We start from the raw sequence: 55,817 nt of genomic DNA, 5'->3' as shown, positions 1-55,817 counted from the left end.
GACAGCAGCGTAGGTATCGATACAACTTCGGCACGACGCTAAATCTGTGGCGAGGGAGCTTGCTCCCGTGACGATTAGACAGCCGACGCCTATCTACCTGACACACCACGATCAAACTGTGGGAGCGGGCTTGCTCGCGAAGGCGGCCTGACAGCCGACCAGGATGTTGGGGCTGACCGAGTACATATCCGTTATTTAGGTAACGGCCACTTAGGGTTCCGCCCTGACGGCGGCTCACTTTTGAAAAGCCGGAATGCCGGCCCAGACAAAAGTAAGCAAAACGCTCTTGCCCCACCACTCGGCACCTCGCTTAGGCTCGGTGTGCCCGTAATCCGCCAGTGATTTAGGGGGCCGCCGCCACGCGCCATCCATGGCGCGGGGCGGCTAAACCGGCATCCCTGCCGGTTTACCCCCAAAATCACTGTCGAATTCCGGCCAGCGTGGTTTAACGGGGCGCCTGAGATCAAGATCAAAAGCAGAGCAAGAGCAAGAGCGACTCGCTTCGCATCGTGGTTACCGTTGAGCTTACAGAGTTATGTAGATACCTATGCTGCGATAACGGTGTGTCAGCCAGCCCATTTGCAACTGACGGTCCGCTATCACAGGCAAGCCAGCTCCCACATTTTGCTCCGTGCTCGGCCTCAGGATTTCGATTCGTTGATGATCTGGCGAATCGCGCCGACGAAGGCTTCAGCCGGTTGCCCACCGCTCACCGCATATTGGTCATTGAAGACAATGGTCGGCACCGAACTCACCCCACGGGAAACCCACAGCTGTTCCTGCTCGCGGACGTCGGCGGCGTATTCATCGCTGGCAAGAATCTCGGCGGCGCGCGCAATGTCCAGCCCTACGCTCTCGGCGATGATCGCCAGGGTCGCGTGGTCGGACGGGTCCTGACCATCACTGAAGTACGCCTTGAACAGCGCTTCCTTGAGGTTGTACTGCAAGCCTTCCAACCCGGCCCAATGCAACAAGCGGTGCGCATCAAAAGTGTTGTAGATACGGCTCTGGCCGTCGGTGCGAAACGCAAAGCCCAATGCGGCGCCCATGTCGCGGATGCGCGCACGATTAGCCTGGGACTCTTGCGCCGTGGAACCGTACTTTTCGGTAATGTGCTCGACGATGTTCTGACCGCTGGCGGGCATGTTCGGGTTCAGTTCGAACGGCTGGAAATGGATCTCGGCCTGCACCTCGCTGCCAAGCTGGTCGAGGGCTTCGGTCAGGCCGCGCAGGCCGATGATGCACCAGGGGCAGGATACGTCGCTGACGAAATCGATTTTCAGGGGAGTACTCATGGTGGGGCAACCTCGCGTGCAGTCATGCGCATACATAAAGGTTGCACGATACACCACCTTCACAGCACCTTCGAAGGCTCGCTCAAATCGATCTGCGCCCAGTGCGCGGCATCCTGGCGATGGGCTTGCAGATAGGGCAGCACCGCCGCAAGCAAGGGCGCCTTGAACGCTTCCTGAAAACGGTGGGCCAGGCCGGGAATCAATGTCAACTGGCTGCCCTGAATATGCGCGGCCAGGTGCACGCCGTGCATCACCGGCAGCAAGGGGTCGGCGGTGCCGTGGACCACCAGGGTCGGCACGCGCAGTTGGTTGAGCAAGGGCACACGGCTCGGTTCAGCCAGGATCGCCATGATCTGGCGCTTCACGCCTTCGGGGTTGAAGGCCCGGTCATAGGACAGCGCCGCCTGGTGCAACAACGCCTGGCGATCGTCCTTGATGTCCGGGCTGCCCAGCGCCGCGAGCAAATCCGCCTGTTGCTCCAGCGCCACTTCGCGATTGGGCGCGCTGCGCCGCGACAACAACTGCACCAGCGCCGCGTTCGGCGCGGGCAGGCCCTCGGCGCCGGAGCTGGTCATGATCAGGGTCAGGCTTTCCACGCGCTGTGGCGCCATGGCCGCCAGGTGTTGGGCGATCATGCCGCCCATGCTCGCGCCGAGTACGTGAAATTGCTGCACCTGCAACGCATCCATCAACCCCAGGGCGTCGTCGGCCATATCGGTCAAGGTATAGGGCGCCGCCACCGGCAGGCCGAGCTTGTAGCGCAGCACTTCAAAAGTCAGGTTGGCGCTCGCCGGTGCCTGCCGCCAGGTGGACAGGCCGACGTCACGGTTGTCGTAGCGAATCACCCGAAAACCTTGCTCGCACAGGGCCACCACCACTTCATCCGGCCAGTGAATCAACTGCCCGCCCAGGCCCATCACCAGCAGCAATGCAGGGTCGGACGCACGGCCAATACTTTGATAGGCGATGCTCACCTGAGCCAGGTCGACCGTTTGGGTCGGGACATTGACATCACATCGAGAAGCCGCAAAAGACGGCAGGCCGAACAGTAGAGCGGCCACTAAAAACAACACACGCATGGAAAACACCGAAACGCAGAACCCCAGTAGAGCGCGAGTCTGATGAAGTTTGTTCAAGCGCGCTGCCACAGTTCGATGACAGTTTGATGAAAGATGCCCGACGGTCATCGCGATACCTATATGTCACCGAGCACTTTGCCTGTCGCTCTCTAATAGGATTTTGACCTTACAGAGCACATCAACGTCATGACCCTGCCTTTCACGCTTGTTCCACCACGTCCGCAGCCGCAAGCGAACATCGACGACGACCTTTTATGGGACGCCACGCAACGCTGGCAAGACTGCCACCGCGGCATGCTCGCACTGATGGCAGGCCTGCCGACCGTACGCGACTCAATCAACCGGCTGCTGCAGGAACACCTGCAACTGGACGGCGAGCGCGTGGGGCTGGAGTTCTTTGCCACCGAGCAACGCAGTAGCCGCCGAATCACCTTGACCGAAGCCTGCCTGTATATGCAGCAGCATCCCACCCTGGACACGACGCAGATCCCTGCGGGCAAAATGCTCTATATGCCGCACAAGCATTCCCTGGCGGATTACCCCGTTGCCTTGTTATTGGACGAACTCAAAACACTGGACCTGGAACAAGCCATCGATGACAACTGGCTGCGTTATTGGCGCACCCAACGCGCACCGTCGGCCCCGGTAACCTGCCTCAATCGGGCGATTGAGTTCTACAAGATCCACTTCGAAGCCAGCGCTGAACATCTACTGGCCGAGGGCAAGGTCAATGCCGAAGCCCTCGCGCCGTTGTTTTCGTTGATCAACCCGGCACCCGCCACCCCCACAGGGCAACGAATCTATACCGAACAAGTGCTGCTCAAAACCTCCCATGCCACCACCCTGCCCTTGCCCGGCGCCTGGGTGGTGACCCTGGATACCGAGCCACCGACCCCGCAGCTTTTATACGTGCCAAGCCTCGCGCCCGCGTGGCATACCTTCACCCGCCGTACGGACATGGAGCGTTGGCTGCTCGACCGGCAACAAACGTTGTTTGCCTCCACCACCATCGACCCCTCGGCAAGCATCGAGTACAAGATCAAGAACCGCCCGTTGGACGAGGGCATCGGGCTCTGGCTCAAACAACTGACTCAAGCGCAGTATCAGGACGCGATCAGCGCTGTGGCCAACCTCAGCCTCGACGAGGCTTATCAAGCCCGCCTGACCATCGATCGACTTGATGCCCAGCGCCAAGGCCAATCGTTATTTGCCGCAGCCCCTTCGCTGCCGGAAGCCGCCCTCATAGACCCGCAGCTCCCCCAGTTCGGCCAGTTGAACAACGCCGTGAACGCCAGGGCACGACAGGCACTGGTGCGCCAACAGCGCCACGCCCTCGAACAGCTGTTGGCCGGCGACGAACCGAGCGGGCCGGCGGGTTCTCATTGGCAGTCTTTACAACTGCAACTGGACGCACTGAAGGTTCAGCAGCATACGGCGCAAAAGTCGGCGCACGCCATGCTGAACCGGCGCCCTCTGGATATTGCTGCACTCAACACTCACTATTCGGCGCTCTACCAGGCGCGCCTGCAGGGTTTGCGCATCGAAGCACAGATTCAGCGGGCCTTGAACCAACTCAGTGACGACGAACTGCTGGTGATCGAAACGGCTCTGGCAACTCCTCTGCCTGACGTCGTGGCACTGACGTTATCGGTCACCCCGCCTGGCAACACCACGCCCACTCGCAGCGAACTTAAAGGGCCGCTGGTTTTCCTTCCTCCCCAAGACCCGCAGACGCCCACCACACGAGACGGCAGCCATATCCTTTATTGGCCTGGCAGCGATGGAGCCTTGCAGCGCTTCGCTTCGCGCCAGGCCCTGGAAGAAGGCGTGTTCGCAATCCTCCCCGCAGATAGGGTCCTGGCACTGCAGTTCACAGCCTTGGAAGGGGACCCATTCGACTACAGCTTGAGCGGCCAGCAGGCTGCTTTCGAAGAGCAGGCCGCACGTGTACGCCAAACCTGGTCGGCGCCGGAGCAGGCGGCAACACTTGCCGTGGAGCTGGAAAAACTGCGCGAACAAACGCTGCCTTCCCTGTTGATACCCGCCAACACGGCGCGCGAGGCCGCGTTTCTACAGCTTGTCGAGGATTACAATAGCGACGTACTGACCCAACAACTGCCATCGTGGCTTCGCACTCAGTCCGCTGAGAACCAAGAGGCGCTCAAAGCCCTGCTTGATGCTTATATTCCCGCGCTCAAAAGCTCACAAACGCTGCAGGATCGCTCCCTGTCAGCACGCGACGTGTTTGTCAGCCAACAGATCGAGGCACGTTTACGCAAGGATTTCGCCCTGGGCAAAGGTTTTGCCCTCGCGCTGGACCTGCCCGACACGGTTGAACAACAACGCGACATCATTCCCGGCGCGGCGCCAAGTACCCCCGTCAAGGTCGTCAGTGTTCCCAGCGTTAAACGCAGCAAGATGGACCTGGATGAACTGGCCCTGCGCAACATAGACGACGACCTCAGCAGGCGCCTGGCTTTCATGAAACTTGAGGTGACGGCCGATGACCCGAGCGAGCTCGCCACCCTCAAAGCCGGCGTCACAAGTGACTACTTGAGGAGCATGGTGCCGGACCTCAACCTGGCCAAACAGTATGAGGACCTGATCTTCGCGACATTCAGGGGCGTGCGGGGCGAGTCCATGCACCAGAAGCAATACCGCCGCGAATGCCTGATAGAACCACTGCGCCTGATGCTCAAGGCGCAGGGCATGCTGGCGCGCATGCAAAACCACATCAGCGTCGGCGAACTGAGCCTGCTCAATATCGCAATTGATGCCGACACTCACGACGCCTGGAAAGTGGACGGCAAACACATCCGCCTGCTGCCGGCTCATTTGACCGTCGGCGGTAAGGACACGGACGAGGAAACGCCAATTACGCTATCGGGCATCACATTCATTGAGGAAAAGAGCTCGGGCAGCACATTACTCTACCTGCCCGACGCGCCGGACGAACGCTGCCTGCGCGGCTTTACCAATCTCAACCAGGCTCGTATTGCCCTATTTGAACTGTGCCGTCTCGATTCGATGGTTGAGTATGTCGCAGGCCGAGCAATCAAAGGAGATGTGCGGGCACACATCGGGCGCATTGACCAGGCCACACACAAAGGCTACGACGCAATGATTCAGGCTGGCGTCCCCTGGCCGCCTACCACCTCGCTGGCGGCCCATCAGTTGAACGCACACATGGGCCGGCTGATCGAAGCCAATCGCAATGACGCACGCTCCAACGATGACCTGGCGCAAGAGAAGTACGCGCTCAAAAGCGGTGAGTTGCTCAACGGCATCAAAATCGCCCTGGGGTTCGTGCCTTTTATCGGCACGGCGGTGACACTTGCCGATGCCGGCATCAGCCTGTTTGAAGCGGTAACGGCATTCAGAAGCGGTAAGACCGGACAGGGTATCGAACAATTGGCTTCGGTATTCGAGTGCCTGGTGTTTGCGGCCCTGGACAGCGTGTCCATTGCCGCAGCGCCCGCCGCCCGAGGCAACGTGGCACGGCAACTGACCCGCTCGCGCCAGGTGAAATCAGGCGCCCGCCCTGGCTTCTGGCGGTCCGTGAAGGCGCGCCAGGGCCCCCCCCCCAGGCAACGCTTTGCGGGATACGAACATTCTGGTTCCCTGGATGCAGGCACGCTGCAACCGGTCAGTGTGGGGCCTTACCGGCACACCTTGCGTCATACCTCCGGGGAGCATTTCATCCTCAGCGAAGGGCGCTATTTCAAGGTCAAGTTCGATCCGACGAGTCACGAGATGCGCCTGGTCGCCCCCGGCAAATATTACGCCCCGGCCATTGCCCTGGACCAAGCGCAGCAATGGGATACCTACTCGGCCCTGAACGGCGGTCGCCTTACAGGCTATGGCGGCGGCAGCAGGCGCACGCGCGGTGGACGGGTAAACGTACCGCCGGCGGTGGAACGGCAACTGCCGGCTGCCGCGCTTGAGGTCAACATGCAGCGGCTTGAACTCGGTAGATCGGCAATCAAACAACTCCAGGAGTTCCATGCCCAGGTGATGAAGAGCGACGTTAAGCTGAAAAAATACCTGCACGACTATCCGGACCAGACAATCGTGTCCGCTCAAAAGTCCGCAGATAGCAAATCGCTGGATGTTGACCTGATCAAAGACCTCGAAGATGCAAAGAAAACGTATGGGGTGTTGGAAGACGCCAAGCAGAAGCCACTGCGCCTTCCGGGAGCCGACATCCCCGAAGAGCTCAACAGAACCGCTCATATCATCTCGGATCGACTGAACCGCCTGCTCGAAAACTCAACGAACCGGTCCCTTGGGCTGGTTGACCGGGCCATTGCCATCAATGGCGAACTCAACAGTGCAACTCTTGTGACTGGCCGGCGCCTGATATTGGCCAGCGAACTCCAGCAGGGCCGCCTTGAACTGCTCACGGAACTCAACCGCCTTGAAACATCGATAAAAGACATGGGCACCTGGGTCAAACGCATCACCGACAGAAGCTCACGTACGGAGATGGCCACCCTTCTGGATCAATGGAAAAACCGGTTTACCAGCCTGCGCATAGCCTCCATGAGAAGCGGCAATTTGATGCAAGCCCTCACCCGCTTACCGCAAACCATAAACATCGACTGGATCTACCTGGAAAACGCAGTACAGCAACTCAGAACCCAATTCGATCGTACCGTGACCACGCACATGAACCTCCCCGAGGCCAACATCAGCAGGGTTGAACGCAACCGAATCCTGGAAAGCTGCATCAAGGTCTATGAAGAACTGTCCCGCAGCCTGATCGCCTGGAACAACCGGTCGCCCGATCACTTCGACCCCACCTTCCTGCCCCTGCTGCAAGACAACCTCAAGCGCCTGATCCAAAAAGCCCGGCATGCCATAAAAAAGCCTGCGTCCGAACCCAAGCCGAGCGCGGCTCAGGCGGCCTTTGAAACGGAAGATGGGCAATTATTGATCGGCACCGAAAAACCCGCCGGCCAACAATCGCCGCGACAGTTCATCATCAATGACGCCGATGGTGCGGTGGTGGAAGTCTGGGACAACGTCAGCGACAGCAACACCTTTCGCTTGAACACGACCCAAAGCCGCCCCGTGGCCGGCTCACGAAGCCTGCCGACGGACGTGAATGCCGTTGTCGCGGAAGCTCGTACGCGCCTGGGCGCGGTGGAGGCTTTCGAGAACAACGTGCGAAGCTACAAGACCATGGAACCGGTCAACCTCGAACATATATTGCACAGCGAAGCCAATGCCCTTGAAACCCGGGCCAGCCACATACAATCCCTGGATGCCGGCAACCCGCTCGTCGAACAATTGCGCAGCCGCGCCACAGCGTTGAAGCAATCCGGGGAAGCGCTGCGGATCCAGCGCAGCCTGGAAAGCAAGACACCCACGGAGGGTTATCTGGATTACCTGATGGAAAAAGGTCGGGTGGTGATTCGAAAGCAAGGCACACGTCAGAAGCTCAGGGGCAAACGCCCCGACGGGCAAGACGATTACCTGCAGGAGTACGAGGTTTACGATGCGACCCGACAAGGAAAAGCCGACAAACCGATCTGGTACGCGCACTTTCACTATGAAACGCAGCATGCAGCGTTCGACAGCTTTCCCAAGGCGCATCTGAAACTTGCCGATCAACGCTACCAGGGGATGAAATGGCAGGCGGCAAAAACAGGTGCTGGAGCCACCTTCGCGGACACCACCATCTGGCGTGGAGATATTGGTCCACCGTTTGCTAAAAAGCACTTTCAGCCATTGGGATAACCATAATGGCGCAGCGGCCAACATGAACAGTTCTCAATGAATTACCATTAAGCACAAATTTCATTCATGGAGGCCGCCGTGCTGGAAATCCGTCATCTCAAGACCCTGCATGCGTTGCGTGAAGCCGACAGCCTGGTGGAAGCCGCTGAGCGCTTGCACCTGACCCAGTCGGCGCTCTCCCACCAGTTCAAAGAGCTGGAAGAGCGCCTGGGCATGCAGCTGTTCGTGCGCAAGACCAAGCCGCTGCGCTTCACCAGCGCCGGCCTGCGCCTGCTGCAATTGGCCGACGCCACCCTGCCGCTGCTGCGCGGCGCCGAGCGGGATATTGCACGTTTGGCCGGCGGCACCGCTGGGCGCTTGCACATGGCGATCGAGTGCCACAGCTGCTTCCAGTGGCTGATGCCAACCATCGACCAGTTCCGCGATGCCTGGCCGGAAGTCGAGCTGGACCTGGCCTCGGGTTTTGCCTTCGCGCCGCTGCCAGCGCTGGCCCGTGGCGACCTGGACCTGGTGGTGACCTCCGACCCGCTGGAACTGCCGGGCATCACCTACGTGCCACTGTTCACCTACGAAGCCATGCTGGCGGTGGCCAACCAGCATGCGCTGGCGAACAAGTCGTACATCGTGCCAGAAGACCTGCTGACTGAAACCCTGATCACCTACCCGGTGGAGCGTGACCGCCTGGATATCTTCACCCGCTTTCTCGAACCGGCCGATGTGGAGCCGGCCCAGGTGCGCACCTCGGAGTTGACCGTGATGATGATGCAACTGGTGGCCAGCGGCCGTGGCGTCTGCGGCATGCCCCACTGGGCGCTGCATGAATACAGCTCACGCGGGTATGTGAAGGCCAAGCGGCTGGGTGAGAAAGGGTTGTTTGCCACGTTGTATGCGGGCATTCGGGCGGACATGCTGGATGCGCCCTATATGCGGGATTTTCTGCTGACGGCCAAGGACACCTCGTTCTCCACACTGGATGGGGTCAGCGCCGTGCGTTGAGCGGGCTTGTGTGGGAGCCGGGCTTGCCCGCGATGCAGGCACCGCGGTGGTTCAGTTACGCCGTGGTGATGCCATCGCAGCATAGGTATCTACACAACTTTATAGGCTGTAGCAACCGGCGGTAACCCGATGCGAAGCGAGCCGCTTTTGATCTTGATCTGCTTTTGATCTTGATCTCAGGCGCCCCGTTAAACCACGCTGGCCGAACGCAGGCTTGAATTCGTGGGTAACCCGGCAGGACGCCGGGTTAGCCGCCCCGCGCCATGGATGGCGCGTGGCGGCGGCCCACGGATTCAAGCCTGCGTTCGGGCACACCGAGCCTAGGCGAGGTGCCGAGTGGTGGGGCAAGAGCGTTTTGCTTACTTTTGCGCTTTTCAAAAGTGAGCCGCTGTAAGAGCGGAACCCTAAGTAGCCGTTACCTAAATAACGGATATGTACGCGGTCTGATCCAATATCCCAGTTGGCTGCCAGGCCGTCTTCGCAGGCAAGCCAGCTCCCACATTTGGATCGCGGCGCGTCAGTTAGATCAGCGTCGGCTGTCAGATCGTCACGGGAGCAAGCTCCCTCGCCACAGGTTCAGCGTCGTACCGAAGTTGTGTAGATACCTATGGCCATCGCAGGCAAGCCAGCTCCCACAGTGAACTTCAGTCAACCTATAGTTCGCGCCACATATGGATCTTGTCGAAGTACTCGACGCCCACCCGCACCGCCAAAGGCTCCAGGCCGTACTGGATAAACCCGCACCGCTGGTAGAGCGCAAAGGCTGCGTCATTGCCGGCGGTGACAGTCAGTTGAATCAGCTTGAGGCGAGGATGTTGGCGTGCCTCTTCGAGCGCCGCTTCCACCAATTGCCGCCCCAGCCCTTGCTGTTGATAAGCCTCGGTCACGTACATACCGAACAAGGTCACCTTGTGCCGTGCCTTTTCCCGGGGCTCGAACGCCAGGCCGACAATGCCCGCCAACTGATCGCCCTCGAAGGCGCCGAGCAGCCGGTCCAGCGGGCTGTCGAGGCGCTTCTCCCACCAGCTCAACGGCATCGCCGCACGCTCGGCCACGCTGGAGGTGAACGCCTGCGGGTAAGCGCTGTAAGCCTCGAGCATCAACGCCCGATAGGCTTGCGCATCGTGGGTGAGCAGTTGACGGATCATCAAGCGGTAGCCAGCGAATTGCGATAGAACGGCAGGATCAAATCGCGCGTCAGAGGTGCCAGGTGCAGGCCGCCGTCACCCATGGGATCGATCCAGCATACTTCTTCAATCTCTGCAGCGGGGGCGACTGGCACGTCGATATGCACTTGGAACAACTCGGCCTGCACGATAAAGCCCGGCTCGTTGGCGGCAGGGGCCGAGAACTCGCCAAGGTAGACGGCTTCACTCGGATCGATGTGCAGGTTCAGCTCCTCATGCAGTTCACGCGCGAGCGCCTCGGTAGGCTTTTCACCGGCGTCGATCTTGCCGCCAGGCTGCATGAAGGCCTGGGTGCCGCGCTTGCGTACCAGCAAGGTCTGGCCATCGGGGCGGATTAACAACGCGGCGGCAATGCGGATTTCTTTGGCCATGGGAAGCCCTTCCCTCAGATTAAAAAGTTGCCAAGGATCCCATGCACAGTCGGCTCAAGCAACTCGCTCACCACGACGACATTTTTGCCGACATACATGCACCGCAAGGCCCACTGCCGCCAACTCTACACTCACAAACTCAATTTAAGCCGCGCTCGCCGCCCAGTGCGCCATGCCCTTTTATAAGAGTTTCTCCATGCATATTTCCGCGCAAGAACCGTCTGCTGACGAACCGCAACCGCTGCAGGCCGATGAACGACTGAATGACCTCATCCGTAACCTCGACCAGCTCAATGCCCAGACATCCCAACTGATCCAGCAACAGCCCAGTGTCGGCGGCGTATACCAACAGCAACTGGCAGAGATGTTTCCCGATGTACATTTGCCCATCGATCCAAACCAGATTTTCTACAGTCGCTATCGCGAAGCCCAGGACGGGCAGAAGCAATTGCTGTCCTGCGAATCTCTGGGCTCGCTGCTGACCAGGTTACGCGCCCCGAATGCCAAGGCTTATCTGACCGAAGAGAGTGGTGCTTTCTACCGGCAATGCGACACGCTGGATGCAGGCCAACGCCTCTCGTCCACCGCCTCGCCGGCGATCTTCGCCGTCAGGCTGGAGATGGCCACTGTCCAGAGCCTGAATAGATTTTGGGACACCGCCGAGCCTGACCAACCCAACCCAAACGCACAACTGATCGCATTGCGTCGACAAGTGCTGACCCATCAACTGGCATTGCGCGCACTGGACGGCACACTCTCGGCCCAAGGCAGGGCGCTGGCGGACGCGGTTCTCAAGTATCCCAGTGATGCGGCGCGGGAAAAGGCGCTCGCCACCGAAAACCGGCCGCAGGTTTATCAACTGGCACTGGAGGACGGCAGTGAGTTCGCCGGAGCATTCATCCTGAGCCCCCCACACGACACGTCTGCCGAGGGCCGCGTGATGCTGTATAGCCCGGGCGAAGAGTTTGAGGAATTTGACAACCTGCAACGTTTGAATGAAACCGTGTCGGCGCGCATAGCAGAAGGCGGGCCGGCAGGCCAGCTGCTGATCGCCAGCCTGTCGAACGCCTCGGGCGCCGCGCTGAGCGGTGCATACGTGTTGGCGACACAGCCTCCACGGATCAGCACAGACGTGATTGCAGCCAGTGTTCGCTCACTGCGCATGCTGCAACATTATGCGATCCGTTACGCCGTACGCAGGGCAGTATTGCCGGAGCCAGACGAGCTTGATCGGGTTGCAGACCTGGCGCTGCAACTGGATGTCGCCGGTGCTTTCGCCGCACGCAACCTGCGCCTGGTAGAGGTAGAGCCCACATGGTTGAAAACCGTCAGTGCGCCAGATCAGGCCCTGTACCGACAACTGGACAAGGCGTTGCTGGACAGCAACCTGGTACTTATTCCGTTACTTGAGAACATATTGAGCCTGGAGGCGTTCTCTGAAGCGCAAACCGACAGGGTGCTCAAAACCCAGAAACCGGTGTATGCCGGTGTGGATATCGACCCCTACAGAAGTCTGGTGCATCTGCGCGCGTCGGCGCAGCAGGCTTCCAGGTCGGTCGAGGTACGCGGCTATCGCGACATAGACAGCGCCGTCGTCTACGTCAGCGAAGACCCCAAAATCGATATTCCGCAGTTTTTACCGCGTAAACACCTGACGTGGGGCACCTGGAGAACCTCCGTTCTCGTAGACCTGCGCACATTGGCCAGTTATGCCCGACGCAACGTCGAACCGTTTTCCGTGGGCGGCCTGCTGACAACGATCAGCGCCACCGCCAGCCTCGTCGACACCGCCGGCGTACAGCACGGCAGGCTCGGCAATAGCGATTTGCGTGCGCTCGCCCAAACGGCCGACATTGGTCAAAAGTACGACGCGTACTTGCGCAGTGCCTTCGCGCAAAGTGGCGCCGGGAGCACCTTCGCGGCGGCCTGGCAAAACGCCTGTGCGGCGCAATTGAACCTGGATGCCCTTGAGGCTCGGCTGAACCCTGATGCTCATAAGCTATTTACCTTTCACACACCCGGCAGCGGGCTCGACTGGATACGGACGATAGCGCAGCACCCCGACTCAACCAACCGCCCCAAAGTCAGCGACCACGATATAGAGGTCAACCTGCTGGTAATGGGCGGTGCGCAAGCCAGGGGGCAAGGTGGGCAAGTGCTCAATCGCGTGCTGGTCATCAATCGCAAGGGCACCCAGCCATCCGGCGTCAGTGTGCTGTATACACCGCAGGCGCCGGACGGCATGCCCTTCAGGGAACTGGCCAACGGCCTGGCGGACCTGGATGCGCTTAAGGTGAAACCCGAATGGCGGGCCTATTTCAGGTCGCGCATGGCAACTCAAGATGCACAGGAAGTTGAGCGAATCTTTAACGATAAGCGCGGCGTACACCGTTATGCCTTGACGCCAATCACCGGAAATCTGCATGAGTATCTGTATTCGGCGCAATTGGGCTTTCAACTGGCTCACGCCGATTACCGCACCCGCAGTAATGCGCAAATTTTGCGCGAATCGGTGGCGAACGCTTTTATGTTCGGCGTTGAGGCCGCCGATTTACTGGTGGGGCTGATCCCCGGTAAAGCCACGCTGTCACTGCTACGCCGAGGTATCAATCGTGGCCTGGCCCTGTCCAGACAGCTGGGGCGCCGGCTCCCTGGGCTGGCCAAAAAAATCGGTACTGATAAGCACACCAGCATCGCGCTGACCAAAGCTTCAATCCGCCCGTTGGAACCCGCCTGGGTCGATGTGGCGCCGTATCGGTTGCCTGAACGAATCGAGGCGTTCTTTGACGTCGAGGAGTTTGCCCTAACTCACCGATACAAGCTGTCACGCCAGTCAGGCAGCACGCCGTTTTTTTTGGACAAACACAATAAGCAGTTCATCGCAATGCGCGACCAGGCAGGCCGCTATCACCTGTATCAATCCTATGTAGACGACGGCGCACGCTATGTAAAAGACCCGGCAGGCAACAAGGTGGACTTTATGGTCGTACCGGGAGACGCAAAAAGCTGGAAGCCGCGCTTCCAACGCAACGCCCAAGGCGGCGGCTCCGTTCTAGCTGCCCTGCGCACTCCTCTCACCCCTGAACAGCAAGTGGATGCGGACCTGATCGCCGCCACACGGACTTTCGCAACAAACGAAGGGGAGATGCGCGATTTCTTGAGCGTCATAGAACAAACCGGCACCTCCCAGAAACTCAACCTGATCACTCACGCCCGACAACGGCTCGGCGGCCTTGATGAAGTTGAATTTCGTCGCTGGCTGTCGAACCCGAAACGCTTGAGCCGCGCCAATCAAGAGCGATTACATAACGCCCTGTTAAACCTGCGGTTCGAACTGGTCACGCTTGAACATATACACCTGTCGACACGATACCTGACGCCACGTCTGTCGGCGCTGGACAAGGAGGAACTGTTTAAAAAAGTCAAAAGGCTCATTGGCAAAAACGACAACTTCGACAAACAAATCAGAAAGTCGGTTTCCGTTGTTGACCCCGATACAGGCGCACAATTTGTAGGGTACGCCATCACGAATAAACACCTGACTGCGATGAATAAATTCTCGGCTAAATATGAACTTGCTACCTGGCAAGACGCTGCGCTAATAGAATTTTCAAACGATCCCGCACGCCTCACACGCATTCATGAACTGGCCTCACATCTGGGCATTACGCGACAAGAGGCGACCTATCGATTCTTATTGCTGCCTGAGACACAAGAAACCCTGGAGGCATTCCTCAGAGCTACCGTCAAGGCAAAACTCGCCAAGCTTCAAGTCCCCTCCTTTTCAGAAGACTTCAAAAAAACCGGCATTCCCTATATCGCCCTGTCCCGAGGCCAGCCAGGTGCAGGCGCTGGCATAGCCATGGTGGACAGTCGAGACGTCATAGCCTTTGAAAAAGCCCTGCCCAAATTTTCAACGCCTCTGGAGTTTGAAGCCCCCCGCGTTCAAACCCATAAGGTGGAACGGCCAGGGCCGGCCCTGCCTGTCGTCCCGCCAGTACCGCCCATTCGCGATCCACACCTCAATGTCGTGAAGCTGGATGATCTGGTGCAAACCCAGAAAAAAATCCTATCTGCCGCTGCCACGGCCAAACTTGAGCAAATCATCCAGGATATTCAGGCCGGTCGTCTCAGCCGCAAGCGAATCGGCAACTACACCTATGTTGATTTACCCCAGGTAGAGGCCGGGTCGGGGCGTGGTCTTTGGCGAGTGGCAATTGAACAGAACGGCAAAGAAAGTGGCAAAGATGTCTACATCATCAGGGGCATCTTTGATTACCACGGCGGCAAGCACGTAGCCTGGGGCGTATAGCTACAGGAGTGGCACCACCTCGTCGGGCGACTTGATAAACACACTGTACTTGGCGCCCTCCATGGCCTCGAACGCGATCAGCTTGTCCACCAACGGCAGGTTCAGTACCTTGCCGGCATTGAGCAATAACATGCCGTTGTCGGCATTGAGGTTGCGCGCCAGCACCATACCGGCTTCCAGCTCACGGGTAGTGAGGACTTTGACCGTAGGGTCGCCCAGGGTCACATCGCTGAGGAAAGCCGCACAGGCTTGCACAAAATCTTCCACCAGCGCCGGGTCATACAGCCGCCCGGCGTACTTGCGGATATACAACAGCGCTTCGTCGCTATTGAGGTGCCGCTCCAGGATCAGGCCTTTCTGCAGTTCGATAAAGTCTACCGCCAGCTTCAGCAGCCGTGAGCCGGGCGGGATCGTATCGCCCTTGAGGTGGTCGGGAAACCCCGTGCCGTCCCAGCGCTCCTGGTGATGACGGATGATGCGCGCCGCGTCCTTCATCGGCTCCAGGGTCATCAACAGCGACTCGCTCTGCCCCGGATACTCCCGGTACAACCCACGGTCGCTGCTATGCAGTTTGTCCGACGGTGCAACCATCATGCTGTCGGTCCAGCTCAACTTGCCGATGTTGTACAACGCGGCGGCCATGGTCAGGTCACGGGTGCTGGCTTCGTCCATGGCCTGGGCAGCGCAATACACCCGGATCAACTCGATCAGCGCGCGGTTGGTCTGTTTATCCTTGGGCAAGCGCAGGTTGGCCAGCAGCGAAAACACTTCGGTGCCAGTCACGTAGCTGCGCTTGAGCTCGTCGTAGGCCAGGTCGAGCATGTCGGCGGTTTGTTGCAACTCGGCGGTACGCGCCGCCACGCGTTTTTCCAGGGTGGCGTTGAGCAGCTTGAGCTGTTCGGTCTGATCCCGAGCCAGGCGCTCAAGCCGTTGATGCTCAAGGGTCTGCTGCAACACCAGCTGCAACTCTTCGTCATTCCAGGGTTTGCTGATGTAGCGGTGGATCTGCCCGTCGTTGATCGCCTTGATGATGGTGGTGAGGTCGGCGTAGCCGGTGAGCAGGATGCGGCTGGTGGCGGGATACAGCCGGTGGACCTCGGCCAGCAGCGTGGCGCCGTCCATGCCGGGCATGCGCGCATCGCTCATCACCAGGTCGATAGGCCGGGTCGTCATGATCTCCAGCGCCTGGGCGCCGCTGGTGGCCAATACCACCTCATAGGGCTGGCCGCGCAACAGGCGGCGCAGGCTGTTAAGGATCGACTCTTCATCGTCGACCAGCAAAACGGCGGACTTCGTAGCGAGTTGTTCATCCATGGCGACTCTGCCTTCAAATTAAACGAAGCTAGGCTAAATTGAATCCGTGTTGCACCAAAACGATGTTGATTTGACGCCAACTGGCCGTCGATATCAAGGGAACTCGACTATGCTGCAGTGCATGCTCGCGTCCCGTTCAGTTGTAGAACCAGGGAAGGAATTGTCATGCCATCAAGCCTTTTGCACGTGCCGAGTGCGCCATGAGGACGGAATCGGGCCGGGCCAACCGGCGCATCCTGATCGTGGATGACACGGCTTCGATCCACCAGGATTTTCGCAAGATCCTCTGTGCCGACGAGCACGGCGAGCCCTCCCTCGACACCCTGGAGTCCACCCTGTTCGGCACCACCGCACCGGCGCGCCAGGCGTTTGACCTGGACTCCGCCTACCAGGGCCAGGAAGCCTTGGCGCTGGTCAAGAAAGCCCGGGACGCCCACTCGCCCTACGCCATGGTGTTTATCGACATGCGCATGCCCCCAGGCTGGGACGGCCTGCACACCATCGAACAGCTGTGGGAGGTGGACCCCAACCTGCAAATCGCGCTCTGCACGGCCTATTCCGACTATTCCTTCGAGGCCATCGAAGCGCGCCTGAAATACAACGACCAACTACTGATTCTGAAAAAGCCCTTCGACCACCTGGAAATCCGCCAGATGGCCAGCGCCCTGACCTGGAAGTGGCAACTGTCCCAGGACGCGGCCCTCAAGGTGATCAGCCTGGAGCGCACCATCGAGGAACGCGTGCAGGAGCTGCTCAAGGTCTCGCATTTATTGCAATACGACGCCCTGACGGAGTTGCCCAACAGCACGTTGCTGGGCGACCGTCTGACCCAGGCGATCGCCTTGGCCCGCAGGCACGACACGCAACTGGCGGTGATGTTTCTGGGGCTCGACCGCTTCAAGCGCATCAACAACGCCCTGGGCTATCCGGCAGGCGACGAGGTGCTGGCGCAGGTGAGCCTGAGCCTGGTGGCGGCGGTGCGGGCGTCGGACTCAGTGTTTCGTTATGGCTCCGACGAGTTCGTGGTGCTGCTTAACGATATCCAGCATCCCCAGCAAACCCAGCACATTGCGCAAAAGGTACTCAATGCCGTCAGCGCGACTCGCCATGTCGCGGGGCATGACCTGAGTGTGAGCGCCAGCCTGGGCATCAGTATTTACCCCGATGACAGCGACAATGCCGTGGGCTTGCTCAAGCATGCTGAAACCGCGATGCGTACCAGCAAAGAACGCGGCCCGGGGGATTTCAGCTTTTACACCGAAGACATGAACCTGCGCGCCCAGCACCAGCAAAACCTGGAAAGCGCGATCCGCCAGGCGCTGGACCGCGATGAGTTTGTGCTGCATTACCAACCCAAGCTGGCGCTGGAGTCCGGGCGCATCGTCGGTGCGGAAGCGCTGACACGCTGGTTTCGACCGCAGTCGGGTTGGGTCAGCCCGGCGGAGTTCATTCCGGTCGCCGAAGACAGCGGCCTGATCGTACGCCTGACTCAGTGGGTACTGCGCCAAGCCTGCACACAAGCCCAAGCCTGGCGCGAAATGGGCCTGGCGCCCCTGCGCATGTCGGTGAATATCTCGGCGATCGACTTTCGCCAACGGGACTTCGTCGACAACCTGGCCGCCATCCTTAAAGAAACAGGCCTGGCGCCCACCCAACTGGAACTGGAAATCACCGAAAGCGTGCTGATGCAGAACGTCGACGAAACCGTGGAAACCCTGCAAAAGATCAAGGCCATGGGCATCCGCCTGGCCCTGGACGATTTCGGCACTGGCTACTCCAGCCTCAGCTACCTGCGGCGCTTTCCCATCGACGTGCTGAAGATCGACCAATCCTTCGTGCGCGGCCTGCACATCAATAGCCAGGACGAACAGCTGATCAGCGCTATCATCGGCATGGGCAAGAGCCTGGAACTGAACATCATTGCCGAAGGCGTGGAAACCGTCGAGCAACTGAATTTCCTCAAAGCCCAGCAGTGTGAGGAGGGCCAGGGTTTTCTATTCAGCAAGGCGCTGCCTTCGAAAGATTTTGTGCAGTTGCTGCAAACGGATAGCGCGACACTGATGCCGGATCAATAAAATAAATAGCCCTGGGCCTGCAAGGAGTGCTCGCTTGAGCAACGTCGTAAACCACCGTTCCGGCCTGATGTTCGCGTTATGCCTGGGCACCGCACCGCTCTCAGCCGCGCCGCTGAACGAAGCGCTCAAGCCCTTGCCGGCGGTTCCAGTACTGGACCCGGCCAAGGTTGAGCTGGGTCGCCAGTTGTTCAATGAGCCGCGTTTGTCGGTCAACAACACCTTGTCCTGCGCGAGCTGTCATCAACTGACCAGCGGCGGCGCCGACAACAAGCCGTTCTCCATTGGCTTTGACGGCAAACCGGTGCAGATCAACACCCCTTCCGTGTTCAACGCCAGCCTGAACTTCAAACAGTTCTGGAACGGTCGGGTGGACACGCTGGAGGCCCAGGTCGCACAGGTGGTGACCAGCCCGGTGGAAATGGGCAGCGACTGGAACACCGTGGTGCACAACCTGGCCGCCCTGCCCGCCTACCAGAACGCGTTCAAACAGGCCTACCCCAATGGCGTCACCGCTTCCAATGTGCAAAACGCCCTGGCCACCTATGAGCGCACGCTGCTGACACCAAACTCGAGGTTTGACCAATACTTGTTGGGCAACACCGATATCCTGACCCGCCAGGAAAAATACGGCTACCAACGCTTCAAGGATTACGGCTGCATCGCCTGTCACCAGGGCGTGAACATTGGCGGCAATATGTTCCAGAAGTTCGGGGTGATGGGCGACTACTTCAAGGCCCGCGGCAACCCGCTGGAATCGGATCTGGGGCGCTACCTGCTGACCCAGGATGAAGAGGACCGCCATGTGTTCAAGGTGCCCAGCCTGCGCAATGTGGCCGTCACGGCGCCGTACTTCCACGACGCCTCGGCCAGGACGCTTGAGGAGGCGGTTGACGTGATGTTCAAGTACCAATTGGGGCGCAACCCGTCCCAGGAAGACAAGGACCTGATTATCCAGTTTCTCAAGACCCTGACCGGCGAATGGGCAGGCAAGCCGCTATGAGACGAGTGTCACGCCGGCGCACCGGCCAAATACTGCTAGGCCTCATGACCCTGTTCCTGGCCTCGACCCTGGTGTTTCTGTACCTCAAGTCTTCTCGCGACCAGACCGCCAGCTATACCCAGTCGCGGGACCTGATTCGTCATCTCAAGCAGCTCAATGCCCAATGGGACAGCGAGGTGCTCAAGGCACGCATCGCAATTACCCACAACTACGACCCACTGGTCGCACCACTCGCAGAAATGACCCTGCTATGGGCCAGCCTGGACAACAGCGCTACGTACCACAGTCCGAACGACCTGCCGCAATGGCAGGCTGGCCGAGACGCCTACCAGGCGGCGATTCAGGAGAAAGCCCGGTTGGTGGACCAGTTCAAATCCCATAATGCGGTGCTGCGCAACTCATTGGCCTTTTTGCCGACCGCTGAAGATGACATCCAGGCCCAGTTCAACCAGATTGACGATAAAGGCCGACTGCAATTGCAAGGCGTGGCCACCGACACCTACGACCTGCTGCTCAGCAGCCTGGAGTTCGCCCAAGTCACCAGCGACGAACGCGCCGCCGAGATCCTGGTAGGCCTGGGCAAACTGGCGGTGAACAAACAGAGCCTGCCCAGTGAGTTTCAGGCAGCGGTGGAGATTCTGAGCAATCACATCTCACTGATCCTGCGCGAACAGCCGGTGGTCAACGAGCTGCTGGAGCGGATTGCCGCCGTGCCGGTGGCCGAGCGTCTGGACGACCTGACCACCCACCTCAACCGGGACCAGCAAGCCGCCGACCTCATCGACCACCAATACCATCGCTACCTGCTGATCTTCTCGACGTTGCTGATGGTGTTGCTGCTCTACCTCGCGGTACGCCTGCTGCGCAGTTTCGCCGAGATCAACCGTGTCAACCGCGCGTTGCAGTCCGCCAACGAAACCCTGGAGCAACGGGTGGAACGGCGCACGCAACAGCTCAAGGATGCCCAGAGCGAGCTGATGGACAGCGCCCGCCAGGCCGGCATGGCGGAGATCGCCACCAACGTGCTGCACAACGTCGGCAACGTGCTCAACAGCGTGAATATCTCCGCCGACCTGGTCAGCCGCAAGCTACGCGCCAGCAAGGCGCTCGGACTGGGCAAGGCCATGCAACTGATCAATGCGCATCAGGGCGACCTGGGCACCTTCCTCACCGAAGATGAAAAGGGCAAATTGCTGCCGGGCTATCTGAACCAGTTGGTCGAAGCGATTGCCGTCGAACAGCAAGGCCTGAGCGATGAGCTGGCGCAGTTAAGCAAAAGCGTGGACCACATCAAGGACATCGTCTCGACCCAGCAATCCTATGCGGGTGCGTCCAAGTTGCTGGAGCCGGTCAACATCAGCGCCTTGATGGATGACGCCCTGCGCATGAACGCCGGCGCGCTGAGCCGTCACCATGTGACAGTGGTCAAGGCGTACGCCCCGGTGCCGGAGATCCTGGGGGACAAGCACCGGCTATTGCTGATCATGGTCAACCTGATCAGCAACGCCAAATACGCCATGGCCAACCTGTCTGAGCGGCCACGGCAAATCACCCTGACGGTCGAATCGGTAGACGACCAGACCCTGAAGATCAGTGTGAAGGACGATGGCGAAGGCATACCGCCTGAAAACATGGCACGCATCTTTACCCACGGTTTTACCACCCGCAAGGAAGGCCACGGCTTCGGCCTGCACAGCTGCGCCCTGGCCGCCGTGGAAATGAACGGCCAGCTCAGCGCCCACAGCGACGGGCCGGGCCTGGGCGCCGTCTTCACCTTGACCATCCCCCTGACCCTTGCCGGAAGCCACTCATGAACCAACCTCCCAACCGGCGCATCCTGCTGATTGATGACACACCGTCCATTCATGAGGACTTCCGCAAGATCCTGATGCCCGACGAAGCCTCCACCCAGGCGCTGGATGACATGGAGTCGGCACTGTTTGGCGACGCGGCCAAACCTCAAACCCAGGCGTTCGAGCTGCACTGCGCCTATGGCGGCGAGGAAGGCCTGGGCTTGCTGACCAGCGCCATGGCGCAAGAGCGCCCCTATGCATTGGCCTTCGTTGACATGCGCATGCCCCAGGGCTGGGACGGCGCCAAGACCATTGAAGAACTGTGGAAAGTCGCCCCCGAGCTGCAAGTGGTGGTGTGTACCGCCTACTCGGATTATTCCTGGGATGACCTGCTGTTTCGCCTGAACGCCTTTGACCGCCTGCTGATCCTGAAAAAGCCGTTCGACAATATCGAAGTCCAGCAAATGGCCAACACCCTGGCCAACAAATGGGACATGGCTCGCCGCGCCTTCCTGCAAACTTCGCAGTTGGAGCAGTTGGTGGAAGAACGCACCCAAGCGCTGCAACTGGAGATCGACGAGCGCAAGCTCCTGGAAAGCCAACTGGTGCAGTCGGAAAAGCTCGCCTCACTGGGGCAACTCGCGGCCGGTGTCGCCCACGAGATCAACAACCCGGTGGGCTTTATTTCGTCCAACCTCAGCACCCTCGACAACTACTTCAAACAGCTGCAACAGATGCTCGATGCCTACCAGCGCAGCGAAGCACACATCGACGCGCCAGAACATCGCGACCCACTCACGGCATTGCGCAGCGAGCTGGACCTGGATTTTCTCAAGGACGACATTCCGATCCTGATCCGCGAGTCCAAGGACGGCATCGGCCGTGTGGTGCAGATCGTCAAGGACCTGAAGAACTTCTCACGGGTGGATAACGACCAGACCTGGCAGTTCGCCAACCTGCAGCAGGGCATCGACTCGACGCTGAACATCGTCGCCAGCGAACTCAAGTACAAGGCCGATGTGGTCAAGCAATACGCGCCCCTGCCAGACATTGAGTGCCTGGCTTCCCAACTGAACCAAGTCGTCATGAACCTGGTGATCAACGCCGCACAAGCCATGGGCCCTGAGCGCGGCACCATTACCATCAGCAACGGGGTGGAAGGCGAAAACGTGTGGCTGGAAGTGGCAGACAACGGCTGTGGGATTGCTCCCGAAACCGTGCAGAAGATTTTCGACCCGTTCTTCACCACCAAGCCGGTGGGCGAAGGCACGGGGTTGGGGTTGTCGTTATCCTACGGGATCGTCAAGAAACACCGTGGCGATATCAGCGTCAGCAGTGAGGTGGGCAAGGGTACGAAGTTTCGGGTGGTACTGCCGATTCGGCAGACGGCGGCGTAGGGCACGCCGCCGAATCATACTCATGAGTCAGCTTTTTTTGGACTAGACCCAAACGACGCAAAACGCTTGTTGAAGCCGGCGATGCGGCCTTCGACCTGGGTCTTGCGCTGTTGGCCGGTGTAGATCGGGTGCGAGGCGCTCGAGACGTCCAGCGGGATGTAGGGATAGGTGTTGCCGTCGCTGTGTTTGTGGGTGCGATCACTGTCGGCGGTGGAACCGATGAGGAAGAACACGTCGGCGGCGGTATCGTGGAACAGCACGGTGCGGTAGTCGGGATGGATACCAGCTTTCATAAGGCCTCCTGGGCATCTGGGTGCAGTTGATGTGTTATACAGTAACACGATAAATGCATCCAAACGAGAACCTATTGCAATAAGATTAGGCCGAGCGCTTCTATATAGCCGCTGTTGAGGCCGGCTTCAGACTGTCAATTTTAATAGTTTACGAACCGACCCAACCGCCGCCAGTTGTCTATCCCGGGCCAGTCTGTCCCACCAGCGGTACCAAACTGAATATTCCCACAGGTTGTCTATGGTTTCCTGACAGGCGCAGAATGGTGGATCGACCTGAAGAGTCCGAACCCAAGGAAACCGTATGAGCCTGTCCTTGTTAAGCCGCTACGCCTTCTTCGCTGTGTGCGTCATTTTCACCCTCGCCAGCCTCCCTTTTATCGAACATGAATGGCTGTGGCCTATCACGCTCATCACCGCTGTACTCAGCCTGATCGGTATTTTCGACCTGCTGCAAAGCCCCCACGCGGTGCGCCGCAACTACCCGATCCTGGGCAATATCCGCTACCTGGTGGAAGGCATCCGCCCGGAAATCCGCCAGTACCTGCTGGAATCCGACAGCGACGCCCTGCCCTTCTCCCGCGCTCAGCGTTCGCTGGTGTACTCGCGGGCCAAAAATGAAACCGCCGACAAACCCTTCGGCACTTTGATCGACGTGTACCAGTCGGGCTTCGAATTCATCGGCCACTCCATGCGTCCCGCACCGCTGAGCGACCCCAGCGCCTTTCGTGTGATGGTCGGCGGCCCGCAGTGCACGCAGCCGTACTCGGCGTCGGTGTTCAATATCTCGGCGATGAGCTTCGGCTCGTTGAGCGCCAATGCTATCCGCGCTCTCAACCACGGCGCCAAGCTCGGCAACTTTGCCCACGACACCGGCGAAGGCAGCATCAGCCCCTACCATCGCGAAAACGGCGGCGACCTCACCTGGGAACTGGGCAGCGGTTATTTCGGCTGCCGCACCAGTGACGGCCGTTTCGATCCGGAGCGCTTCGCCGTGCAGGCGCAGAACCCACAAGTGCGCATGATCGAAATCAAGATGAGCCAGGGCGCCAAGCCTGGCCATGGCGGGATTCTGCCCAAGCACAAAGTCACCCAGGAAATCGCCGAGACCCGCGGCATCATGATGGGCGAAGACTGCATCTCGCCGTCACGCCACAGTGCGTTTTCCACCCCCATCGAGCTGATGCAGTTCATCGCCCAGTTGCGCGAACTGTCCGGCGGCAAACCCGTGGGCTTCAAGTTCTGCCTGGGCCACCCGTGGGAATTCATGGGCATTGCCAAGGCCATGCTCGAAACCGGCATTCTCCCGGACTTTATCGTGGTGGACGGCAAGGAAGGTGGCACCGGCGCCGCCCCTGTGGAGTTCACCGACCATATCGGCGTGCCACTGCGTGAGGGTTTGCTGTTTGTGCACAACACCCTGGTGGGCCTGAACCTGCGCGACAAGATCAAACTCGGCGCCAGCGGCAAGATCGTCAGCGCCTTCGACATCGCCAGCGTCCTGGCCATCGGCGCCGACTGGGCCAATTCGGCGCGCGGCTTCATGTTCGCCATCGGCTGCATTCAGTCGCAAAGCTGCCACACCAACAAATGCCCGACTGGCGTAGCGACTCAAGACCCGTTGCGCCAGCGTGCGCTGGTGGTGCCGGACAAGGCCCAGCGCGTGTTCAACTTCCACCGCAACACCCTCCACGCCTTGGCAGAAATGCTCGCCGCCGCCGGGCTGGATCATCCGTCGCAATTGTCGGCCAAGCACTTGGTACGGCGCATGTCAGCGACGGAGATCAAGCTGTTCTCGCAGTTGCATGTGTTCCTAAAGCCCGGGGAGTTGCTCACCGGTGAAGTGAACGGCGAGTTCTATTCGCGCATGTGGCAAATGGCGCGGGCGGACAGTTTTGAGCCGCATGAAATTGCTGCAGCCTAAAGGACACTTAGCATGTTGAAAGTCATCGCCGAGGACTTTATCAAGCCCGAACATCTGGAAACCGTACGCCCGTGGTACGCCGAACTGGTGGAAAAAACCCGCCAGGAACCCTTGTGTATCACCTACGATTTATTCATCGATCAAAAAGACCCGGGGCACTTTGTTTTTATCGAACAATGGCCCGACCAGGCGGCGCTGGATGCGCACTGCCAGACCGAGCACTTCAGACGGTTGGTGCCCCAGATCAATGAGCATCAAGCCAAGCCATGCCGGGTCTTGTTGATGGACGCTTTCTGACAAAACCCACCGCCCACTGAACCGCCCCCCGACGGCATCGTTGAAACAAGGAGATTCACATGCCGTTATTGGACTTCGCCGCAGTCGCCGCGCAACTGCCCGACAGTTGGACATCCACACGCCAGGGCCATCATTGATATCCAGAGACATTCAGTAATATCCAGCCTTTGCAATCGCTTACAAATACCGCCAACCTGCGCCCGCCCGACGTGCGGCGTGCGCCAACGCACGCGCTCACCTATCGTCATTCAACAACTTGTTCAAGAGCCCGCTGCCATGCTGAACGGACGCGACCCGCGCATCGATTTTTTTCGGGGCCTGGCGTTGATTTTCATTTTCTGGGACCACGTGCCCCACAACCCCCTGGCCAATGTCACCGTGCAGAACTTCGGGTTCAGCGATGCCGCCGAAATCTTCGTGTTCCTGGCCGGCTACGCGGCGGTATTGGCGTACGGCAAGATCCTGCAACGCGACGGCTACTTCATCGCCTGTTTGAAAATCCTGCGCCGGGTGTGGACGCTCTACGTGGTGCATATTTTCTTGCTGGCGCTGTTGATGGGCATCGTGATTTTCGCCAACAGCCACATCGAAACCCGCGACCTGGTGCAGGAAATGGGCCTGGAGTATTTCCTCAGCAATACCCAGCAGGCCTTGGTCGATGAGTTGCTGCTGCGCTTCAAACCCAACCTGACCGACCCGCTGCCGCTGTATATCGTGCTGATACTCAGCCTGCCCATTACCCTGCCGCTGCTGTTGCGTATGCCCATGGTCACCGTGGCGATCTCGCTGGCGGTATACCTGCTCGCACCCTGGCAGGGCTGGAACCTGCCGGCCAGCAACGGCGGGGTCTGGTACTTCAACCCGATTACCTGGCAGTGCCTGTTTATCCTCGGCGGCGCCGCGGCTTTACGCTCGACGCGCCCTACCGTGCAGCAGCCACTGCTTCGTCAACCGTTGTTTATCGCGGCTGCGGCGTATGTGCTGATGACCTGCGTGATCGCCCTGTCATGGCGCTGGCCCGACGTGCACGATGCCTGGATGCCACGCCTGATCGGCGAATGGCTGTACCCCATCAGCAAGACCGACCTGTCACCGGTGCGTTTGCTGCACTTCCTGGCCCTGGCCTACGTCACCGCCAAATTGCTCCCCGGTGTCGGCTGGACACAACACTGGTTGGCGCAACAACTGGCGCGGATGGGGCGCTATTCCCTGGAGGTATTTTGCCTGGGTGTGGTGCTGGCGCCGTTGGCCGATATGGTCAACGCCGTGACCGGTGACCGCTTCGCCATACAGATCGCCACCGCTGTGGTGGGGGCCGTGGTCATGGCCTTGTTTGCCGCGTGGCTGGAGTTCAACAAGCGCTTGGACCAGCGGCGAAGCACTCCGCCCCCCTCTCCCGCTACATAGATAGCGCCTGGCGCGTCTACCGTGGTGGTTCCATTTCTGTCCACTTAAACAGTGAAAGAGTTGCCGACAGGGCAGCTCTTCTCGACAGGAACCCCACGGATGACCCCGCTGAATCAAAGCAAAAGCCTGCGCCGCGATGGCGACAGGCTGATGACCAGTGCCTTGGTCGAGCATCTCAAGACCGCAACATCCACGCCAGACGCATCGCTGCCGATCCCCGCACAAAGCTCGCTGGGCTGCTGGTTGCAGCTGTACCGCCAGGCGTTCGAGCGCCCACGCGTCCTGGACTGGGTCCAGCGGCAGTCGCTGAAGCTGGCCGATCTCACTGTGCGCAACGGTACGCTGCATACCCAAGACAAAACCTTCACCCTTGACGACCCCAGTGATTGGTACCAGCTTGCACCGCCTATCCTGGCCATCGCCCAGGTCATCGACCCCGACGCGATGGGCCTGCCCTTCCCCGGCGAACACCCGGCACTGAGCGCTCGGGGCATCCTACGGTTTTACGGTTACCCACAACCGCACACGCGCGCCCAACGGGGCACAGTGATAGACACCTTGAGCCACCTTCAATCGTTTTTCGGGCGCGCTGAATCCCCCGTGTCAGAAGCGTTCAAACAGCTGGAGCAGGACCAGAAAACCCTGGCTGAGCAGTTACTGGCCGGAATCAATGCGGAGGATGAGGAGGACCGGGCATTCAACCTGTTCACGCTGTACCGTACCCGCTGCTGGCTGACCTCACGCTCGTTCTGGGCGACCAGTATGGAATCGGCCGCGGCCTTGCTCCTGGGCATTACCGAACATCCACAGTTCCTGGCTCTGGATCAAACCCGGAACCTGGACCCCGAGCAGTATTCGTTTGACGTCACCCGGCAGTCGATCAGAGGGGCGGGATCCAGCGGTACGCCGCACGAAATAGGCTATGAACAGCTGGCCCAACTGGCGTTGGATGGCGCCCTTGAACGTTTGCAAGACCTCGCAAACGCCATGCAACTGTCCATCTCCCTGGATGGCAAATTCAACCTGGCGCAACTGCTCACCCTGCATGAACTGCCTTTGCCCAATACCCGCGAAGCGGCCTGGGACCTGATAGAACAGTTGCGCAGCGCTTCGCCCCTTACCACCCCGCCCATTTGCGACCAGGCCGATTCCGACATGGCCCTACAGGTGCATCGGCAAGGGCTCACCGCAGAACGTGAACGCGACAATCGCGCCGAAGCCCAAGGCCCCCGGCTCGAACGGGCGTTGCCGGTAAAACCTCGCCTGGGCAATTACTGGGAAGGCTTGGGTTTGCCGCAACCCAGCGCACTGACGCTGTCGGCCGAGCAACGCGCCCTAGTCGTGAACATCACCCGCAGGTTTCTGCCACAGCCCAATCAAGGGCTGCTTGAGCTGTTGAGCGCCGATCTGCTGCCCGGCCCGCCCGATGAACAGGTGTACTCGCTACTGGCCCATCCAGCCGCGCAAACATTGGCCGATCAATTGATCGACGCAGTGCAATGGTACGGCCATGCACCTGGTCAGTTGGCGAACCGGTCCAGTCGTGACACCTTGGTGCTGAGCGCCCTGATCCTGGATCTGGACCCCCAGGCCGGTCAGCGTCGCTACACCGTTGTCGGCCTGAACCTCAACCATAGTGACTGCTGGGGCCATCGCTATGCGGATCTTCGCCGCACAGTGGAACTGCACCTGATCGAGAGCGGTGCCGCCACCTCGCGCTCCACCGCGCTTGCCGCACACCTGTTGCTGGCCGGTCTCGCCCCGGAGTTTCTGGTCGGCAAGCTCCCCGACTCGCTGTACTTCATGACCTCCCATGCCTGGCTGTTGTTCAAGCAAGGTGTGATGCTGGCAGAAGCGCTCGCCTGCGGCTCATCGCGGCACCTGCGGTTCAACGACATCGTAGCGCTCGCCACCCAGGAGCTGGACGCGGCCGAACAACCCCTGTGGCGTACTCACTACACCACCAGCACCTTGATTGACTGGGGGCTTGCACAGGGCCAACTGCACAGCGGCGATGAGTACGGCACCTATAACCTTGAGCACATCAACACGCTTCAAACCACGCTCAAAGCACGTCTCGATGCACTGGGCGATGCGTCCAAAACCTTACGAACCCCCCTAATCACACGCCGCCGTATTGCACTCAATGACTTGAAAAAAATATTCCGCAGAAACCGGTTATTGAAGAAAAAATGCCTGCGCTGGGGACAAGGGCCACTACGGCGGCCGTCTTATCTCCCAGCTCGCGGCATACAGCTGCAATCGCTGGTGGACCTGCACATGAGCGGGGCATTACAGCCTGTCGCCGAGCAATGGAATTCTGTCGAGCCAGCGCTGAATCTGGCCCAACTGAAACCGCATTTGAGCCGACTGAACAACGTCAACAACCTATTCCACGAAGCCAGTACCGCCCATATCGCGCGTCTCAAAGCGGCCTACACCACGGTCATCCGTTATCTGCTCGCACAATTACCTGTGAAGGATCGCGAGCACTTGCAAAAAGCCGCTGTGCAATTGCTGGTGATGAGGCAACCGGCGAACAAACCACAGATCCAAGAACAACCGGGAGAGAAGATGGCCCGCACTGGCCGCTTCGGTTTGATCCTACGGTGCGAGGTGCTCAACGGTCACCATGACTACGAACTGTTCCCTCTGTTGAACCTGGCGTATAAAAACCTCCGCCTTCCACGCACCTTGGACCTGGGAGGCACTCCTCTGACGGTCAAGACGGGCAGCCCGCATAGCACGCAGCCGACCTCGCAGCTGCATCTGGGGAGTTCGCTGGCCCTTGACGAAACAGCCTACATGACCGGCAGTCCGCCCAGAGCGGATCAGTCTTCAACCGTCATCATCGATCGGTTGTGGCGCGTCGAGGCATCGGAGCCCGTCAGCCAGGCGCTGATGTTCGATTCGCCAAGAGCCTTCACCCTGGCGACAACCATCGTCAATCAACACTTCTTCCTCGACATCGACGCCCTGGTGGCACAAGCCAGGGGCTCAACCCTTCTGGAAGACCGGCAAAAAACCGCAGAAGCGGTGTACCAGGCCCTGCTGGGGCTTATCCCGCTGTGGTCATGCACCCAGGACCTGGCCTCAGGCGATACCAAACGCATGATCGAGGGCGCCTATGGGTGCTTTTTCGATGTGTTCGGTCTGCTCGCTCCCACCAAAGGTGTGTTGCTTTCCGGCATGACGCGCCTGGGAAAAGCCGCGCCCGCCTACATCAAGCTGCTGCAACTGGCCAAGCTGGGTGCCACCTACCTGAATGCGGTATTCAACCCTTTCGATAGCTTGCCGTCATTGCTACGCCTGGGCCGGCATGGCCTGGTACGTCTGAATCAAGCCGGCATGCGCGCATTGGAGGGCGCAGTCCGGCATACACGCCTGCGGCTGGCCCCCGGGGCCGCCGTTGACTACACGCGCTTGCTCAACAGAGCCGACATCGCGCCCGCCACCCTGATACGTGCCGATGGAGTGACGCAGGTGCTGGCGATAAAACGCTCCAGCGCCTGGTACGCCTTCGACCCTTTCAGTGCAAAACCTTACGGGCCACCGCTTGCGGGCCTGCGGCTGGACACGGCGATAACGGTCATCCCGTACCGCTCGGTGGACGGCTATAAGGCCAGAATGACCGAAACACTCTTCGAAAAGCCGCCGTTGCTGATTCAGCGTGCCAACGCCACCGATCTGCTGGACCAAGGCCGCGTATGGCGCTTGCCCCACGAGGGGGCCACACACATGGACGAACTCACCTCACCGGCCTATGCCCGGCAAGTCGATACCTTCGACAATCTGTGCACGATGCGTAGAAATAAACGCAGCCCCATCCCGGTCGTCTGCTTCACTAAAAAACTGCATGAGTATGCGCATTCGATCCACTTGCGTCGGGTCCAGGCACTGGACCACATTCGACTGATACCCGCTCCGTTGATCGGCGAACAAAAGCGTCAATTGGTCTATTACCGATGCATCCATGAAGTTACGCCGCGCGTTATCGAATTCGAACTGACACCGCTGCATGCATCGGCCCCCCTGACTTACAAAACCCACATCACCGGCAGACGCATTGATAACGAGCCCCAGTTCGGCCTGCCGGTAGACGATCTGGACACCGTGCTCAGCCGGAAGACGCAGGTGGTGGAGCTCGACGGCATCGTTGACGGTATCAACGACAGACGCACCCTGAGAGCGTTGCTGGTCAGCATGCCTGGCATGAAACACTGGGTGGTCGAAGCCGATGTCGGCGTCTTTTACCGAGTGCCCGTAACATCCACAGGGCCGAGCGCGCTGCACTTTGAACAACTGGATTACAGCGTCGGTGGCGAGCATGTCGCACTGATCGATGCCTTTGGCGAACGCAGGAATCAATTCTTGAACGCGGCGGAGCGCCTACCCGACCAGCCGTTGGTCGCACTGCCGACGCTGGAAGCCTTGTATCGACAGTTAGCTCGCCGTGGCGTCAGCGCCGAAAAAATCGAGCGGGTCCGTGAGCGGGCTACAAGCCTTAGAACCATCAAGCAACGCGAGCTGCTGCTCAACCTCAGCGACCAAGGACGCCGCTTAAACTTCAACTTCGTGTCGCGCCCTGTGCAGCTCGATATCTGGCCGCCCCGACCTGACACACCCGCACAACCTACTGCCTGGCAGATCAATCGCCACCTGGCCGAAAAAGCCCACGCCAGCACCTCGGCGCTGGTAGAGAGAACCCAGCTCAAGTCCGCCAATGTCCAAGGCCCCACGCTGGATGAACTACGCCGGGTGCAGGAGGCCCAATCCGTGGTGATGTGGGAGTACAGCAAGATCGGCCAGCCGAGCTACACGGAGATCATCCTCAAGACCGGTGCCGGCAATTGCGATCAGATGGCCCATGCGGCGTGCGAAATGATACGAACCAATGGCGGGACGGCCCAGGTCTGGATCTGCCAGGTTCATACCTTCGTCGTGGTGGGCACGCCACCTGCTGGCTTGAACCTGACGTTGGATTTCCAGGAAAGCGGGTGGGCCGATTTATGGATCAGTGACCCTTGGGCGGCCATCACTTGCCCGGCAAACGAGTACATGAGAACGCTGCATATAAAAATGCTCACCTGGGACCTTGAAGACATTGCGGTGTTTTTCAACGACGGGAACGCCTATCGCTGGGCGCGAGCTAACGACCCGGACTGGTTGCAGTTGTTACTCAGCACCCCCAAACAGCCACTGCCATAACGGCCGCACACAAAAATCCGCGGTCCGTCAGTTAACGGTCCGCGGATTTTTCAACACTCATCTCGATGAGCATTACGAGTCAGGGCGAATCACTGGTTGCGCCAACAAGTCTCTCGTTTCGGCGTCCCAGTTGTGCAATCAGGTAGGCGACGGAGTCGGCGTTGCTAAGTACCGTAATGATGCGTTTAAGCGGATCGGTACGGAAAACCCGCCGGGCATCGGCGAGGGTCTGGGTGCCAGTGACGCTGAGCAGCCTGTCGAGTACAGGCTGTGTTGACGTGCCCTTGGCTGGGTCTGTTTTGAGACCGGTTGCAATATCGACAACCTTGAACAACTCCCGGATCGGGGTATTGAGCGACAGTCTTGCAAGATGGCGGTTTTCCAGGGCTACTTTAGTTTTACTGCCCTCAGGGGTCTGGGGGTCAATCAGGTCATGAAAGGGATGGGCGGAATGCACGTAAGCCAAGTCCAGCGTCTCACATACATGATGGGTGATTTCGTGAATGAGGGTGGTCGCACGGGCATGGACGCTGACATAGAACGGTTTCATCAGCAAATGACTGTATTTCAGACCTGGACTGAAAAATGCCTCGGTCAAGTACACCAGCTGGAGGGGGTCGGGGACAATCGTAAAGGCCATCAACGTGTGTACGCCCTGAAGGGCCGGCACCCGCGAATGGCCAATGACAAATCGCGTTGAGTCCGAGGAGGTCAGTGAGGGTTCCATCAACGCATTGCATACCTTGTCGACGGTCTCCTGAATTTTTTCAAGGTGTTCGACCTCGAGCGTCTGCAAGCCGAAAAAGGTTTTTATTAGCGTGACGAGCCCAGGTGCAGCAAGGGGCGTTTGTGTGATCAGGCGCAAATTTTCCTGGGCGTTCTGTGTATAAAACGTCGCCAGAGCAAGTGCATCGGTGATAAGCCAAGATTCCCGAGCGTATAGCGCTCGAATCTCGCGCATCCCGCTGGCCAAGATATTCATACTGGAGCGCGCAAATGGCTCGGAGTAAAAGCGATTAGTCAATCGTGCAAGGGTTCGTCGCCCCGTCAGCAATAGGTCAGTGCTACTGAGCATCCACTGTTGTCGAGTGTTGCTGTGCACCACAGGGCCGACTTCGCCAGCACCGGTGATGCGCCAATCCAGGCCGTGCTGAATGACTTGGAACACTTTCCCTGCCACCGCCGCGTAGTAGTGGTTGGAAGCCGAGCGGTAAAGGTTCAGCGAAGTGTCTTTAATCAGGCTGGCCAAGCTCGGCTCAAGGGCTTCGAAACGCTGGAGCCGGGTGCGTGGCGCAGCGGTAATGTCCAGCGCAGGCCAGGACACCACAGAGGTCGCAGGTGTGGGAGGCGACGGGCTCGGCTCGGGGGCCGCAGGTATGCCGCCCTCTGATACAGGAGGCATGGAATCGCGCAAAGCGACCAGCAAGGCGACGCCGCCAATAAAATGCCCCAGTGCCTCATGCCATTGGTGGCTTTGCAGTTCTTCGGCAGACGCTTTGAACAGCTTATAGCTCTGCCAGACCAAGAAGGGGTAAGCCAGTTTGCCGGAAAAAAACACGACAGCCTGCTGTACCCCCTCGGAGAACACGGCCTTGGCCGTCTCCCAGGCAGGGCCTGCATTGGCCGTTTTCTGACAGCCCAGCAGCGTTGCCAGCAGTTCGACATTGTCGGTGAACAACTGTTTGAACAGAGGCGCGTTGATGGGGTTGCATGCCAGCTGGACGGTGGTACTGGCTTGGGGCTGCTCCAGCGCGCTTGTCAGTGCCGAGAGGTCAACGGCCGGGACCACCTGTCGAAGCCAAGTCTGTAAGGCGCCGGAGGCTGTCAGCTCAGCACACAGAGCGGCCTCAACGGTGTATTCCTTGAGGGTGTAGCCAGGACTGTAGGGGGCATAAAGGACTTGAGGCCCCTCTGCACATGAGGCGGGACCGATCAGGTAAGTCCCAGGGATCTTGATCGTTTTCTTCCCGGCATCGACCAACAGCTCCAGAGGGCGGATCATGGCGTTGGTGCCCACCACTGTCGCACGGGCGGTAGCATCGGGCATGTCCATGATCTGTTGAATGAGCCCGAAGGCCGCCGGTGAAAGCTGGCCTTGCAACGTCATGCTGTGAGCGTATTGCATCAGTTGCCACGGCAGTTGCTTGGCGAATCGCGTAAACCGCTGCTCAAAGTCCGGGCTGGCAGGGCCCAGGAAGGACTTGATATACGTTTGGTAAGCCGCGTTGATGTTCAGCGCCTGTATCCGCGTTTTCAGCGTCTGCGCATCCAGGGTGGAGGGCAACGGCGTTGTACCGGTACTGGCGAAGAGAGGCACCTCATCGTTCCAATACGATTGATGACTCAAGGCATAGTCCAGCAGCGACTGGTTGCGGGCCGGCGTACTGCCCTGCGCGGGCAACCCGACTTCGATTTCATCAGGTGTAACGCTGCCCTGATCGTCAAGCTCCTTGAGTAAAGCGCTGAGTTTCTCGCGCGTGAACTGAGCCAGTGAGTCGATCCCGTGCAGGTAATCCTGATTGTCGGTGACGTTGTTTCGATATTGCTCCAACAATTCGACATGGAGCTGTTGATCGACAGCACTGGCGTTGCCGAACCATTGCAGACCCTGTTGCAGGATCATGGCCTGGACCATGTCCATGGCACGCTGCACGTTGGTGGGCGCCAGGTTTTGTGTGGCTTGAACCTGCCATAGCTTGCGCAACTGTTCGACGGACAGTTTCATGGAAAGGATTTGCGCCAGTTCACGGTCTTTTTGTTGGGCATAGGTTCGTTGCAAGTGCTCGACGAGGTTGTCTTCGACCAGCTCAAGGGAACTGAGTGCATAGCTCGGATGCGAGTCCCAGTCCGGCGTCGCCAGGTTCGCCAGAAAAACCTGTCGTTCGTCCGGGATTGCCAGACGTCGACCCATCTCTGCTTTGAAGTGACTCAATGAGTGGAAGCTTTCCAGGCCCAACGCGGGCGTCCACAACAGCGTGCGACCGCTATATTGAGGGTCAAGCCCGCCGCGCTCGGTCAGCACGAAGCAGTTAATGAGTACCTGTGGGGTACTTTGCCCAGCAGGTGTGACCCGTAAAGAAAACGCGTCGGGGCGGAACCCATTGACACTAAGACGTAAGTCTCTGGCGTAAATACCCAATACGGCTAAGAGCACTTCGTAGTCGAGGGGTAATAAAGCGTTGTTCCAAAGCCTGAGCTGCGTTTCCCCGGTCAAGCCCATCTCCATTGCTTTTCTCAGCAGGGGCTCCATGTTGGGGGATACGCTGTGGGTTCTACGCAGATACTGTTTAAAACCGTCGACGGCACTGTCGATCAGCGTACTGAAGGTGGTGAGGTCCAAGCTTGAGATCTTAGTGGCGGGTTTGTCAGGAGCGGTTGAGTAGACGTGGGTGTTCAGCGGGTCGATGAATGAACCCACTTCGCCACATAAACGCGCCAGGAAATAGTCGACCATGCCGCTCGATGACAGCAGTTGAGGGGTGGCAGTGTCATTCGTGGGGCTGCTGTATTGGCGGACCGAGAGGCATGCAGCCTGCAGGTGTTGCTGCCCGAGAGCGTACAGTCTGGTGTTGAGATAGGTGGTGGCGCAATGCTCAAGCGAAGGGCGAAACGCTACGTGTCGTTCGACTTCGGCGTTGATGTTTTCGAGCAAATGTACGGTGGTACGCATTGCAGAGAGCGTTGGCGGAATGCTGGGTTCTGTCACCGTCGCCGTCCAGCTGCCTGCCAACTGGGTACTCCAGCGCCCCATGGGTTCGAAGGTCAGTAATTTTGGATCAATCATGCTACGCACATCCAGCACGTTATCCACCAGGGCGTCGAGGTCCATCGTGCCCTGGCTCAGGCGATACTGATCGAGGGCGTATTCAAGGTTGCACCCTTGTATTTCAATGATGCCCTCCATGATGCTTTGGAAAATCACCCCGGTGATGGGGGCTTTGGTGATGTCGCAGGCCAACAGGTCGACTTCGCTATAGCGTTGCGACCTGGACAGGTGTTTTCTCCAGGCATCGGAATGCAGACGGGGGTTGAGACTTTCGAGAAGGTGGGTTTTCAGCGCGCCCAGTTCGGTAAATGATTGCAGGCCTTGATGGGGGGTATAGAGCAGCCAGGGCGAACCATCGGCGTTCTTTTTAGTGCTGATGGCAAGTGTGCCTACCAGCTCAACAGGGGACTGGTCAGGCGCTTTCAGCAGTGCCTTTTCAACATTCATGGCCGGAGCAAGCGTTGCCGCAGAGAGCGCAGCCTTGAGCGGCAAGGCCTGTAGGTGCAAACGCTGGTCAGCCGTAATCGTTGTTTGCTGTTGTTGGTCGAGCGCCTGCGTAAAAAAGGCATTGGCCATGGCGTTGGTAAAAAGTTGCAGCCGTGAAACACCGGTGCTGGCAGGCTGCGCCCAAAATGTATTGGGCTGTTGCTTCATCTGTGTTTTCAAGCCCTGGGCCAATCCTTGGACCGATGCTTCCCAACGCAATTGATCGTCAGGTTGCTGGGAGTCAGCGGTGCGTTGGGGGTTGTAGTAGCGCCGGGTTTCACCCGCAGGCCAGCCATTGGCAACGAAATACCTGAGGACGGTTTCGCTCAAGGAGCGGGTGGTCGTGTGTCGGGACGTTGGCGTATCAGCGTTGCCTGATTCGCTCAAGGCATCGATGACATAACTCTGCACTTGGACTTGACGATGATCGACCCCCGTAAAAGACTGCGCCAACTCAGTGGAAATGTATTCATCCAGCAGAGAAGTGAAACTGGGCAGTTTGAGCAGCTCCTCGCGCATCAGACGGGCATTTTCAAGCAAGTTATTGGAAAGGGTCGTTTGTTGTGCTTCGAAGACAGCACCGGCCACGGTATGCGCGGTAATAGTCAGAGTCGCAGTAGGCGTCAGGGTGACTTGCTGGGAGATGGAAAGGTAATCAAGCAACCCTTGGCGCTGCGACGCGTCTTTGAGCCACGCCCCCAGTTGCGTCTTGAGTGTTTCATGGCTTTCCAGCTTTTCCAGACCACGCGCTGGCGTATACAGAAAAACCCCTCCTTGCGGAGCGGGGCTCATGACGAATGCGCCTGCCAGTTCAATAGCCGGTTGACCGAGCACGTTCAGTTGCAGGGTTTGAACGTGCATCGGCGCTTTTTGTGCCCGCCGCAAAGCGTCGGTGGCCAGATAGACGGAGTCGAGCCAGTCAAGGTCCTTGAGGGTAAAGTTGCGCGTGCGTTGGCGCTCGCTTAGCTGTGTGCGATCGGTTTGGGTTTCACTGAAAAAATACGGTGGGTTGTCAGTAACCATTGAATGCTCTCCATGCCGATTGGCTGCTGGGGTGAGCAGCCGTGAGTGATCTGAGAGGATCACTCTGGCGTTTCGAGTTTCAATCGAGAGCTACATATGCACCCGCGCTTCATGCCCGGTGGAAGGCTCGACGCATCGCCCGCCTTCACCTCGAAAAAGCGCCAGCGAGCTCAACAGCGTACGGGTATCCCCCTCAGTGATAAACAGGTCACGGAAGGCTTTCCCGGTCTGCGGGTTGAACAGGCCATCACGCTCAAACCGTTCAAAAGCCTTGCGAGCCAGGACACCAGACCAGGTGTAGGAATACATTTTGGCCCCATAGCTGCCCATCGGTTGTTCGAAACTGTTGATCGGGCGCGCGCCATCAGGCCACTGCAAATACCCGATTTCAAGGTTGGCATGGGTGAAAACCTCATGAGGTGTACGCCCGTCGCCGTAGGTACGGTGCAATTCGAAGTCGACGAGGCCTGTGAGCAAAACGCTGGCGGTTTCCTGACTGGTCTGAGTGTGAACAAATCGGCTCATTTGATTGGCCACATCGTCAGGCAAGGGATCTTGCGTCTGGAAATGGCCGGACAGCCAGATCAGGAACGACGGAGTAAAGCAGAACTGCTCCAACACTTGGCCGAAGAACTCCGCCGTATCATGGCTTAATTGGCCCATACCGGAAATCGCCCGGTAGGGAGCGGCGCTCAACAGGTGCTGCAGGCAATGGCCGAACTCATGCAATAACACCCTCAATTGTAAGTGATCGAGTAAGCAAGGTTGGGCCGCTGTAGGTCGTGGCAACTGACTGCGTAGCACGGCTATGGGCCGCTGTGGACGCCCCTCGGCAGTCATTCGGTGATTGCGCAAGCCCGAGGCGGCGCCAATCTCGCCGCCCGCCACACGGCGATAAGGGTCAATAAACAAATGTCCGATCGGCTGCGCGTATTCCCGGAGTTCAAATACCCGCACATCCGGGTGCCAGGTATCGACAGTGGTTTGTTCGATCAGCTCAACGCCGAACAGGGTTTGGGTGAACGTGCACAATCGTTGCAGCACCGTTTCCAACGGGAAGTAGTTGCGCACCGCGTCCTGCGAAACACCCGCCACGGCCTGGCGAATTTTTTCCGCTAAATAGTTGTAATCCCAGGGTGCCAGGGCATCAATCCCCCGTTGCGCGGCATAGCGTTGCAGTTGTTGTGTCTCGTAGGCAAATGTCGTGCGTGCCTGATCAATCTGCTGGTGCACAAATGCCGTGACCTCATCGGTCGACTCCGCCATTTGCTCCACCAACGCCAACTCGGCGAAGTTGGCATAGCCCAGCAGTTGTGCTTTCTGGTGACGACTGTCGAGCAACACGGTCAGCACCAGTTCATTGTCGGTGGCAATGGCGTCAGGGCCTGGGCCCACGGCACGGCTGTAGTAAGCCACCATCATTTCCTGACGCAAGGCTCGATGGTCGGCATAGCTCATCACGTCCTGAAAGGACTGCTCGGAAAGGGTGAGTAACCAGCCATCCATGCCTACGTCCCGGGCTGCGATTTCCATGCGTGCCAGAGCCGCATCAGGCAACCCGCTCAGCAGCGCCTTATCCTGGATGTGCTTACGCCAGGCGTTGTTGGAGTCTCTTACACGGTGCAGGAATTCCTGACTGAGTTCGTCGATTTCCAGGTTCAACGCGTTGAGCCTCAACTGCTGCTCAGCAGACAGGTCAAGGCCAGCCAAATGGTACTTGCGCAATATTTTACGCAACGCGCTTTGGCGTTGTTCATTGAAAAGGGCCGCGATCGGGCTATCGGCGAGTTGTCGATGGAGCTGATACAGGTCATTGTTCGCGGCCAACTCGGCGCGGTACTGCAGTGCAAGCTCATAACTGCGGTGTGATGCCAGCGTCCATGCCGCCCCTTGGGAAAGAGAGTCGAGCAGTTCAATGATTTTGAGAACGCTATCCAGACGGGCCTCCAACGCTTCCACTGCTTGCACCAGGTCATCCCAGGTGGGGAATGGCGCCTGGCTGGCAATGATCGTTGCGGTGGTGTTGCGGCTTTCAGCGATGATCTGCTCAATGGCGGGCACCAAGTGCTCTGCTCGGATGGCTGAGAACGGTGGCAAGTCGAAGGGCAGTAGAAGTGGGTTGCTTTCGGACATGACGTCACTCTGCAAAGGTAGCTGTCGAAGCAGCCAGCCTAGGGAATGAATCAGCGTTGAAGGGATAGATAGGTATGGGTAAACGGACCAGAAAAGCGATAACGCGGGGAATCGAATACCCCCGCGTTATGCTCAAGCGCGTCGCGCAGGCAGTCACATGTCCTTGAGTGCCGCGCCTTCGCCAGCGTTGCTCGGTTGCAACTTGAACACGTAGAACAACACCGTCAACAGAACCAGGAACGCAGGCCCCACATACAGAGCCACGCGGGTATCCGGGAAGTACGCCATCAGCCCCACCACCAGCACCAGGAATGCCAACGCCACGTAGGAGCTGACCGGGTACAGCCACATGCGGTACTTGAGGCCCGCCTGCTCGGCCGGGCTCAGGCCTTTGCGGAATTTGAGCTGGGCCAGCAGGATCATCAGCCAGGTCCAGATCGCGCCGAAGGTGGCGATGGAGGTCACCCACACGAACACCTGGTCCGGCACCAGGTAGTTGAGCAGTACGCCCAGCAACAAGGCAAAGATCGACAGCAGCAGCGCCTTGCGTGGCACGCCGTTACTGGACGTGGTGCCGAACGTCGCCGGCGCCTGGCCGTTCTGCGCCAGGCTGTAGAGCATGCGCCCGGTGCTGAAGATGCCGCCGTTGCACGAAGACAGCGCGGCGGTGATCACCACGAAATTGATGATGCCTGCGGCGGTCTTGATCCCCAGGCGCTCGAACGTCATGACGAACGGGCTGCCCTGGGTGCCGATTTCGTTCCACGGGTAGATCGACAAGATCACGAACAGCGCGCCCACGTAGAACAGCAGGATGCGCCAGAACACCGAGCCGATGGCGCTGGGGATGGTCTTTTGCGGGTTGCGCGCTTCACCGGCGGTGAGGCCGATCATTTCCACGCCCAGGTAGGCGAACATCACCATCTGCAACGACATCAACACACCCTGTACGCCGTTGGGCATGAAGCCGCCGTGGGCCCACAAGTTGGAAATGCCCAGCGCCACGCCGTCGTTACCAAAGCCGAAGGCAATGATGCCGACGCCGCCGATCACCATGGCAATGATGGTGACGATCTTGATCAGCGCGAACCAGAATTCGAACTCACCAAAGGCCTTGACCGCGATCAGATTGATGGTGCCCATGCTGATCAGCGCCGCCAGGGCCCAGATCCAGCGCGGGGTATCGGGGAACCAGACGCCCATGTACACCGCCACGGCGGTAATTTCCGCCACGCAGGTCACCAGCCATAGGAACCAGTAGTTCCAGCCAGTGAGAAAGCCTGCCAAAGGGCCCAGATAATCTTGTGCGTAACGGCTGAACGAGCCGGCGACGGGGTTGTGCACCGCCATTTCGCCGAGGGCGCGCATGATCACCAGGATCGCCAGGCCACCGATGATGTACGACAGCATGATCGCCGGGCCGGCCATTTCGATGGCCTTGGCCGAGCCAAGGAACAGGCCGACACCGATACAGGCGCCGAGCGCCATCAGGCGGATATGCCGCTCACCGAGTTCGCGTTTGAGCGGGCCGCCTTGAGCGGTCTCGCCAGGGGGCAGTGGTTTGCCGACAGGCATAGGAATACAACCTCGTTTTTATTGGAGTTAGCCACCGAGTCTTCGGCCTATGAGCGGATGGGCCCATACACCGACATAACAGGGCCTGCCTCGTGGGCAGGCCCGCCTGGCCGTGGTCACCGGCCGGGTCAGCGGGCATGCAGTATAAAAAGCTACCGTCAGGGCTTTTCACTCAATAAACAGCAATATTTGGCGATAAGCCCCGATAAAAAGCCAATCGACGGAGGGCTTGGCCAAGCGTCTAGATCGGCCTTCACGGCGCAAAACGGCGCAGAGTATTACACATTGGCTCAGAGGCTGTGTTCTGCACGATCCCCATACGGTTATCGATCGATATAGGTATTTCCCCCCCTTGACGGGCGCGACGTTAAACAACCTCATCACTCACACCCCTTAAAGGGCATAGGTATCTACACAACTTTGGGGCGACACTGGACCTGTGACGATCTGGCAGCCGACGCAGATCTAACTGACGCGCCGCAATCCAAATGTGGGAGCTGGCTTGCCTGCGATGAGCATAGGTATCTACACAACTTTGGTTACGCCGCTGGACCTGTGGCGAGGGAGCTTGCTCCCCTGACGGCCTCACAATCGACAGGTATCTACGTGACACACCTCGGTCAAATGTGGGAGGGGGCTTGCCCCCGATGGCGGCCTGACAGCCGACCAGCATATTGGATTAGACCGTGTACATATCCATTCCTGCGGTAACGGCCACTTAAGGTTCCGCTTTTACAGCGGGTCACTTTTGAAAAGCGCAAAAGTAACCCAAACGTTCTTGCCCCACCACTCGGCACCTCGCTTAGGCTCGGTGTGCCCGTAATCCGCCATGGATTTGGGGGGCCGCCGCCACGCGCCATCCATGGCGCGGGGCGGCTAAATCGGCATCCCTGCCGGTTTACCCCCCAAATCCCTGTCGAATTCCGGCCAGCGTGGTTTAACGGGGCGCCTAAGATCAAGATCAAAAGCAGATCAAGATCAAGAGCGGCTCGCTTCGCATCGTGGTTACCGTCGGCTGCTACAGCCTATAAAGTTGTGTAGATACCTATGCTGCGAAGACGGCCTGGCAGCCAACTGGGATGTTGGATCAGACCGCGTACATATCCGTTATTTAGGTAACGTAAGCAAAACGCTCTTGCCCCAGTCGAAGGCATTTGCGCTAAACGGTGTGGGATCGTCGTCAAAAACCACTGCGGCTTTCCCAAGGGCCCGAGCATTGCCATGATGAGCGTTTCTCTGTGGGGATAAAGCCATGCCATGTGAAATTTGCCAGGACTTGAGCACGCATTTCGTCGGGGAAGACGAGCTGGTCTGGCTCGACTTTGGCATTGAGATCATCAGCGTTCCCACAGCCGGACCATGCCTTGAGGAACAGTGCCTGTACCGTTTTTTCTACGAGTCCGGGCTGGTCTGGAAAGTCGACCATATCGACCATCTCGGCCAGCCCTGGCTGGGAGTGCAACACCGTGCCTACTCGTACGAATCGCTGACACCGCTACCGGGCAGCTTCCGCCAAGTACCGGGTGAGCCGTATCCGGTACGCCGAGCCAAAGGTCTGCCCGGCGCAGGCACGAACTTGAAAAAGTAGCTGTCGAAAACCTCAGCGCGCCTCGTAGCACCGGCAATCAACGTCTACGCTTCACACAGGTCCGATCAATCTGCCGGCATGGATCAATCGACTATGGGCGCTTTGTGGCAAACCGATCCGAACAAGGCTGAAGTCGATCCCGACGGCCCATCACCCGCGCCTTTGCCGAAAAACCCCACCCCAAGCCGCCCCTGGCGACGGTTGTTCTGGCTGATTGGGTTAATGGCACTGCTTGCCCTGGGTTATGCCGCCATGCGCGAGGCGCAGACCGCCCATTGGCAGTCGCGCCTGCTCAGCCAGTGGGCGTCCCGGCTGACCTACACCGTGGCCCCCGGCGCCAGCGACGCGATTGTGTACCCCGGCGCCGGCCCGTTTGACCGGCGCCTGGGCTACAGCGCCCTCGGCGAGTGGCTGCCACGTCTGCTCAAGCGCAACTATGTGGTGCAATCCCAGGCACGGTTCTCCGAAGCGCTGATGGACTACAGCCGCCACGGTCTGTTTATTCCCTATGCGGAGAAAATACAGGCTGGGCTCTCCATTACCGATTGCCGCGCCGCGCCGCTGTATCAGTTCAACTACCCGACCCAGCTGTATAAACGTTTCAGCGACATTCCAGGGCTGATGGTCCACAGCCTGTTGTTCATCGAAAACCGCGAGCTGCTCGCCCCCGACCCGCCCCAGGCCAACCCCGCGGTGGACTGGCCGCGCTTTGCCAAGGCCGCATGGTCGCAGGTCGCGCGCCAGTTGCATCTACCGGGGCAAACAGCAGGCGGCAGCACCCTGGCGACACAACTGGAGAAGTACCGCCACTCGCCGGACGGCCTGACCCTGTCGGGCAGCGAGAAGCTGCGCCAGATGCTGTCCGCCAGCGTACGTGCCTACCAGCAAGGCCCGGACACCCTCGCCGCGCGGCAAAACGTGGTACGCGACTACCTCAACAGCGTGCCCTTGTCGGCCGTGCCCGGCCACGGCGAAGTGCATGGCATGGCCGAGGGGCTGCGCGTGTGGTACGGCGCCGACTTCGCCCAGGTCAACCAGGCGCTGGCCGACACCACGCAGACGCCGGCCAGCCTGGCGGCGCGCGGCCTGGCATTGCGCCAGGTCCTGTCACTGATGATCGCCCAACGGCGCCCCTCCCATTACTTGACCAACGGTCGCGATGAACTGGCGCAACTCACCGACAGCCATCTGCGGCTGCTGGCCCAGAACGCCGTCATCGACGCCGCGCTGCTCAAGGCCGCCCTGGCCGCCAATGTCGCCTACCGCGACTGGCTGCAACAGCCGACACTGCAACCAAACGACACCAACAAGGGCATCAGCGTCGCCCGCAGCCGCCTCGCCGCCCTACTCAACCGGCCGCTGTACGACCTCGACCGCCTGGACCTTTGGGCTACCAGCACCTTGCAATCCGAGCTGCAATCCCAGGTCACCGATTACCTCAAGCAACTGGCCGACCCCGCTTTCGCCGGTAAAACCGGCCTGCTCGGCGAACGCCTGTTGACCCCGGCCAGCACGCCTCAGGTGCGCTACAGCTTCACCCTGTTCGAACGGACTGCGGACGGCTCGCGCGTACGCGTGCAAACCGACAACACCGACCAGCCTTTCGACATCAATGAAGGCAGCAAGCTGGAACTGGGCTCCACCGCCAAGCTGCGGGTGCTCACCACTTACCTGCAAATCATCAGTGAACTGCATGATCGCTACGCCGCGCAACCACCCGCCGCGTTGAAAAAAGCCGACATTGCCGAGCAGGATCGCCTCAGCCGCTGGGCCGTCGACTACCTGACCCAGGCCGCGGACAAATCCCTGGCCAAGATGCTCGAAGCCGCGCTGGACCGTACCTATTCGGCCAGTCCCAACGAAGGCTTTTTCACGGGCGGCGGCATGCATTACTTCCACAACTTCCGCAGCCAGGACAATGGCCGCACCCCTTCACTGCGGGACGCGTTGCGCGAGTCGATCAACCTGCCGTTCATTCGCCTGATGCGCGACCTGGAGCGTTACGTCACCTACGCAGGCCCCAATAACAGCGCGCAGTTACTCAAGGATGACCACGACCCACGGCGCCAGGAATACCTGGCCAAGTTCGCCGACCGCGAAGGCACCACCTTCCTGCTCAAGTTCTGGAAGAAGTACCAGAAGAAGGACACCCAGGCACGCCTGGAAACCTTCCTCGACAGCCTGCACCCCACTGCCATTCGCCTGGCGGCGGTGCACCGCTATCTGTTTCCCGAGGCCACCCCGGACACGTTCAAGCGCTTTGTGCGTTCACACCTGGTCAGCAACAAACTCACCGATGAACGCCTGGAGCGCCTGTACACCGACTACGGGCCCGGCACCTATGACCTGCCCGACCAAGGCTACATCGCCAAGGTGCACCCGCTGGACCTGTGGCTGCTCGGCTACCTGCTCAACCACCCGGACGCCACCTTCAGCGAGGTGGTCAAGGCCAGCCAGTTCGAACGTCAGGAGGTGTACAGCTGGCTGTTCAAGAGCCGTCATCAACGCGCGCGCGACAGCCGTATCCGCACTATGCTCGAGGTCCAAGCGTTCCTGGATATTCATCAGCGCTGGCAAGCGGTGGGTTACCCGTTCGATCATCTGGTGCCCTCCCTGGCCACCGCGATCGGCAGCTCCGGCGACCGCCCGGCCGCGCTGGCGGAACTGATGGGCATCATCCTCAACGACGGCGTGCGCGGCAAAGTGCTGCGCATCGACAGCCTGCACTTTGCCGCCGGCACGCCCTACGATACCCGCGTGGTCAACAACCCCGACCCGGGCAAACGGGTGATGCCGTCCGAGGTTGCCAGCGCATTGCGCGGTGCCTTGTCCCAGGTGGTGGATGCCGGTACGGCCAAGCGCGTGTCGGGCAGTTTCACGTTGGCCGACGGCACGCCGATGGCCATGGGCGGCAAGACCGGCACCGGCGACAACCGCATTGAAGCGATGGGCGCCGGTGGGCGGGTGATCAGCTCAAAGTCGATCAACCGCACCGCGACCTTTGTGTTCTATCTGGGGGACCGCCATTTCGGCACCCTCACCGCCTTCGTGCCCGGCAGCCAGGCCCAGCATTTCACCTTCACCTCGGCACTGCCGGTGCAAGTGCTTAAAGGCATGGCACCGATCCTGCTGCCGTATTTGCAGCCGGGCAGCCAGACCCTGTGCCAGCCCCTGGCTAGTCAACACTGAAAAACAGCCGCCGGGCAAACGGCCGGGTAATCTTCGCCCGGTCGATTTCCAGGGTCTGGCGCACACGCCCGGTCTGGCCAGTGCGCATGCGCGCGAACGCGTCGGCCTCGACCCGAGCCTGGGCCTGGCGCCCCAGGCGTTCCTGCTCGGGGCTTTTAAGGTGAGGGTCGCCCTCGTAGTGGTCATCCGGACCGTGGCTGCGTTTGTAGTGAAAGTGGGCGAAGCACAACGCTCGCTTGATGTCCCGCGCATCGGCGACCTTATACACCTGCAGATAATCATCGGTTTTGCCCTCGAGGAGAACGCGCGCGCCCTGACGAAAAATTCGCACCTTATCGTGGCGGTGAAGAAAGTCGACATGCTCCTGGGTGGTGGGCCGTGCGAGCGTCGCTCTGATTCGAGCATCCAGCCCGGCGGCCTTCAAACGGTCCATCGCCAGGCGCAGCTCGCGTTCCATCGCCAATGCCTTGGCTTGTTGCGCAGCCAGCAGCCGGGTGGTTTCCATGCCCTGGCGTCGACGGGCTATTGCCTCAGCGGTCCACAGGCGCGTGTTGGCCTGGGCCTCAAGCAAGTATTCCAGCGAAGACACATCGTTGACGCGCTCGATCAGGGCCTCGACCTGCTGGATGACCCTGGACTCGTCGTCGAGCAAAGCCTGGGCTTTTTTCATCAGGCTGCCGAGCTGTGCATCGGGCCTGGGGGCGGGGTTGACTGAGTCCCACACACCGTCCTGCGCCTCGGTGAATGAGCCGATGACCTCGCCACCCGCCTCGTGCAGCTCGGCGGTGGCCGGCGCCTGCTGGGTGGCCTCGCGGATCTGCGCCACATACATATCCTGATTGCGCGTGCGGATGATTTTTTTGCGCCGGCTGCCCTGAGGCACGGGCGCCGGAGCAGGGAGCGGTGGCTCCTGCTCGGGTTGCAGAAGGTCTGCCAGGTCCTTTTCGACCTCCTGATGCAGACGGGCCAGCAGCTCTTGAAGTTTCTGCAGGTAGTCCAGGTCGAACTTGTCAGGTTCCATGGCACGCCAGAACTCAATCTGATCATCGGTCTGGGCATAGATGCCATCAACGTGCTTGAGCAACTCGATACGCTCGGAGGGTGTTGCCTGCACCTGTTGCAGGTCCGCCAGGGTGCGACTGGCCCGGCGCGCACGGTTAACGGTTTCACTGACACTGTTGAAAAAATCGTCACTCATCGCAGGCCCTGCGACATCAATGGAGATGCCCCACAGAGTGGTCAGTTGCAAGGATTGCAGGTCCCGTATCGAAGGGCGTGCGGTTATAGCCAGCCCCTTGGCCTTATCCCGGCCCAAGCGTGGCACCCGGTTCAGTTCGTCCAGATACCCGGCTTCCAGCGTCCGCACGCGAATGGCATTGTCCTGCACGGTCGCCAATTCACGCATGATCACCCCCAGTGCGGCGTGATCCTGACGGTTGATATCCGACCCGGCCTCGTCTTCTGTTTCATCGCTGAGCCGGTCCAGCAACGGCCTGAGCCTGGCATTGAGCGTGGTTATATGTTGCCTGGAGTCGCTGTCCAACAAGCGCGCGGTCAGGATTACACTCTCCAGCGCGTCGCACAGTTTCTTTTCATAGTCAGGGCGAGGGGCCAGCTCGCGCAGTCGCTTGAGTATTTCCAGTTCATTCTGCGCAGACATGAATTTGTTGCTCAGTTCCCGGGCATAGCGCTCCCATGCCTGGCTGCGCTGCTGCTCAGTGATCTGCCCGGCGGGCCGGTTCGCCAGGGTACGTGCCAGGCCCATGGCCGTAGTGGCGCGTGTATGGTTCGCCTTGGCTTTTTCGTACTCAACCTCGAGCGCCGCAAGGGTGGCCGATTGCGCTTGGCGGGTACGTTCAGGAGCCTCGTCCGCGTTTCCGCCGGCCAACCGCAGGCGCAGGTCAAAGTCCCATTGGCCACGTCCCGAATGCCTGAGCCAAGGCCCAAGGGTGGCGCCGTCGGCACTGACTACCCTGACCTCGCCCTGTTTGACTTGCACGCGATACAACGCACCTTGCACCAGCGCTTGCCATTGCTGCGGAACCTGGGAAGTGTCGCGCAGCAAACCCCAGGTCGAGCCACGGGTCTCGGCATTTTCCAGGGTCGTCGGCCAGGGTTTGGCAAACGTCTTCAGGCGTAACGGCTCAAGCCGTGCACGCTGCTGCGCTGTGAGCACCTGCCGCGCATTGGCCCAACGCATCGGCGGCTGGAACGTCGCGGGTACGGGCGCCGCCGTGAGCGGTAACACGCGGTGCGCAGCCTGCGCCGCCCCGGCGCGCGCCAAAGGCGCAAATGCCGGGTGTTCCAACGCCAGAGACTGGTGGGCATCCTCTGGCGCGGCTTGATGGGCGACAATCGCCATCAGGTTGGCGAATAAATCGGTGAGGGCTACGCTGCGCGTTTGCCCATCGCCACTGCTCAGGCCTTCGATATCGTGCTGTGCACTGTCCACCAACTGCACCAGCCAACCGCCCAGCTTCAACGGCCCGTTGAGCAGCGGCAGCAGCGTATTGAACAACAACCAGCCGGCATTTTTCAGGGTGCGCCAACGCTGTTCGGCGTTGGACACCGACTGGCGGTCCGCCAGGGTCACCAAGGCGTTGGCGGTGGCGCTGAACACCTGGTGCGCCGGGTCGCTGGTGACCACCTGCTTGCTCAGTTGGGCCGGCGCCGGTTTTTCATACACGGTGAATTCATCGCCCGGTAGAAAGCGGCGGATGTGCGGCTCGTTAAAGCCATTATTGGCATACACCGCCTGGCGCGAAGCCGCGATCCAGGCCAACACGTTGTCCTGTAACGCGCCTGGGGTCTTGATGGCGGTGAACAAAGCCTCCAGCGACGCATACTCCTGCAGCGGCGGGCTGAACAAAGGCCGATATAACAGGTGCGGCCCGCTGCTGCCCTCTAACGGCCCGATGACGAACATATTGGTCACTTCATCTGCACGGGCGTGTTCCGAGGCCTTGAACGCCAACGGCCACAGCGCGACAGCTTGCCCCTGCACCGTGCGTTCGCCAGCGCTGGCCTGCAGGGCGGCCCGTACCCGCTGGAAGCCGCTCAAGGTCAAACCGTGCTCCCCCTTGATCTTCGACTCCAGGGCCAGCATCGGTAGTTGCACGCGCAATTGTCGGCTGAACTGTTGTCGACGGCGGGTGGCCTCAGCGACATCGTCGATCAAGCTCTTTTTCAGCAAGGCAGGGTACACCTGCCCCACGTCCGCCTCAGTCACACACTGCTTGATCCGCTCATAGGTCAGCCACGCCGGTGCCGCCGCCCCGCTAAGCGTGATGCGCTTGGCGGTGTGCGTGAAGCCGGCAAGGTTCTCCAGGGCCAACTCGGTCAATGTCAGCGTCACAGGTTCCACCTCCCCGGCGATGAACCCGCCCGGTACCGGCACTGGCGCGGCGATGATGCGCTCGAAGGTCAGTGAAACCTCGTCCAGCCGAATGGCCGTTGCACCGGGCTGCATCTTCAGGCAGTGCTGCAAGCGACGGTCTGCGCAGGCCTCAATCGATTCGATGCCGTCGAGAAAAGAGCTGGCCCCGTTTTCATGCTGAGCCAGCACCCACTGCTGCAACAGGTGTGCATAGGCGATGCTGTCCTCGGCGCTCGCCTGGGCCAGCCACAACGGTAATGCCTGGCGCAAACGCTGCTGGCGCGTGCTCAGCTCGCCGATAAACCAGCGGCGCGGATCGGTGATGTAGGTCAGCAGCGCCCGATACTCTTCAGCCGTTCGCGACACATTGCGCTGGATGCTGTCGATCTCCAACAACTGACGTGCCAGGTAGCTCGCTGCCAGGGCATCGAACGGATCGCCCTGCACCTGTTGGGTGAACCATTGCTCAGCCGCGTCGGTGAGTACCGCACTGGTGTACGCCGGTAGCCACGCGCCGATGTCGTCCAGGCTGTCGAGCACGTGAATGCCGCTGGCCGGGCTGAACAGCAGGGTGTTCGAAGCATGACTGAGTACCAGCAGGGGCAGCATTTGCGCCTGCTCGCCGGTCTGTCTCGCCCCCAGCAGATGCACAGTGCGCAGCTGCAACGAGCCTTCCTGCGCATCCCATTGCGGGTCGGGCCGTGACGGCCGCAACAGGGTTTTGGGAAACAAGGTGGCGAAACGCGCTGCGTCCATGCCGGGTGGCTTGGGTGAATCGTAGAGCAGCGCCATCAGGTGGTCGGACAGGGCTCCCCAGCGCACCCTATTCGCCGGTAAAGATTCACGCCACCAGGTTTGCAGACGCTGGGCATAGGAGGTCAAGAGTGCAGGGCCGCAATGGTTGATCAATCTTTCCAGCTCGGCAAGCGTCGGCCCGCCGGGTGCGTACACCTCGCGCACCCGATGAACCACGACATGATAGTTCTCCACCAGCAAAGTCGGCCTGGCGTCTGCCAGGCGCTGCACCACAAGCTCAGGCAAGGACTGGTAAGTGAAGGAGTTGGTGCCTGCGGTTGGCGTGGCCAGATGGAGCAGCCCGGCGGGCCAGAGTTTCGTCTGTGCATTCAGGTAGGCCTGGGCCGCCCCCTGCGCCACCGCCTGCAACGACGGCGGATCGCGGAACAGAACCTTGATTTGCTCGATATGGGTTTGGCGCGGGGATGCTGAGTCGTGTGTGGCAGACGTCATGAGAGGGTCTCTCAAAGGGATAGATTCTGCGACGCTACAGGCTATATGACGCTCGATGCCGATAGACAACTACCGCCAGAAAGACCTCGGCGCAAGCCTAGTCTGGGAGCCCAAGCAACCACGAAAGACGCGCCATGACCGCACATGATTTTTCGGCCAACGAAGACAAAGGCCAGCACTACGAATTGATCCGCAATGCCTTGCCTGCCTGGATCAGCACGCTGCCCCTGGCACGCATCAATGCCCTGAAAGCCAGCCGAAAAAGCATTCCGGCCTGGTACAAAAGCGCCTCGCCTCCCCAGCACCAACAACTCAAGACCGAGATGGCTGAACACTGGAAAACCCAGATCGTCATCGACCGCAAACTGGCCCCCATCACCGACCTCAAGCGCTTTGCCGAACCCTTGTTGAGAGCCGCCCTGAAACAGCATCACAACCTCGATGTGGACGTGCGCAGTACCTACCTGCGCTTGTATGCGCCGGCCACACAGCCCTGGTGGGTCAAGGACTTCGCCAGCGGCGTGCGCAGCCGCACGGTATCGCTGCTGGACGCCGCGCTGCACAACTTTGCCGACACCGAAACCTTCAGCGCCGACTCGCAATTCATCACCCAGCCCGATGCCTTGGGCCACTTCGACGTGCTGCCGTTGGCCCACACGTTGTCGATTGCGCAATTCAAATCCCTGGTGCGTAACCTGGACATCGGCGCCCAGTACCACCGGCACCTTGATGAGCACCTGGGCCGTACCGCCCCGGTGGTCGAAGGCGTGTTGCGCGCCCGGGTCGTGCTCAACCAGCAGGCCGCACTCAAGGTTGCCGCGCGCATGGCGTTGATCAAGGGCGATATCCAGGCTCAGGACCATGGGCTGATCAGCGCGTTGATCGAGGGTCAGACGAACCTGACGCTCGACGGCAAGCCCGCGCACTGCCATGACCTGAGCCTGATGGACGCAACCCTGACCGGCATCGTGCTCATCGCCGCCGACCTGGAACACAGCCGCGAGGCGCTGCCCGTTATCGCCTATGTGCCGGATGACCCCCATCACCCGCTCAAACGTTATGCCTCAACGGTCGAGTTCATGCAGACCCTGACCCGGCAACTGCAACAGCCCGACTACCAACCATTCTTCAGCCGGTTCGTCGGGCATCAGTTCCAAGGGCATTTCTTCAGCCAATTGGGGCAGCGACTGCTCCAGGTGAAGTGGCATCGCCATACACCCGGCGACCCGCAACCGAGCTGGCGCGAGGTCGCCGTGGACAACCCCAACCTGCAGTTCAGCGCCAAGCGTGTACGAGCGCCGCTGTGGGAGCATCTGTACAAGCAAAAGCTCGACAAAATCCTCAACGATGCCCGTGAGCTGGCGGTGTCCACCGCCTACGCCGACCGCATGGCGCGCTGGGCCTGGTGGGACAACCTGGAAAAAATCTTCTCCGATATCCTCAACGTGGCGTTACTGGTGGTCACCCCCTTCGTGCCGTTTCTGGGAGAGCTGATGCTGGCTTACACCGCGTATCAACTCGCCGATGAGGTGTTCGACGGCCTGTTGGATTGGGCCGAGGGGCTGGGCGTCGAGGCTATTGAACATGTGGTCGGGGTGGCGGAAAACGTGTTGCAACTGCTCGGGTTCGGCGCTGCCGGACAATTGGCCCAGCTCAAGCTTTCGAACTTTGTGGAGGGGTTGAAACCGGTGCCCCTGGCCGACGGAACAATGCGTTTGTGGCATTCGGACTTGAGCCCCTATGAGCAAAAAAACCTGACCTTGCCCGCCGATGCGGCGGCCGACGCCCAGGGGTTTCATCGCCACGCCGAGAAAAAAATCCTGCGCCTGGACAACAAACACTATGAAGTCAGCCTGGTGCCCGACACCGACCAGCACCGCGTCGTCCATCCGCTACGGCCCCACGCTTATCGCCCGCAAGTGCGGCTCAACGGTCGTGGCGCCGTGGTGCTGGAGGGCGAGGAGCCAAGGACCTGGGACGAGACCCAACTGCTGCGGCGCCTGACTCCGCAGACGGCCGCCTGGCCCGAAGCGCGTCTGCAACAGTTACGCGCTATCAGTGGCGTAGAACCCGGCGAGCTGCGGCAGATGTACAGCGAAAACCAGCCCCCGTCACCGTTGCTGGCCGACACCCTGGACCGTTTCGAGATTCGCCAGCGCATCGACACGTTCGGCGAGCCGGCGGCCGACACTGGCGAAGCCGGCTATTGGTCCGCCGACATGCTCACGCGCATGGACGGCTGGCCCAGCGACAAGGCCATCGCCGTGTTCGAGGCCTCTGACCTCAGCGGTGAGCCGATCCGCCATGGAGCAACACCGGCAGCGCCCCAAGCAACGCTGGCGATCAGCCGTGAAGACCTGCAGGCAGGCCGCCTGGCCCAGCGCGTGGTGGACTTTCTCGACGAAGACGAGTTGGCCGGCCTCCTCGGCGAGCCCTTGCCGGCCGAAGCCAGCGTGCGGGTGCGCACGCTACGCGAACAACTGAGCCTCTACGTGGCCTCGCGCAAGGACGACATCTTCGAGCATCTGTACAGCTTCAAACGCCAGTCCAACAGTGCCCATGGCTTGCTGTTGCAACGACAGTTTCCCGACCTGCCCGACAGCCTGGCCCAGGCGATACTGGCCCAGGCTCGTCCCGCTGAAATACAGCACATCGACCAAACGCAGCGCCTGCCGTTGCGCCTCAAGCATCAGGCCAGGGAGTTGCAGTTCGAAGCACGCACCACCCACGCTTATGAAGGTTTTCACCTGGACGCCGCGCCCACGCCCGACACCGAACGCTTGCTGCTCAATGCCGTAAAAATACACAGTGACGCCTTTGGCCAACTGCGCGTGAGCATCCGCGAGCAACTGCCCAGCGGGCAGTTGCGTTGCCGTGTCGGGCCGGATGACGCCACCACCGACGCCCTGCTGATACGCACCGCGCCAGGCCAATACACACGTCACGGCGCCAGCGCCGCGACCACCTGGGACTTGTATGAAGCCGTGCTGCACACCCTGCCCGCCGACACCCTGGGTTTCTCGCCCGGCCAAGGCCAGGCACTGCGCGAATGGCTCAAGCACACCCTGCAACTGCCGGCCGAACGCCGTACGGTATTGGCCGAACCGCCGATCTTCGCCGTCGCAGCACCAAACACCCAGCAACTGCTGCAAAAGCCGTTGTTCAGCGCGCTACGCCGCAGGTTGAGCGGTGATAACGGCAACGTAGAGGGGCGGCTCAGAGCCCTGTATCCGACGCTGACAGACGAACACCTGATGGACTATGCCCACTCCTTGCATTCGAACGAAGGGCTGCGCTTGCTGCGCGAGCTTGAAACCGAAAAGAAAGCCCTGCGCAAGGCCCTTAAAAACTGGCAAAGCCTGCCCGCAGCGGGCACCCGCAAGCGCAGGCCGGCACTCCCGGAGCAACTATTCAGAGAACGCCTGAGCGCGCTGATACGCCAAAGCTGGGAGCACTCGAGCCAGGGCCACGACACGGATTTCGGCGAGCGCCGATTGGGAAGCGAACTGGATCTGCGTGGGGAAACCCTCTATGGCTTCTTGCAGAACTTCCCCAAGCTCGACACTGGTTTGAACCACATCACCAGCCTCAACCTGGCAGGTACCCACTTCACTGACGCCGACAGCCCGTTCCTGAACAATTTCCCTAACCTGCGCAGCCTGGATATCACCGGTAAACGCCTGACCACCCTGCCGGATGCCATCAGCGGTATGCGTCGGCTCACGCACCTGGGCCTGGCGGAAAACCCCATTAATTGGCAGCCGCACACCCTGGAACAGCTCAAACAGTTGAACCATCTGAGGGTGCTGGTGCTGTCGCATAACGAACACCTGAGCACACCACCGGACATCAGCCGCATGCCTGAACTGAAGGTACTGGCGCTCAACAACACAGGCCTGAGCCAATGGCCGCTGGGCCTCCTCGACCTGCCCCGTGCGCGGGACTTTCACCTGAACCTGCTGAACACCGGCATCACCCAGGTGCCCATCGTCGAACCGGGCACGGCCTCGGCAGAACTGGTCGCACGCACACGCCTGGACCGCCAGAAGCTTGCGCGGGACGCCGAGGACCGGCTGGTCGGCTACCGCCGCGCCGCCGGCCTGGACCCGTATCGCAGCTACCCCCCGCGCGGCGAGCAGGACAGCCAATTCTGGCTCGGCCACCTGCCGGCCGAACAGCGCCAGGGCTGGCAGGAAATCTGGGATGAGCTGGAGTGGGAACACGGCTCCCAGGGGTTTTTCGAGGTAATCAGAAGCCAGCAGCAGCCGGCCCCGGAGCTGGTCCAGACGCCAGATGACCTGCTGCGCTATCAGCACAATCTGCGGCAGCTGCGCACCAACGTGTTGCGCCTGCTGCGGGCTGCCGACAGTGATGAACCCACCCGCACGGCGTTGTTCAACCTGGCGGCCGAACCCATCCGATGTGCCGATGCGGGCGCCCAATTGTTCAACGCCATGGGTGTCGAAACCCTCAAGCTCGAGGCTTCACGCTTGCCCACCGCCCAGGCCCGGAGCAACGCGCTGGTGCTGCTCGCCAAACAAAAGGCACGGTTGGACAAGCTCAATCAAATCGTCAAACAGGACCTCCAGACGCGCCTCACCACCCCCACCCGCAATGAGGACGGCAGCGAAGGCCCGCCCCTGCGGCTGACCACCGATATCGTCGACGGCGTACCCGGCACTCTGGACGAGGTCGAGGTGTACAGCGCCTACCAGACCGGTCTCAAAGCGCGCCTGGACCTGCCATGGCTGGCCGACCACATGCTCTACCGCGAGGCCGGTAACGTAGAGCCCAGGCAATTGGTCAGAGCCTACAACAAGGTGATCGAGGACGAACAGGGCGACGGGTTGGTGGAGCAGATGCTCGAACAGCCGTTCTGGAGCGATTACTTGCTCGACGCCCACCCCGACGAGTACCGGCAGATCAAGTGTCAACACGAGCAGGCCAGCGACACCATCGATGACTTGCGCCAGGCCCAGAACGCCTTCGCCGCTGCCGAAGAACAAGCGCAGGAACAACTCAGACAACGCTTGATCGAGTTGACAGACACGCTCAACGTGCCCCATGAGCAAGTCTTGACCGGCGAACCCATGACTGATGAGGTGTACTTGAGCCTGTTTCTCAAAAGCTTTCACAACGAGCAGGAACTGAGCCGACGCCTGACCCGCCAGGCCATGATTGACGCCGGGCTCTAACCTTCCACTGCAAACCAATGTGTGGCTGGCTTGCCTGCGAAAGCGGTGGTTCAGTTAAGGATTCAGTGACTGACACTCCGCTTTCGCGGGCAAGCCCGCTCCCACAGGGGATCTGTGTCAGGCGTTGATTCTGTGGGCAATACATGGCCAATGTGGGAGCTGGCTTGCCTGCGAAAGCGGTGGTTCAGTTAAGGATTCAGTGACTGACACTCCGCTTTCGCGGGCAAGCCCGCTCCCACAGGGGATCTGCGCCAGGCGTTGATTCTGTGGGCAATACATGGCCAATGTGGGAGCTGGCTTGCCTGCGAAAGCGGTGGTCCAGTTAAGGATTCAGTGACTGACACTCCGCTTTCGCGGGCAAGCCCGCTCCCACAGGGGATCTGCGCCAGGCGTTGATTCTGTGGGCAATACATGACCAATGTGGGAGCTGGCTTGCCTGCGAAAGCGGTGGTTCAGTTAAGGATTCAGTGACTGACACTCCGCTTTCGCGAGCAAGCCCGCTCCCACAGGGGATCTGTGCCAGGCGTTGATTCTGTGGGCAATACATGGCC

The 55,817-nt window shown here is 60.0% G+C and carries 24 protein-coding genes; 14 read left to right on the top strand and 10 right to left on the bottom strand.

Annotated elements, in window-relative coordinates; genetic code table 11:
- Window positions 1-641: 641 nt before the first annotated feature.
- Both BUE92_RS14015 and BUE92_RS14010 read right to left on the bottom strand, forming a co-directional pair.
- Window positions 642-1,295 (bottom strand): DsbA family oxidoreductase, encoded by a 654-nt coding sequence (locus tag BUE92_RS14015; protein WP_073524355.1) that lies wholly within the window; start codon window positions 1,293-1,295, stop codon window positions 642-644.
- A gap of 59 nt (window positions 1,296-1,354) precedes the next feature.
- Window positions 1,355-2,374, bottom strand: coding sequence for an alpha/beta fold hydrolase (locus tag BUE92_RS14010; RefSeq protein WP_073524354.1), 1,020 nt, complete (start codon window positions 2,372-2,374; stop codon window positions 1,355-1,357).
- 186 nt (window positions 2,375-2,560) lie between these two features.
- On the opposite strand from BUE92_RS14010, the gene BUE92_RS14005 reads away from it, so the two are divergent.
- Both BUE92_RS14005 and metR read left to right on the top strand, forming a co-directional pair.
- Window positions 2,561-8,116 carry a dermonecrotic toxin domain-containing protein gene (locus BUE92_RS14005; RefSeq protein WP_073524353.1) on the top strand — a complete coding sequence of 1,852 codons (5,556 nt, stop codon included), beginning with the start codon at window positions 2,561-2,563 and terminating at the stop codon, window positions 8,114-8,116.
- A gap of 78 nt (window positions 8,117-8,194) precedes the next feature.
- Window positions 8,195-9,112, top strand: coding sequence for a transcriptional regulator MetR (gene metR, locus BUE92_RS14000; protein WP_057012200.1), 918 nt, complete (start codon window positions 8,195-8,197; stop codon window positions 9,110-9,112).
- A gap of 653 nt (window positions 9,113-9,765) precedes the next feature.
- On the opposite strand, the gene BUE92_RS13990 is transcribed toward metR, so the two are convergent.
- Together BUE92_RS13990 and BUE92_RS13985 are read right to left on the bottom strand one after the other, a co-directional pair.
- Window positions 9,766-10,263: a GNAT family N-acetyltransferase gene (locus BUE92_RS13990; RefSeq protein WP_073524352.1), complete on the bottom strand. Its 498-nt coding sequence runs from the start codon at window positions 10,261-10,263 to the stop codon at window positions 9,766-9,768.
- Window positions 10,260-10,670, bottom strand: coding sequence for an NUDIX hydrolase (locus tag BUE92_RS13985; protein ID WP_073524351.1), 411 nt, complete (start codon window positions 10,668-10,670; stop codon window positions 10,260-10,262). The genes BUE92_RS13990 and BUE92_RS13985 overlap by 4 nt, the downstream gene beginning before the upstream one ends.
- Before the next feature lie 196 nt (window positions 10,671-10,866).
- Between BUE92_RS13985 and BUE92_RS13980 the strand changes: the two genes are divergently transcribed.
- Window positions 10,867-14,982, top strand: a complete 4,116-nt coding sequence (locus tag BUE92_RS13980) for a DUF6543 domain-containing protein (RefSeq protein WP_073524349.1) — start codon at window positions 10,867-10,869, stop codon at window positions 14,980-14,982.
- Here the strand turns inward: BUE92_RS13980 and BUE92_RS13975 are convergent, their stop codons facing one another.
- Window positions 14,983-16,296: an HD domain-containing phosphohydrolase gene (locus tag BUE92_RS13975; RefSeq protein ID WP_073524346.1), complete on the bottom strand. Its 1,314-nt coding sequence runs from the start codon at window positions 16,294-16,296 to the stop codon at window positions 14,983-14,985.
- Window positions 16,297-16,496: 200 nt separating this feature from the next.
- On the opposite strand from BUE92_RS13975, the gene BUE92_RS13970 reads away from it, so the two are divergent.
- From BUE92_RS13970 to BUE92_RS13955, 4 genes are read left to right on the top strand one after another with little or no spacing between them, the layout of a single operon-like run.
- Entirely contained in the window at window positions 16,497-18,371 is a 1,875-nt protein-coding gene (locus BUE92_RS13970) for a putative bifunctional diguanylate cyclase/phosphodiesterase (protein WP_073524344.1), read from the top strand.
- Window positions 18,372-18,405: 34 nt separating this feature from the next.
- Window positions 18,406-19,371: a cytochrome-c peroxidase gene (locus BUE92_RS13965; protein WP_073524343.1), complete on the top strand. Its 966-nt coding sequence runs from the start codon at window positions 18,406-18,408 to the stop codon at window positions 19,369-19,371.
- Complete coding sequence (locus tag BUE92_RS13960) at window positions 19,368-21,185, top strand: DAHL domain-containing protein (protein WP_073524342.1); 1,818 nt, start codon at window positions 19,368-19,370, stop codon at window positions 21,183-21,185. Before BUE92_RS13965 ends, BUE92_RS13960 begins: the two co-directional genes overlap by 4 nt.
- Entirely contained in the window at window positions 21,182-22,561 is a 1,380-nt protein-coding gene (locus BUE92_RS13955; RefSeq protein WP_073524341.1) for an ATP-binding protein, read from the top strand. The genes BUE92_RS13960 and BUE92_RS13955 overlap by 4 nt, the downstream gene beginning before the upstream one ends.
- 20 nt (window positions 22,562-22,581) lie before the next feature.
- On the opposite strand, the gene BUE92_RS13950 is transcribed toward BUE92_RS13955, so the two are convergent.
- Window positions 22,582-22,854 (bottom strand): type B 50S ribosomal protein L31, encoded by a 273-nt coding sequence (locus tag BUE92_RS13950; protein ID WP_073524340.1) that lies wholly within the window; start codon window positions 22,852-22,854, stop codon window positions 22,582-22,584.
- 301 nt (window positions 22,855-23,155) lie between these two features.
- Here BUE92_RS13950 and BUE92_RS13945 point away from each other — a divergent pair, with 301 nt between their 5' ends.
- From BUE92_RS13945 to BUE92_RS13930, 4 genes are all read left to right on the top strand, one after another.
- Window positions 23,156-24,775 (top strand): FMN-binding glutamate synthase family protein, encoded by a 1,620-nt coding sequence (locus BUE92_RS13945; protein ID WP_073524339.1) that lies wholly within the window; start codon window positions 23,156-23,158, stop codon window positions 24,773-24,775.
- A 12-nt stretch (window positions 24,776-24,787) separates the two neighbouring features.
- The gene (locus tag BUE92_RS13940) at window positions 24,788-25,072 is read left to right on the top strand and encodes a putative quinol monooxygenase (RefSeq protein ID WP_073524337.1); all 285 of its coding nucleotides are present in this window, start codon (window positions 24,788-24,790) and stop codon (window positions 25,070-25,072) included.
- 276 nt (window positions 25,073-25,348) lie between these two features.
- A complete protein-coding gene (locus BUE92_RS13935) occupies window positions 25,349-26,479 on the top strand; it encodes an OpgC family protein (protein ID WP_073524336.1) in 1,131 nt (376 codons plus the stop codon).
- A 99-nt stretch (window positions 26,480-26,578) separates the two neighbouring features.
- The gene (locus BUE92_RS13930) at window positions 26,579-31,687 is read left to right on the top strand and encodes a hypothetical protein (RefSeq protein ID WP_073524335.1); all 5,109 of its coding nucleotides are present in this window, start codon (window positions 26,579-26,581) and stop codon (window positions 31,685-31,687) included.
- A gap of 79 nt (window positions 31,688-31,766) precedes the next feature.
- Here the strand turns inward: BUE92_RS13930 and BUE92_RS13925 are convergent, their stop codons facing one another.
- From BUE92_RS13925 to BUE92_RS13915, 3 genes are all read right to left on the bottom strand, one after another.
- The gene (locus BUE92_RS13925) at window positions 31,767-36,962 is read right to left on the bottom strand and encodes a dermonecrotic toxin domain-containing protein (RefSeq protein ID WP_073524334.1); all 5,196 of its coding nucleotides are present in this window, start codon (window positions 36,960-36,962) and stop codon (window positions 31,767-31,769) included.
- Between the two features lie 90 nt (window positions 36,963-37,052).
- Window positions 37,053-39,095: a M3 family metallopeptidase gene (locus BUE92_RS13920; RefSeq protein ID WP_073524333.1), complete on the bottom strand. Its 2,043-nt coding sequence runs from the start codon at window positions 39,093-39,095 to the stop codon at window positions 37,053-37,055.
- A gap of 153 nt (window positions 39,096-39,248) precedes the next feature.
- Window positions 39,249-40,670 carry an amino acid permease gene (locus BUE92_RS13915; RefSeq protein ID WP_073524332.1) on the bottom strand — a complete coding sequence of 474 codons (1,422 nt, stop codon included), beginning with the start codon at window positions 40,668-40,670 and terminating at the stop codon, window positions 39,249-39,251.
- A gap of 1,252 nt (window positions 40,671-41,922) precedes the next feature.
- Here BUE92_RS13915 and BUE92_RS13905 point away from each other — a divergent pair.
- Both BUE92_RS13905 and BUE92_RS13900 read left to right on the top strand, forming a co-directional pair.
- Window positions 41,923-42,258 carry a hypothetical protein gene (locus BUE92_RS13905; protein ID WP_073524330.1) on the top strand — a complete coding sequence of 112 codons (336 nt, stop codon included), beginning with the start codon at window positions 41,923-41,925 and terminating at the stop codon, window positions 42,256-42,258.
- Between the two features lie 93 nt (window positions 42,259-42,351).
- Entirely contained in the window at window positions 42,352-45,447 is a 3,096-nt protein-coding gene (locus tag BUE92_RS13900; protein WP_073524328.1) for a transglycosylase domain-containing protein, read from the top strand.
- Here the strand turns inward: BUE92_RS13900 and BUE92_RS13895 are convergent.
- On the bottom strand, window positions 45,434-50,071 hold the full coding sequence (locus BUE92_RS13895) for a hypothetical protein (protein WP_073524326.1): 4,638 nt from the start codon (window positions 50,069-50,071) through the stop codon (window positions 45,434-45,436). The two genes, BUE92_RS13900 and BUE92_RS13895, sit on opposite strands and share 14 nt — an antisense overlap.
- A 134-nt stretch (window positions 50,072-50,205) precedes the next feature.
- On the opposite strand from BUE92_RS13895, the gene BUE92_RS13890 reads away from it, so the two are divergent.
- Window positions 50,206-55,266, top strand: coding sequence for a dermonecrotic toxin domain-containing protein (locus tag BUE92_RS13890; RefSeq protein ID WP_073524324.1), 5,061 nt, complete (start codon window positions 50,206-50,208; stop codon window positions 55,264-55,266).
- The last annotated feature ends 551 nt before the right edge of the window (window positions 55,267-55,817 follow it).

The organism is Pseudomonas fluorescens (genome assembly GCF_001902145.1).
In the GTDB taxonomy this organism is placed as follows: Bacteria; Pseudomonadota; Gammaproteobacteria; order Pseudomonadales; family Pseudomonadaceae; genus Aquipseudomonas; species Aquipseudomonas fluorescens_BV.
This window is presented reverse-complemented; position numbering and strand designations above follow the sequence as displayed.

What these genes read in the sequence shown, in the direction of transcription:
- BUE92_RS13960 (WP_073524342.1), top strand. Translation starts at nt 19,368, where the DNA reads ATGAGACGAGTGTCACGCCGGCGCACCGGCCAAATACTGCTAGGCCTC.
- BUE92_RS13945 (WP_073524339.1), top strand. Translation starts at nt 23,156, where the DNA reads ATGAGCCTGTCCTTGTTAAGCCGCTACGCCTTCTTCGCTGTGTGCGTC.
- BUE92_RS13890 (WP_073524324.1), top strand. Translation starts at nt 50,206, where the DNA reads ATGACCGCACATGATTTTTCGGCCAACGAAGACAAAGGCCAGCACTAC.
- BUE92_RS14015 (WP_073524355.1), bottom strand. Translation starts at nt 1,295, where the DNA reads ATGAGTACTCCCCTGAAAATCGATTTCGTCAGCGACGTATCCTGCCCC.
- BUE92_RS14005 (WP_073524353.1), top strand. Translation starts at nt 2,561, where the DNA reads ATGACCCTGCCTTTCACGCTTGTTCCACCACGTCCGCAGCCGCAAGCG.
- BUE92_RS13955 (WP_073524341.1), top strand. Translation starts at nt 21,182, where the DNA reads ATGAACCAACCTCCCAACCGGCGCATCCTGCTGATTGATGACACACCG.
- BUE92_RS14010 (WP_073524354.1), bottom strand. Translation starts at nt 2,374, where the DNA reads ATGCGTGTGTTGTTTTTAGTGGCCGCTCTACTGTTCGGCCTGCCGTCT.
- BUE92_RS13900 (WP_073524328.1), top strand. Translation starts at nt 42,352, where the DNA reads ATGGGCGCTTTGTGGCAAACCGATCCGAACAAGGCTGAAGTCGATCCC.
- BUE92_RS13925 (WP_073524334.1), bottom strand. Translation starts at nt 36,962, where the DNA reads ATGGTTACTGACAACCCACCGTATTTTTTCAGTGAAACCCAAACCGAT.
- BUE92_RS13905 (WP_073524330.1), top strand. Translation starts at nt 41,923, where the DNA reads ATGCCATGTGAAATTTGCCAGGACTTGAGCACGCATTTCGTCGGGGAA.
- BUE92_RS13980 (WP_073524349.1), top strand. Translation starts at nt 10,867, where the DNA reads ATGCATATTTCCGCGCAAGAACCGTCTGCTGACGAACCGCAACCGCTG.
- BUE92_RS13935 (WP_073524336.1), top strand. Translation starts at nt 25,349, where the DNA reads ATGCTGAACGGACGCGACCCGCGCATCGATTTTTTTCGGGGCCTGGCG.
- BUE92_RS13950 (WP_073524340.1), bottom strand. Translation starts at nt 22,854, where the DNA reads ATGAAAGCTGGTATCCATCCCGACTACCGCACCGTGCTGTTCCACGAT.
- BUE92_RS13970 (WP_073524344.1), top strand. Translation starts at nt 16,497, where the DNA reads ATGAGGACGGAATCGGGCCGGGCCAACCGGCGCATCCTGATCGTGGAT.
- BUE92_RS13915 (WP_073524332.1), bottom strand. Translation starts at nt 40,670, where the DNA reads ATGCCTGTCGGCAAACCACTGCCCCCTGGCGAGACCGCTCAAGGCGGC.
- BUE92_RS13930 (WP_073524335.1), top strand. Translation starts at nt 26,579, where the DNA reads ATGACCCCGCTGAATCAAAGCAAAAGCCTGCGCCGCGATGGCGACAGG.
- BUE92_RS13920 (WP_073524333.1), bottom strand. Translation starts at nt 39,095, where the DNA reads ATGTCCGAAAGCAACCCACTTCTACTGCCCTTCGACTTGCCACCGTTC.
- BUE92_RS13940 (WP_073524337.1), top strand. Translation starts at nt 24,788, where the DNA reads ATGTTGAAAGTCATCGCCGAGGACTTTATCAAGCCCGAACATCTGGAA.
- BUE92_RS13985 (WP_073524351.1), bottom strand. Translation starts at nt 10,670, where the DNA reads ATGGCCAAAGAAATCCGCATTGCCGCCGCGTTGTTAATCCGCCCCGAT.
- BUE92_RS13975 (WP_073524346.1), bottom strand. Translation starts at nt 16,296, where the DNA reads ATGGATGAACAACTCGCTACGAAGTCCGCCGTTTTGCTGGTCGACGAT.
- BUE92_RS13895 (WP_073524326.1), bottom strand. Translation starts at nt 50,071, where the DNA reads ATGACGTCTGCCACACACGACTCAGCATCCCCGCGCCAAACCCATATC.